This window comes from Psychromonas sp. MB-3u-54, assembly GCF_002836415.1.
In the GTDB taxonomy this organism is placed as follows: domain Bacteria; phylum Pseudomonadota; class Gammaproteobacteria; order Enterobacterales; family Psychromonadaceae; genus Psychromonas.
In genome coordinates this window covers 1-52,686 of record NZ_PJBP01000166.1, presented here as the reverse complement: position 1 = coordinate 52,686, position 52,686 = coordinate 1, and the positions used below count along the sequence as shown (strand labels likewise).

The 52,686-nt window shown below is 42.2% G+C and carries 43 protein-coding genes, 2 tRNA genes, 3 pseudogenes and 1 riboswitch; of the genes and pseudogenes, 22 read left to right on the top strand and 26 right to left on the bottom strand.

What is annotated here, in order from left to right; all coding sequences use genetic code 11:
- Positions 1-1,761, top strand: a 1,761-nt coding sequence (locus CXF72_RS12775; RefSeq protein WP_232784977.1) for a putative bifunctional diguanylate cyclase/phosphodiesterase, incomplete at its 5' end; no start/stop codon positions are given.
- Between the two features lie 598 nt (positions 1,762-2,359).
- On the opposite strand, the gene CXF72_RS12770 is transcribed toward CXF72_RS12775, so the two are convergent.
- Together CXF72_RS12770 and CXF72_RS12765 are read right to left on the bottom strand one after the other, a co-directional pair.
- Entirely contained in the window at positions 2,360-2,578 is a 219-nt protein-coding gene (locus CXF72_RS12770; RefSeq protein WP_101039394.1) for a hypothetical protein, read from the bottom strand.
- A gap of 594 nt (positions 2,579-3,172) precedes the next feature.
- Positions 3,173-3,257 (bottom strand) — tRNA-Leu (locus tag CXF72_RS12765).
- Between the two features lie 237 nt (positions 3,258-3,494).
- Between CXF72_RS12765 and CXF72_RS12760 the strand changes: the two genes are divergently transcribed.
- Positions 3,495-4,049: an RDD family protein gene (locus CXF72_RS12760; protein WP_101039393.1), complete on the top strand. Its 555-nt coding sequence runs from the start codon at positions 3,495-3,497 to the stop codon at positions 4,047-4,049.
- Positions 4,050-4,157: 108 nt separating this feature from the next.
- Here the strand turns inward: CXF72_RS12760 and lptG are convergent, their stop codons facing one another.
- Both lptG and lptF read right to left on the bottom strand, forming a co-directional pair.
- Positions 4,158-5,222: an LPS export ABC transporter permease LptG gene (lptG, locus tag CXF72_RS12755; protein WP_101039392.1), complete on the bottom strand. Its 1,065-nt coding sequence runs from the start codon at positions 5,220-5,222 to the stop codon at positions 4,158-4,160.
- Between the two features lie 31 nt (positions 5,223-5,253).
- Positions 5,254-6,330, bottom strand: a complete 1,077-nt coding sequence (gene lptF, locus CXF72_RS12750) for an LPS export ABC transporter permease LptF (protein WP_101039391.1) — start codon at positions 6,328-6,330, stop codon at positions 5,254-5,256.
- Positions 6,331-6,615: 285 nt separating this feature from the next.
- Here lptF and pepA point away from each other — a divergent pair, with 285 nt between their 5' ends.
- From pepA to CXF72_RS12735, 3 genes are read left to right on the top strand one after another with little or no spacing between them, the layout of a single operon-like run.
- A complete protein-coding gene (pepA, locus tag CXF72_RS12745) occupies positions 6,616-8,130 on the top strand; it encodes a leucyl aminopeptidase (RefSeq protein WP_101039390.1) in 1,515 nt (504 codons plus the stop codon).
- A 14-nt stretch (positions 8,131-8,144) separates the two neighbouring features.
- The gene (locus CXF72_RS12740; RefSeq protein ID WP_101039389.1) at positions 8,145-8,627 is read left to right on the top strand and encodes a DNA polymerase III subunit chi; all 483 of its coding nucleotides are present in this window, start codon (positions 8,145-8,147) and stop codon (positions 8,625-8,627) included.
- A 3-nt stretch (positions 8,628-8,630) separates the two neighbouring features.
- On the top strand, positions 8,631-11,489 hold the full coding sequence (locus CXF72_RS12735) for a valine--tRNA ligase (RefSeq protein ID WP_101039388.1): 2,859 nt from the start codon (positions 8,631-8,633) through the stop codon (positions 11,487-11,489).
- Positions 11,490-11,680: 191 nt separating this feature from the next.
- Here CXF72_RS12735 and CXF72_RS12730 read toward each other — a convergent pair whose 3' ends face one another.
- The 3 genes from CXF72_RS12730 to can form a co-directional block, all read right to left on the bottom strand.
- Positions 11,681-13,195 carry a YifB family Mg chelatase-like AAA ATPase gene (locus CXF72_RS12730; protein WP_101039387.1) on the bottom strand — a complete coding sequence of 505 codons (1,515 nt, stop codon included), beginning with the start codon at positions 13,193-13,195 and terminating at the stop codon, positions 11,681-11,683.
- Positions 13,196-13,987: 792 nt separating this feature from the next.
- Complete coding sequence (locus CXF72_RS12725; RefSeq protein WP_101039386.1) at positions 13,988-14,290, bottom strand: c-type cytochrome; 303 nt, start codon at positions 14,288-14,290, stop codon at positions 13,988-13,990.
- Between the two features lie 76 nt (positions 14,291-14,366).
- Complete coding sequence (gene can, locus CXF72_RS12720; RefSeq protein ID WP_101039385.1) at positions 14,367-14,996, bottom strand: carbonate dehydratase; 630 nt, start codon at positions 14,994-14,996, stop codon at positions 14,367-14,369.
- Positions 14,997-15,458: 462 nt separating this feature from the next.
- On the opposite strand from can, the gene CXF72_RS12715 reads away from it, so the two are divergent.
- Together CXF72_RS12715 and crp are read left to right on the top strand one after the other, a co-directional pair.
- On the top strand, positions 15,459-15,686 hold the full coding sequence (locus tag CXF72_RS12715) for a YheU family protein (protein ID WP_101039384.1): 228 nt from the start codon (positions 15,459-15,461) through the stop codon (positions 15,684-15,686).
- 249 nt (positions 15,687-15,935) lie between these two features.
- Positions 15,936-16,574, top strand: coding sequence for a cAMP-activated global transcriptional regulator CRP (crp, locus tag CXF72_RS12710; RefSeq protein ID WP_011768808.1), 639 nt, complete (start codon positions 15,936-15,938; stop codon positions 16,572-16,574).
- Positions 16,575-16,640: 66 nt separating this feature from the next.
- Here crp and thiQ read toward each other — a convergent pair whose 3' ends face one another.
- The 9 genes and pseudogenes from thiQ to CXF72_RS12665 form a co-directional block, all read right to left on the bottom strand.
- The gene (gene thiQ / locus CXF72_RS12705; protein WP_101039383.1) at positions 16,641-17,351 is read right to left on the bottom strand and encodes a thiamine ABC transporter ATP-binding protein; all 711 of its coding nucleotides are present in this window, start codon (positions 17,349-17,351) and stop codon (positions 16,641-16,643) included.
- Positions 17,352-17,757: 406 nt separating this feature from the next.
- Complete coding sequence (gene thiP, locus CXF72_RS12700; RefSeq protein WP_101039382.1) at positions 17,758-19,350, bottom strand: thiamine/thiamine pyrophosphate ABC transporter permease ThiP; 1,593 nt, start codon at positions 19,348-19,350, stop codon at positions 17,758-17,760.
- A gap of 13 nt (positions 19,351-19,363) precedes the next feature.
- Positions 19,364-20,350: a thiamine ABC transporter substrate binding subunit gene (gene thiB, locus CXF72_RS12695; protein ID WP_232784976.1), complete on the bottom strand. Its 987-nt coding sequence runs from the start codon at positions 20,348-20,350 to the stop codon at positions 19,364-19,366.
- A gap of 55 nt (positions 20,351-20,405) precedes the next feature.
- Positions 20,406-20,499, bottom strand: a riboswitch (TPP riboswitch).
- A gap of 738 nt (positions 20,500-21,237) precedes the next feature.
- The gene (locus CXF72_RS12690) at positions 21,238-22,146 is read right to left on the bottom strand and encodes a DMT family transporter (protein ID WP_101039380.1); all 909 of its coding nucleotides are present in this window, start codon (positions 22,144-22,146) and stop codon (positions 21,238-21,240) included.
- A gap of 296 nt (positions 22,147-22,442) precedes the next feature.
- Positions 22,443-22,865 (bottom strand): hypothetical protein, encoded by a 423-nt coding sequence (locus CXF72_RS12685; protein WP_101039379.1) that lies wholly within the window; start codon positions 22,863-22,865, stop codon positions 22,443-22,445.
- A gap of 172 nt (positions 22,866-23,037) precedes the next feature.
- A complete protein-coding gene (locus tag CXF72_RS12680) occupies positions 23,038-23,406 on the bottom strand; it encodes a VanZ family protein (protein WP_101039378.1) in 369 nt (122 codons plus the stop codon).
- A gap of 258 nt (positions 23,407-23,664) precedes the next feature.
- Positions 23,665-23,985, bottom strand: a complete 321-nt coding sequence (locus tag CXF72_RS12675; RefSeq protein WP_101039377.1) for a heavy metal-binding domain-containing protein — start codon at positions 23,983-23,985, stop codon at positions 23,665-23,667.
- Positions 23,985-24,101: pseudogene (locus tag CXF72_RS12670) on the bottom strand (heavy metal-binding domain-containing protein); the annotation flags it as partial. The gene CXF72_RS12675 and the pseudogene CXF72_RS12670, both read right to left, overlap by 1 nt.
- Before the next feature lie 311 nt (positions 24,102-24,412).
- Positions 24,413-24,736 (bottom strand): hypothetical protein, encoded by a 324-nt coding sequence (locus tag CXF72_RS12665; RefSeq protein ID WP_101039375.1) that lies wholly within the window; start codon positions 24,734-24,736, stop codon positions 24,413-24,415.
- Positions 24,737-25,407: 671 nt separating this feature from the next.
- On the opposite strand from CXF72_RS12665, the gene CXF72_RS12660 reads away from it, so the two are divergent.
- Both CXF72_RS12660 and CXF72_RS12655 read left to right on the top strand, forming a co-directional pair.
- Positions 25,408-25,878, top strand: a complete 471-nt coding sequence (locus CXF72_RS12660) for an RT0821/Lpp0805 family surface protein (RefSeq protein WP_101039374.1) — start codon at positions 25,408-25,410, stop codon at positions 25,876-25,878.
- Between the two features lie 180 nt (positions 25,879-26,058).
- The gene (locus tag CXF72_RS12655) at positions 26,059-26,691 is read left to right on the top strand and encodes a DUF502 domain-containing protein (RefSeq protein WP_101039373.1); all 633 of its coding nucleotides are present in this window, start codon (positions 26,059-26,061) and stop codon (positions 26,689-26,691) included.
- A gap of 590 nt (positions 26,692-27,281) precedes the next feature.
- On the opposite strand, the gene CXF72_RS12650 is transcribed toward CXF72_RS12655, so the two are convergent.
- Positions 27,282-27,596 carry an AbiTii domain-containing protein gene (locus CXF72_RS12650; protein ID WP_157823258.1) on the bottom strand — a complete coding sequence of 105 codons (315 nt, stop codon included), beginning with the start codon at positions 27,594-27,596 and terminating at the stop codon, positions 27,282-27,284.
- Positions 27,593-27,910 carry a hypothetical protein gene (locus CXF72_RS12645; RefSeq protein WP_101039371.1) on the bottom strand — a complete coding sequence of 106 codons (318 nt, stop codon included), beginning with the start codon at positions 27,908-27,910 and terminating at the stop codon, positions 27,593-27,595. The genes CXF72_RS12650 and CXF72_RS12645 overlap by 4 nt, the downstream gene beginning before the upstream one ends.
- A gap of 410 nt (positions 27,911-28,320) precedes the next feature.
- Between CXF72_RS12645 and torE the strand changes: the two genes are divergently transcribed.
- The 4 genes from torE (at position 28,321) to torD (ending at position 32,957) form a co-directional block, all read left to right on the top strand.
- Complete coding sequence (gene torE / locus CXF72_RS12640; protein ID WP_101039370.1) at positions 28,321-28,491, top strand: trimethylamine N-oxide reductase system protein TorE; 171 nt, start codon at positions 28,321-28,323, stop codon at positions 28,489-28,491.
- A gap of 42 nt (positions 28,492-28,533) precedes the next feature.
- A complete protein-coding gene (gene torC, locus CXF72_RS12635; RefSeq protein WP_101039369.1) occupies positions 28,534-29,712 on the top strand; it encodes a pentaheme c-type cytochrome TorC in 1,179 nt (392 codons plus the stop codon).
- 12 nt (positions 29,713-29,724) lie between these two features.
- Positions 29,725-32,217: a trimethylamine-N-oxide reductase TorA gene (gene torA, locus CXF72_RS12630; RefSeq protein ID WP_101039368.1), complete on the top strand. Its 2,493-nt coding sequence runs from the start codon at positions 29,725-29,727 to the stop codon at positions 32,215-32,217.
- A gap of 86 nt (positions 32,218-32,303) precedes the next feature.
- Positions 32,304-32,957 (top strand): molecular chaperone TorD, encoded by a 654-nt coding sequence (gene torD, locus CXF72_RS12625; protein WP_101039367.1) that lies wholly within the window; start codon positions 32,304-32,306, stop codon positions 32,955-32,957.
- Between the two features lie 149 nt (positions 32,958-33,106).
- Here torD and torS read toward each other — a convergent pair whose 3' ends face one another.
- On the bottom strand, positions 33,107-36,145 hold the full coding sequence (gene torS / locus CXF72_RS12620; protein WP_101039366.1) for a TMAO reductase system sensor histidine kinase/response regulator TorS: 3,039 nt from the start codon (positions 36,143-36,145) through the stop codon (positions 33,107-33,109).
- Positions 36,146-36,213: 68 nt separating this feature from the next.
- Between torS and torT the strand changes: the two genes are divergently transcribed.
- Entirely contained in the window at positions 36,214-37,293 is a 1,080-nt protein-coding gene (torT, locus tag CXF72_RS12615) for a TMAO reductase system periplasmic protein TorT (RefSeq protein ID WP_101039365.1), read from the top strand.
- Here torT and torR read toward each other — a convergent pair.
- Complete coding sequence (gene torR, locus CXF72_RS12610) at positions 37,277-38,002, bottom strand: two-component system response regulator TorR (RefSeq protein WP_101039364.1); 726 nt, start codon at positions 38,000-38,002, stop codon at positions 37,277-37,279. The two genes, torT and torR, sit on opposite strands and share 17 nt — an antisense overlap.
- A 296-nt stretch (positions 38,003-38,298) precedes the next feature.
- On the opposite strand from torR, the pseudogene CXF72_RS12605 reads away from it, so the two are divergent.
- Positions 38,299-38,415 (top strand): annotated as a pseudogene (locus tag CXF72_RS12605) (IS3 family transposase); the annotation flags it as partial.
- A gap of 261 nt (positions 38,416-38,676) precedes the next feature.
- Here CXF72_RS12605 and CXF72_RS12600 read toward each other — a convergent pair.
- Entirely contained in the window at positions 38,677-39,543 is an 867-nt protein-coding gene (locus CXF72_RS12600; protein ID WP_101039363.1) for a LysR substrate-binding domain-containing protein, read from the bottom strand.
- A 182-nt stretch (positions 39,544-39,725) separates the two neighbouring features.
- On the opposite strand from CXF72_RS12600, the gene CXF72_RS12595 reads away from it, so the two are divergent.
- The 4 genes from CXF72_RS12595 (at position 39,726) to gshA (ending at position 43,978) form a co-directional block, all read left to right on the top strand.
- Positions 39,726-40,052, top strand: a complete 327-nt coding sequence (locus tag CXF72_RS12595; RefSeq protein WP_101039362.1) for a DMT family transporter — start codon at positions 39,726-39,728, stop codon at positions 40,050-40,052.
- 216 nt (positions 40,053-40,268) lie between these two features.
- Entirely contained in the window at positions 40,269-41,399 is a 1,131-nt protein-coding gene (locus CXF72_RS12590; protein ID WP_101039361.1) for an S-(hydroxymethyl)glutathione dehydrogenase/class III alcohol dehydrogenase, read from the top strand.
- Positions 41,400-41,456: 57 nt separating this feature from the next.
- Complete coding sequence (gene fghA / locus CXF72_RS12585) at positions 41,457-42,296, top strand: S-formylglutathione hydrolase (protein ID WP_101039360.1); 840 nt, start codon at positions 41,457-41,459, stop codon at positions 42,294-42,296.
- 83 nt (positions 42,297-42,379) lie between these two features.
- The gene (gene gshA, locus CXF72_RS12580) at positions 42,380-43,978 is read left to right on the top strand and encodes a glutamate--cysteine ligase (protein WP_101039359.1); all 1,599 of its coding nucleotides are present in this window, start codon (positions 42,380-42,382) and stop codon (positions 43,976-43,978) included.
- Positions 43,979-44,792: 814 nt separating this feature from the next.
- On the opposite strand, the gene CXF72_RS20280 is transcribed toward gshA, so the two are convergent.
- The 5 genes and pseudogenes from CXF72_RS20280 to trmB all read right to left on the bottom strand — a co-directional run bounded on the left by CXF72_RS20280 (position 44,793) and on the right by trmB (position 50,771).
- Positions 44,793-44,909 carry an IS66 family transposase gene (locus tag CXF72_RS20280; RefSeq protein ID WP_157823257.1) on the bottom strand — a complete coding sequence of 39 codons (117 nt, stop codon included), beginning with the start codon at positions 44,907-44,909 and terminating at the stop codon, positions 44,793-44,795.
- A gap of 52 nt (positions 44,910-44,961) precedes the next feature.
- Complete coding sequence (locus tag CXF72_RS12575; RefSeq protein WP_101039358.1) at positions 44,962-47,520, bottom strand: excinuclease ABC subunit UvrA; 2,559 nt, start codon at positions 47,518-47,520, stop codon at positions 44,962-44,964.
- Between the two features lie 177 nt (positions 47,521-47,697).
- Positions 47,698-48,300, bottom strand: a complete 603-nt coding sequence (gene gfa / locus CXF72_RS12570; RefSeq protein WP_101039357.1) for an S-(hydroxymethyl)glutathione synthase — start codon at positions 48,298-48,300, stop codon at positions 47,698-47,700.
- A gap of 215 nt (positions 48,301-48,515) precedes the next feature.
- Positions 48,516-49,235, bottom strand: a pseudogene (locus tag CXF72_RS12565) (IS5 family transposase).
- Positions 49,236-50,039: 804 nt separating this feature from the next.
- Positions 50,040-50,771 (bottom strand): tRNA (guanosine(46)-N7)-methyltransferase TrmB, encoded by a 732-nt coding sequence (trmB, locus tag CXF72_RS12560; protein ID WP_101039356.1) that lies wholly within the window; start codon positions 50,769-50,771, stop codon positions 50,040-50,042.
- A gap of 177 nt (positions 50,772-50,948) precedes the next feature.
- Between trmB and mutY the strand changes: the two genes are divergently transcribed.
- The 3 genes from mutY (at position 50,949) to CXF72_RS12545 (ending at position 52,551) form a co-directional block, all read left to right on the top strand.
- Complete coding sequence (gene mutY, locus CXF72_RS12555; protein ID WP_101039355.1) at positions 50,949-52,025, top strand: A/G-specific adenine glycosylase; 1,077 nt, start codon at positions 50,949-50,951, stop codon at positions 52,023-52,025.
- A complete protein-coding gene (locus CXF72_RS12550) occupies positions 52,018-52,287 on the top strand; it encodes an oxidative damage protection protein (protein WP_101039354.1) in 270 nt (89 codons plus the stop codon). Before mutY ends, CXF72_RS12550 begins: the two co-directional genes overlap by 8 nt.
- A 188-nt stretch (positions 52,288-52,475) precedes the next feature.
- A tRNA-Phe gene (locus tag CXF72_RS12545) sits at positions 52,476-52,551 on the top strand.
- The last annotated feature ends 135 nt before the right edge of the window (positions 52,552-52,686 follow it).

Genomic DNA, 52,686 nt, shown 5'->3' with positions numbered 1-52,686 from the left:
GAGAAGGATAAGCGGGCAGCAGAGCTTATTATTGCCGACAAGGAGCTTGCCTTTCAAAACGAAGAGAAGGATAAACGAGCAGCAGAGCTTGTTATTGCCGACAAGGAACTTGCCTTTCAAGAAAAAGAAAAAGGTAAACGAGTAGAAGAGCTCGTTATTGCCGACAAGGAACTTGTCTTTCAAGAAAAAGAAAAAGGTAAACGGGTAGAAGAGCTTCTTATTGCCAATAAGGAGCTTGCTTTTCAAAGCGAAGAAAAGGATAAGCGGGCAGCAGAGCTTGTTATTGCCAACGAAGAGAAGGATAAACGGGCAGAAGAGCTTGTTATTGCCAATAAGGAGCTTGCTTTTCAAAGCGAAGAAAAGGATAAGCGGGCAGCAGAGCTTGTTATTGCCAACAAAGAGCTTGCCTTTCAAAACGAAGAAAAAGGTAAACGGGCAGAAGAACTCAATGACCTCGCTTACTATGACACGCTTACCGGCTTGCCCAATAGACGTATTTTGATAGACCGGCTACATCACGCATTAGCTTCCAACGTGCGTCAAGGCTGTGAAAGTGTGGTGATGTTTATTGATTTGGACCATTTCAAGGATATCAACGACACCCTCGGCCATGAAGTTGGTGATTTACTGTTGATCCAGATAGCGCAACGCCTGGCGTCCTGTCTACGCAAAGGCGATACCGTGGCGCGCCTGGGGGGGGACGAGTTTGTGTTGATTCTGGAAGACCTGCACGAAAAAACCATTGAAGCCGCAGCAAAGGCGAATACTATTGCCGATAAAATTTTCACTGCGCTCAATAAGCCCTACCAGCTCGCCATGCACCAATGCTATAGCGGCGTGAGTATCGGTGCGGCCTTTTTCGGCCATGAGGGTAAGACGGCAGAAGATCTACTGAAACAAGCCGACATCGCCATGTATCAGGCTAAACAAGCCGGCGGTAATACGATGAGGTTCTTTAGCCAGCAAATGCAGGATATCATTAACGTGCGCACAACCCTCGAAAATGAATTGCGCATTGCCGTTGAAAAGTCACAATTTCATTTGTATTACCAAATTCAGATGGACAGTGCTAACCGAGCATGGGGAGCAGAGGCATTGATCCGCTGGATGCACCCTGAACGCGGGCTGGTGTCACCTGCTACCTTTATCCCTCTGGCGGAAGAAACCAGATTGATTCTTCCCATTGGGAAATGGGTTATCGAAACGGCTTGTGCGCAGATCAAAGTATGGCAGAAAGAGTCGCGGACTCGCGATTTAACACTGGCAGTTAATGTAAGTGCAAAACAATTCCGGCAGACGGATTTCGTGGATCAAGTGCAGTCAGCTGTGCGCCAACATGCTATTCCCGCAAATTTACTTAAGCTAGAATTGACCGAAAGTCTGTTCCAAGAGGACATTAAAGCCACCATTTCCAGTATGAACGCATTAAATAATATTGGCGTTCATTTCTCTCTAGATGACTTTGGCACTGGCTATTCGTCCTTACAGTATATCAAGCAGCTACCGCTCGACCAGATCAAGATAGACCAATCGTTCGTGCGCGATATTGCGATAGATAGTAATAGCAGAGCGATAGTAAAGGCGATCATTGCTATGGCAAACATTATGAACATAGACATCATTGCCGAGGGAGTGGAAACAGAAGAGCAACGACAATTACTCTTAGGCAAAGGATGCACATTTTTCCAAGGATATTTATTCAGCAAACCAATACCTATTGATCAGTTTGAGGCGTCAATTTTTCGTTTAACTGACACCTAATTTTAAACAGTGAGGGTTACCGATGTTGATGGCAGTCCAAACTCACCATTAAACAGCGATCGCCATGCGAAAGCGCAAGTTTACTGAATTGCTTGAGCATGCGGGACGTAACCTAATTACCACAAACTTAACAGAAAAGTGATCTGTAAGGAGTGCTTCTTAAACTTATCCTGGCTCGATTATAGAGGCCATTTTTTTGTTTTGTAAGTCGCAATGGGGGGCGAAAGCGACTTAGCGAAATCGTTCAAGCAGTGCATGAATATTCAAATCGACTTTGCTGTAAGGATCTTTTATTTTGCTCGCTACTGGGAGAAATACATGCGCCAACGGGGTCATCTAAATAAAAAATTAGTTCAAAAATTCTAAGTCGTTTTTATGCTCCAAAACCTTGAAAATAGATTTTATAAGAGAACATAACAGGATAGAAGCTGTTAGCTATAGTGATGCTTGCCGTGTCAGGATGGGTGCCGACTCTAATTTTTTACCTATTAGTGATTCAGCATACCGTCACTGCCCATCGCCAATATCTCATCATATATTTGACTGAGTGGGGTTTCGCTGCCACCCATTTCACAACTTAATTTATCAGCTTCCAATTTTACCTGCGGGTTAGCACAATACTTCTTTTTGTATCGGCTTTTTTTTCCAGACCAACTAATGAGCTCTCTAATGACTCTATACGCGCGACTTTGACATTAGCGTTAGTTTGAAACTTGTCATACATGTTATTAAAACTGATTTTCTGTTCAACCGTTATATCACCACTTAGATCTGCTTCAATTTGTTTAATCGCAACCATCAAATTAGATAGTTGCATACGTATTAAACAAAGCGCAGCGCATCTTCATCCGTGGAGAAAAAGGCAGGACATCTATACCTTTTATTCTTTTAAGTCATTACATCAAAGAAAATATTATGCTGCGCAAAGGATTTGGCAATGAGTAAAGGTCGGCTGAGTAAATTGATATTAACGAATAAAAAGTTGAGAAATTTTCTGCCCAAAAACCCTAAAATAGATTTTGTAACGCGATTCCACAGTTTTTAGAGGGTTGATTTTAAATATAGCGACGCCGCTTCAGAATAATACTTTCAATTATTCAAGCTGCTAAAACTGCGGTAGCGCGTTATACAATGAGGGTTACAGCCTTTATCAATTTACGAAGAAACTACATTCCAATCTAAAATCAACCCCACAAAAAGACTGTAAATGGATAAGAGGAGACCACCAGTTGCGATTGCCGAGACTAAAAGCTAAGTTGGATTAATTTGTCGGTTGTTGGAAAGCTTGGGATCTCATTGCGCACAGAATCTTCACGTGAAAGTCTGGATATGGACAGAAGGTAGTTATTAAAGGGGGAATTTACTGATCGGTATAAACAAAAAATCCCTGCATAAGCAAGGAGTTAAAGTATGGTGCCCGAGGCCGGACTTGAACCGGCACTTCTTTCGAAAACGGATTTTGAATCCGTCGCGTCTACCAATTTCACCACTCGGGCATAATCTTTAATTTTAAAGTAGAGTGTTGTTAAGACGAAGGGATTATACCTAGTGATACTCTGCTGACAAGTGTTTTCTAACTGACTGATTGAAAAAGCATCATCTTTTTTAATTAGCGGCTAAATCCCTCCTTTTCGCTTATATTTTACGACTTTTTTTAGCCGCATCACTTTTAAAAAAATGCCAAGTGATTTTGCTTTTGCTACACTGCAGGCAGGTAAACTTAAGGAATCAGTATGAGCAAATATAAGCACGAAAATGTACAGACAAAAAACCTGCAGCAACAGTATCAGAGTTGTCCGCGCGCTAATTTTTTGAAACGAGCAGGCGCCTATCTTTACGACCTTTTTGCTGTTTCAGCTTTACTCATGTTAGCCGGAATCCTTGCTATTATAGTCGTGATTATCGCCAGTAACATCGGCCTGATAAATCTTGAGGCTTATCGAGATGTTGCAGATTTTCTCGCTTCCAGCCAAGTATTTGCATTATATCTGGCAATCATTATCATTGGATTTTACGGTTATTTCTGGACCCGAGGCGGTCAAACTATCGGTATGAAGGCGTGGCGATTACGTGTTCAAAACAGCGATGGTAGTAATATCTCCTTTACCCAATCATTAATTCGCATGGCAACGTCAGCCTTTGGTTTAGGCAATTTTTTGGTTTTTTTTGGGAATAAAAGTGCATTTCAAGACCAGTGGGCAGAATGCGAGATGGTCGTATTAACAAAAGAGTTAAGCGATTGGAAAGGTTTTAAGGGCATGGCATTTATGGATCAGAATAAAAAATAAAAGTCCATCAGAGCTCAGTCATTCAGCGCTCTCTTAGACTAGTGTGATAAAAAATGCCACGTTTTATTGATCATAAAGCGTGGCATTTTTTTGTTTATTATTTTTTGTTTAACTTTGCCGCTTAAGCAGGTAGAGCGCCAGAGATAACACCAGAAAACTGGGCAATAATGCGCCCAGTATAGGGGGAAAGTTAAAGACTAAACTGAAAGGACCAAATAACTCCCCTGAAATATAGAAAGTAAAACCCGCAGCGATACCAAAAATTAAACGCGTGCCCATTGCGACCGTACGTAAGCCGCCAAATATAAAAGAAACCGACAGTAACATCATCACCACAATGGTAAAAGGCAGGACGGCTTTACGCCAAAAGATCAGCCAGAAACGCTTTGCATCCTGCTCATTATTTTCAAGGTAGACGATGTAGTTATAAATATCACGCATCGACATTTTATCCGGTTCACCCAGAATAACTTCCAATTTTTTCGGGGTCAGTTTAGTCTCCCAAATATAATTATTAATGCGCTTAACCTCTGTTCTGTCTTCCAAAAAATTGGTTTGACTAACATCTTCAAAGAGCCAATTGCCTTCTTTAAAGGCTGCTTTACGCGCCAGAATTGCATGTTCAAGTTTTAAATTTTCATCAAAAAAGTACAATTGCACATGAAAGAGTTCATTATTACTGTTCATCCGTTCAATACTGACGAATGAATCCGCATCCTTCACCCAAACTCCATATTGATTACTGACCTGTACTTCGCCTCTTTTTGCCATATAACGCATAGAATAGGCTTCTTTGTCGGCTTTTGGGGTCACAAATTCGCTCAAGAGCATCACCGCGATAACCATTGGAATAGCGGTTTTTAATACGGCACCTGCGATCCGTAATTTTGATATCCCGGCAGCCTGCATAACAACCAGTTCACTGCTGCCCGCCAAACTTCCTAAACCAATCAAGGCACCGATTAAGGCTGCCATCGGGAAAAAAACCGCTAATTCAGCAGGGATTTTGAGAATAACAAAATAGGCCGCATCCCAGGCATCGTAGGAACCCGTTCCAATTCCTCCCATCTGCTCAACAAATTTAATGATACTGCTCAAACCTATCAATACAAACAGACTCAAAAAAGTGGCGGCAAAAATTGTTTTACCTATGTAACGATCTAAAATACCCATAATAGTAATTCCGTTTTAAATATCTTAACCATCACCTGCGCAAAGCCACTTTGGTAAATTTACCTAAACTTTGCAGGTGCAACATAATACCCAACAGTAAAAAGCTGAGTTGTACAATCCAAATACTAAAGGCAGGTAGAGTCCCGTCTTCAATCAAACTCTTAGACGTACTCAGCAGCAAGAAAAAGGTTAAATATAACGCCAAGGCAGGTAACAGCTTTGAATAACGTCCCTGTCTCGGGTTAACTTTTGCTAATGGAACAGCCATAAAAGTCATCAGTAAGATTGATAGTGGAATAGCTATTCGCCACTGCAGTTCTGCCTGATATTTAGGATTTTCCACAGAAAACAGTTCAGCTGTCGGTAAAGCCTGAACACCCCGCGCCCGCTTTTGCACCTCTCTATTCGCGATATGTACCTGGTACGTTTTAAACTCACTATGATCAAACTCATGTTGACCAACAATGCCGGCATAACGCTGACCATCGTTTAAGGTCAGCCAGGTGCCATCTTTTTTAGCCTCAAGATAGCCCTCTGCGGCGGTCAACACTGACGGAGCTTGTGTCTTATCTTCCGGCCAGTGCGCCGCAAAGATTTTTTCTAACTTTTTATCGGCTGATTTTTCAATGTAGACCACACTGCCGTTACTTGAGGTTTTATGAAAACGTCCCTCAAGCAGTGTCGCCGAACTGGTATTCGCTTGCGCTTCTTCGATAACGCTAATCATTTTATCTTCAGTAAGCGGCGCGAGATACAAACTGTTATATGCTGCAAAAGCGAAGGTTAAAAACGATAATAACAGGGTCGCTTTCAAGACATTATTGGGACTATATCCACAGGAGCTCATGGCGATCATTTCACTTTCACCGTGTAGCCTGCCATGGGCAAAAAGTACCGCAAGATAAAAACTGATAGGCAACATTAGCGTGCCTAGTTGTGGTAAGTTTAAATACAACAGGGTCATGACCAAATCTGCAGGGATAACACCGTTAATAGCTTGAGCAAGAATGGTTATAAATTTTTGACTAACAAAAATAAGCACTAAAACAAACAGAATACCGATCTGGCTTTTAAATGTTTCGAGCATCAAATAACGAAGAAGTATCACCCGGTTCTCCAGTGTAAATATGATCCTGATAAAGAGATAGCCAAACCGCTGACGGGCTAAAATCACTTTTTCAAGGGGGTTAGACGGACAGCAAAGGCCCTTGAAAAAGACGAACTTTCAAGGGCCTTTGCTATAAAATAATGAATTAAGCAAGTAAATACGGTAAAATCACATTTTTATGCGTTGAGAAGCGTTACCAAGTCCCACTTACTTCTATAATAACTGTATTTTCTAAAGAATTGCACAGTTAATCGCATTATACATAGCCAAGAGCCAAGGATATATATGGAATTTTCAGTAAAAAGCGGTAGCCCGGAAAAACAACGCAGTGCCTGTATAGTTGTGGGCGTATTTGAGCCGCGCCGTTTATCACGCGCAGGCGAGCAGCTTGATGAGATTAGCGAAGGTTATTTAAGTACATTATTACGTCGTGGTGATATTGAAGGAAAAATAGGGCAGGTATTATTCTTACATAATGTGCCCAATGTATTAAGTGAACGCGTCTTATTAGTCGGTTGCGGTAAAGAACGTGAACTAACCGAAACCCAGTACAAGCAAATTATAGCAAAAACCATTACGACACTTAATGATACCGGTGCGTTAGAGGCTATCTGTTTTCTTTCTGAATTGCATATCAAAGGGCGTGATACCTACTGGGCAGTGCGCCAGGCGATCGAAGCCACTCAGGATTGTTTATATAACTTCGATCAATTTAAAACCAACAAAGAAAATACCCGCCGTCCTCTGCGTAAATTAACCTTTAATGTGACTAGCCGTAAAGAGTTAGCACGTGCGGAACTTGGTCTGCAACATGCTTTAGCGGTCTCGTCGGGCGCTAAAGCCTGTAAAGATTTAGCCAATATGCCACCCAATATCTGTACTCCATTATATTTAAGCGAACAAGCAATCGCATTGGGTCAACGATTTGAAAAAATCACCACAGAAATTGTTGATAGTGAGCAGATGGCAGAACTTAAAATGGACAGTTATTTGGCCGTTGCTAAAGGTTCGGCTAATCCTGCCTATATGTCATTAATAAAATACAATGGCGGTAATGCAGATCAAAAACCTATCGTACTCGTCGGCAAAGGGCTGACCTTTGACTCGGGCGGTATTTCCTTAAAACCAGGCGCAGGCATGGATGAGATGAAATACGATATGGGTGGCGCGGCCAGCGTTTTTGGTGCAATGAAAGCACTTGCCAAACTTAACCTGCCGATCAATGTCATTGGCATATTAGCGGGCGCTGAAAATATGCCGGCGGGTAATGCTTACCGTCCGGGTGATATTTTGACCACCATGTCAGGGCAAACCGTTGAAGTCTTAAATACCGATGCTGAAGGACGTTTAGTCCTGTGTGATGTATTAACCTACGTTGAACGTTTTGAACCGGATTGTGTTGTTGATATAGCCACCTTAACAGGCGCTTGTATTATGGCCTTAGGTCATCATATCAGCGGCTTAATGACACCGCACAAAGGGCTGGCACATGAGTTGTTAAGCGCGTCAAATCAATCTAGTGATAAGGCATGGCAACTGCCGATGGATGATGAATTTCAGAAACAGCTGGAAAGTCCATTTGCTGATATGGCCAATATTGGTGGTCGCCCGGCAGGGACTATTACTGCGGCTTGTTTCCTTTCCCGCTTTACTAAAAGTTATACCTGGGCACATTTAGATGTTGCAGGAACGGCCTGGAGATCCGGAGCAAATAAGGGTTCAACGGGTAGACCGGTTTCCTTACTAACGCAGTTTTTAATAAACCGCAGTGAAAATGAAACAACAGCAGCAAATAGCTAAGTGAAAATAATATAATGAGCCAGGTTGTTTTTTACGTTTTCGCCACAGAAGAAAAATCAAACAGTGTCGCCATAAGTGCTCATTTTGCGCATGCTTGCAGAGTAGCGGCGTTTTTTTATGCACAAAATAAAAAAGTGTTCATCTACACCGATTCACAAGAAGATGCATTTGCGGTCGATGAATATTTATGGCAGTTTGATGGTGACAGTTTTGTGCCGCACAACCTGTTAGGTGAAGGGCCAAAATTTGGTACGCCCGTTGAAATAAGCTGGCAAGCCCCGGTTCACCCTCGCCCGATTTTAATTAATTTAAGTCAAAAAACGCCTGATTTTGCAATCAATTTTCAAAAAATAATTGATTTTGTTCCATATCCGGAACCCCAAAAAATTGCAGCACGAATACGTTACAGTACCTATAAAAAAATGGGCCTGACGCTTTCTACTCAAACCGTTGATAATAATTCAACGGCTGAGTCAACCAACAAAACAGAAGATTAACCGATGGAAAAGATATATACCCCAAGTGCTATTGAACAAAAAAATTACCAAAATTGGGAAGAAAAAGGTTATTTCAAACCGCATGGTGATACCAGCAAAGAAAGCTACTGCATTATGATCCCGCCACCCAATGTGACGGGTAGCTTACACATGGGTCATGCATTTCAGGATACTATCATGGATACCCTGGTTCGTTACCAGCGTATGCAGGGGAAAAACACCCTGTGGCAGATGGGTACCGATCATGCCGGAATTGCCACACAAATGGTTGTAGAGCGCAAACTATTTGCAGAAACAGGACAAACACGTAAAGAACTCGGTCGTGAAACTTTTATTGAGAAAATCTGGGATTGGAAAGCTGAATCTGGTAGCAATATTTCCAAGCAAATGCGCCGATTAGGCACTTCAGTTGATTGGGATCGTGAACGTTTCACTATGGATGATGGGCTTTCTGAAGCGGTTAAAAAAGTATTTGTGGATCTCTATAACGATGATCTTATGTACCGCGGTAAACGTCTGGTTAACTGGGATCCTAAATTGCACACTGCAATTTCAGACTTAGAAGTTGAAAACAAAGATGTTAAAGGTTTTATGTGGCATTTCCGCTACCCGCTTGCTGATGGCGTGCAAACGGCTGACGGTAAAAACTATTTAGTCGTTGCAACAACTCGCCCTGAAACCATGTTAGGTGATACGGCGGTGGCAGTAAACGCTGAAGATCCGCGTTACAAAGACCTTATTGGTAAAGAAATTCTTTTACCCTTTGTTAATCGTCGCATTCCGGTTATTGCTGATCAGCATGCAGATATGGAAAAAGGCACCGGTTGTGTAAAAATCACTCCGGCGCATGACTTTAACGATTACGAAGTCGGTAAACGTAATAAACTGCCGATGATCAACGTATTAACTTTTGATGCCTGTATTCGCAGTGAAGCTGAAATATTTAACAGCAACGGTGAAAAGAGTAATGATTATGCAAGCGATCTTCCGAGCCAATTCCAGGGTTTAACCCGTGAAGAAGCGCGCAAGTTAATAGTCAGTTCACTTGACGAGTTAGGTTTATTAGATGAGATCAAGCCACATGACTTAACCGTGCCCTACGGTGATCGTGGTGGCGTGGTTATCGAACCAATGCTAACTGACCAATGGTATGTGCGCGTCGCACCACTCGCTGAAGTTGCCAATGAAGCCGTTAATAATGGCGATATTGAATTTGTACCAAAACAATATAAAAATATGTATAACTCATGGATGAATGATGTCCAAGACTGGTGTGTTTCTCGTCAACTTTGGTGGGGACATCGTATCCCTGCCTGGTACGATCAAGCAGGCAAAATTTATGTTGGCCGTGACGAAGCAGAAGTGCGTGCCAAACATGATTTGGATGACGATTTCATTCTAACTCAAGATGAGGATGTATTAGATACTTGGTTCTCATCGGGTCTATGGACATTTTCGACCTTAGGCTGGCCGGAAAAAACCCCAGATCTTAAAACCTTTCACTCGACCGACGTATTAGTCACCGGCTTTGATATTATCTTCTTCTGGGTTGCGCGCATGATCATGATGACCATGCACTTTATGAAAGATGAAAATAATAAACCACAGGTCCCCTTTAAAAAGGTTTATTTTACCGGCCTTATCCGTGATGAGCATGGCGATAAGATGTCTAAGTCAAAGGGTAATGTATTAGATCCTTTAGATATAATCGATGGTATTGATTTAGAAAGTCTGGTCGCTAAGCGTTGCGGCAATATGATGCAGCCAAAATTGGCAGCAAAAATTGAAAAAGACACCCGTAAAACATTTGCTAATGGAATAGAAGCCCATGGCACCGATGCACTGCGTTTCACGCTCGCCGCAATGGCATCTACGGGTCGTGATATCAATTGGGATATGAATCGTTTAGAAGGTTATCGTAATTTCTGCAACAAATTATGGAATGCGAGCCGTTATGTATTAATGAGCACCGAGGAGCATGATTGTGGCTTCTCGAGTAATACTGAAATGGAATTTAGTTTGGCGGATCGTTGGATTCAGGGACAACTGCAAACGACCATCAAAGACTTCCGTCAGGCACTGGATACTTTCCGTTTTGATATTGCCGCTAATATTTTATATGAATTCACTTGGGATCAGTTCTGTGGTTGGTACTTGGAGCTAACTAAACCCATTTTATTTAAAGGCAGTGAAGCACAACAACGTGGTACGCGTCATACACTGATTACTGTATTGGAAACCTTATTACGTGTTGCACACCCTATGCTGCCCTTTATGACCGAAGAAATCTGGCTGCGGGTGAAAGGCATTACAGGTCAAGGCGGTGATACTATTATGCTCGAACCTTACCCTGAATATGATTCAAGCCTGGTTGATGAAAAAGCAGTCGAAGATCTTGAATGGGTTAAAAAGGTGATTGTTGCGGTGCGTAATATTCGTGGTGAAATGGATATCAGCCCGAAAACGCCGCTTAATTTACTGATTAAAAATGCATCTGCAATAGATCAACGCCGTTTTACTGAAAATCAGGCATTCTTAGCTGCACTTGCCAAACTTGAAAGCGTTACGGTGCTTGAAAACGGGCAAACAACGCCGGTATGCGCAACCGCATTAGTAGGTGAGCTTGAACTGTTGATCCCGATGGCAGGTTTAATAGATACCGAAGCTGAACTGACCCGTTTGAATAAGCAGCTTGAGAAAGCCGGCAAGGAGTTAGCAAAAATATCATCTAAACTCGGCAATGAAAAATTTGTTGCTAATGCGCCTGAAGCCGTAATAGTTAAAGAGCGTGCGAAACAAACCGAGTTGCAAACAACTTGTGAGAAGTTAAGCGCACAGATAGACACTATTAAAGCTTTATAGCCTTCGCTTTATCGCCTTATCGCCTTATCGCTTTATCGCCTTATCGCCTTAAAGCCTTAAAGCCTTATCGCCTTATCGCCTTAAAGCCTTATCGCCTTATCGCCTTATCGCCTTAAAGCCTTATGGCTTGACAGGCTTTAGTTAAAAAGGAGCGTTTTATTCTAAAAATGCTCCTTTTTTTTATCCATTTTTTATAATGACAGATTTTTTAACAAACGGTCCATCGCACGATATGCAAGGGATTCCGTCAGATGATGACGTTCTACCTTTTCGCTTTCAGCCAAATCAGCAATACTCCGAGCCACTTTTAACAGACTGTGCCAGGCACGAATCGATAATCCCATTTGATTAATCGCCTGTTCAAGAAACTGTGCATCTTCAAGACTTAACCGGCAATAGGAGGCTATCTCCTGAGTTGATAAAGCATTATTTAGTTTGCCCTGCCTTTGCAGCTGCTTATCTCTTGCTTTTAACACGCGATTTTTGATTATCTCACTGCTCTCTCCTTTGAGCACATGCCCGACCTGCGAGGCTGCCAAAGTGCCTTGAGGTAATAAAGGCACCATAATAGAAAGTGCAAACCGGTCTAAAAATGGTCCGGATAAGCGCCCTAAATAACGTAAAATCTGATCCGGCGTACTGCGTCTTAAATCACCACTAATATGTCCGCAGGGACTTGGATTCATCGCGCCGATTAATTGAAAATGTGCAGGAAAAGTGACTTGATTTGCCGCTCTGGAAATAGTGACTTTATGACTTTCAAGAGGTTGACGTAAACTGTCTAAGACTGCGCGCGGAAATTCCGCTAATTCGTCGAGAAATAAAACACCACGATGAGAAAGTGATATTTCACCCGGTTTAGGTTTCCCCCCTCCCCCAACCAACGCAACGGAAGAAGCACTATGATGAGGGCATCGGTAAGGCGGCTCAAACCAATCATCCCGTTGCTTGCCGCAAACCGAATAGATAGCGGCGGTTTGCAGCGCGTGTTTTTCGGTTAACCTTGGTAATAGGGTCATAAAACGTTCCGCCAGCATGCTTTTACCGGTTCCGGGTGGGCCCACTAGAAGCAGGTTATGCCCGCCAACAGCAGCTATTTCTAAGACTCTTTTTGCCTGTTCCTGCCCTAATACATCGCGCATATCCATCGGATTTATTGCTTGGGTTTTAGGCGCGGCCTGTGCTTCGGGTAATGTTTTCTGTTTTTGTAAAAACGCACAGACGCCAATAAGATTGCGTGCGACATAAGCTTTTGCACCGGTTAACGCACTTTCATTTTGATTTTCCGGACAAATAATTAAATAACGGAAGTTTTCTTTGGCAGCCAATGCGCAGGGAATTAAACCATCAATGGGCCGCAGTTCACCGGATAAAGCGAGTTCAGCAAAACACTCAAACTGCTCAATGCCATCGCCTCTAATTTGTTCTGAGGCGATCAAAATACCAAGGGCGATCGCTAAATCAAATCGTCCACCCTCTTTCGGTAAATTAGCCGGCCCAAGATTAACGGTGATTCTTTTGCTGGGAAATTTAAAGTTACTATTAAGAATGGCACTGCGTACTCTTTCTTTCGCTTCTTTTACCGATGTTTCCGGTAAACCAACCAATGAAAAAGCCGGCAAGCCGGTGCCTAAATGTACTTCCACTAAGACCTCGGGTGCATCTACCCCTAATAATGCGCGGCAGTATAAACTTGCGAGTGCCATATATTGTGCAGCCCTTAATATAGGTGATAAAAGTTTAGAGAAAATTAATTAATTGCCGTCAATATAAGCAAGGTTATAAAAGTTTAGAGAAAATTGATTAATTGCTATCAGTATAGGCAAGGTGATAAAAGTTTAGAGAAAATTGATTAATTGCTATCAGTATAGGCAAGGTGATAAAAGTTTAGAGAAAATTAATTAATTGCCGTCAATATAAGCAAGGTTATAAAAGTTTAGAGAAAATTAATTCATTGCCGTCAATATAAGCAAGGTTATAAAAGTTTAGAGAAAATTGATTAATTGCTATCAGTATAAGCAAGGTGATAAAAGTTTAGAGAAAATTAATTAATTGCCGTCAATATAAGCAAGGTTATAAAAGTTTAGAGAAAATTAATTAATTGCCGTCAATATAAGCAAGGTTATAAAAGTTTAGAGAAAATTGATTAATTGCCACCAGTATAGGCAAGGTTATAAAAGTTTAGAGAAAATTAATTAATTGCCGTCAATATAGGCAAGGCTATAAAAGTTTAGAGAAAATTAATTAATTGCCGTCAATATAAGCAAGGTGATAAAAGTTTATAGAAAATTAATTAATTGCTATCAGTATAGGCAAGGTTAAAGATTAAATAGCGTTTTATAGAATAACGGCAGGACAGCGATAAAATAGATGACAGCAATAGAGCGAACGGACAAGGCTGATCGGATATTTATTGCTTATAAAAAAGCCAACTCCAGATAGAATTGGCTTAGGAAAATAGCATCCTTATTTTAAAAATAAGGAAATTTCAACAATGATTATAATGAGGAAAAATAAGCGGCCACATTTACCATATCAGCATCGGATAACGCCTGTGCTTGTGGTGTCATCAACATAGACATTCCGCCCTTACGTTGTCCCGCTTTATAGGCTTTTAACGAGGAGAGCAGATAAGCTTCTTTTTGCCCTTTTAAATTAGGATAAATTGGTGCGACTGAAATCCCCTCAGCGCCATGACATGCAGCACAAACAACTGATTTAGCTTTGCCCGCTTCTAAATCTGCAGCGGATACCAATGTTGGTGCAATTAAAAATAATGATGCGAGTAATAATTTTTTCATTAATATTTCCTTTTTAAGACATTAAGTATTGTAACCCATTATATCTTAACCCGAGAATGATTAAGATAATGTGAGCTTAACGAATATGATATAAATCATTTATTTTATCTAAATTATCAAAGTTCACATTAAGATCTTTCAGACGACCGTCCTCCACGGAATAAATAAATCCATGAACCGTCAAATCTTGTCCATTTGCCCAGGCTTCTTGAACACAAGTTGTATGGCAAACATTTTTTGCCTGCTCGATAACATTAAGCTCGGTAAGATAATCTAAACGTTGCTTGTCTGTCATTTCGCTGGTAAAACTATCGCTGAATTTCACATAAATATCTTTGATATTACGCAACCAACCATCAATCAAGTCAAACGATTGTCTTTGCATCGCGGCGCGAATACCACCACAATCATAATGCCCGGTAACGATAATATGTTTAACTTTTAAAACATCCACGGCATATTTAATAACCGACATGCAGTTCAGATCAGTATGCACAACAAGGTTTGCAATATTGCGATGAACGAATATATCCCCGGGGAATAACCCTAATAATTGATTGGCGGGCACACGGCTATCGGAACAGCCTATCCATAGATATTCTGGGGACTGTCGATTAGCAAGTCGCGGAAAAAAAGTAGGATCTTCTTCATTAATTTTTGCAGCCCACTCTTCGTTCTTTTTTAATAACGCTTCTAATAAACTCATACTTACCTTTCCATTTGATGTACATTCACACTCAAGCAACTTGAGGAATATTTATGCTTATATCCTATCTGGATTCATATGCATAACTTAATCGAACATTTTACTATATTACGTAAGCCATGAGGAAACAGATCACGGCGAACAGGAGATCTCTTTAGCCGAAAAAACAGTGTAAGCAACTTGATGAATATTTATACTCATACCCTATCAGGATGCAGATACATAACTTAATCGAACATTTTACTATATTACTTAAGCCATGAGGATACAGATCACGGCGAACAGGAGATCTCTTTAGACGAAAAAACAGTGTAAGCAACTTGATGAATATTTATACTCATACCCTATCAGGATTTAGATACATTACATCACTTAATCAAATATTTTGCTATATTACCTGAGTCGTGAGGGAACAGCAGGTCTCTTCAGCCGAGAAAACAGTGCGCAACTTGAGGAATATTTATGCTTATACCCTATCAAGATCTAGATGCAGATACATTACATAACTTAATCGAACATTTTGTCTTACGTGAGGGAACAGACTACGGAGAACAGGAGGTTTCGTTAGCCGAGAAAACAGTACAAGTATTCACCTTATTAAAGCGTGGCAGCATTGTTATTCTCTACTCAGAACTTTCCGAGAGCGTGACGCTTATTCGCAAGGAGCAACTATCCCAACAACAGCAATAAACAATTGATTAAAATTCAATCAATTCTCTACTGTGCCTACAATATAAAATAAATTAATACAAAATTAATTGGTTTTTTTGACAAAGATCTGATTTATCAAATAGGATAACAGCATAAGTGTTATGGGCATCTATTAAAAAGAGATACAATAAAATTCTATTCCATGTAAATAACTGTCATTATTATTTTGGCGAATAAACCAAAACAAGAAATAGCACATTAGCTATTCATACCTATTAAGGGAGATTTATGATAATAACCAAACCTCAAACCGATCCAACGTTGGAGTGGTTTTTATCACACTGTCACACACATAAATATCCAGCTAAAAGTATACTTATTCATGCTGGAGAAAAGGCCGATACACTTTATTTCATCGTTAAAGGCTCGGTTGCAGTTGTGATTAAAGACGAAGAAGGTAAAGAAATGATTTTATCTTACTTAAATCAAGGTGATTTCATTGGTGAATTAGGTTTATTTGATAAACAGGAAAATCCAATTCGCAGTGCTTCAATTAAAGCAAAAACCCCCTGTGAAGTTGCTGAGATTTCTTATAAGAAATTCAATCAACTGATCACTGTCAATCCTGAAATTTTAATGCGTTTATCAAAGCAAATGGCTGATCGTTTACAGATTACAAGCCAAAAAGTGGGTAACCTTGCCTTTTTGGATGTCACAGGACGTATCGCAAATACACTGCTGGATTTGGCCAAGCAGCCGGACGCAATGACTCACCCCGATGGCATGCAAATCAAAATCACTCGTCAGGAAATAGGTCAGATTGTCGGTTGTTCACGTGAAACAGTTGGTCGAATCCTTAAAATGCTTGAGGAGCAAGGTCTTATTTCTGCTCACGGCAAAACAATTGTGGTTTTTGGGACGCGCTAAGCTCACCGATAACTTGTAAAAAACCGCTTAATTGCGGTTTTTTTAACAGTAAAATAGTGATACTCACTACGAGGGTAAACCCGCCTGCAGGAATTTTTTTAAATTATCATTTTGGTGGCTGCCCGTAAGTACAGAGATCTCATCAATACTGCTTATAGCGCCATTATTTACAAAGAGATAATGTGATGCCACATTGATAGCATCGGAGATATGGTGAGTGACCATTAAAACCGTTACATTTTTGGTAGCAGATAAATCTTTCACAATAGTTAACATCTCTTCTCGTAAAATAGGATCCAGAGCGGAAAAAGGTTCATCGAGTAACAACAGGGATTTATTTTGGACAAAACATCGCGCCAACGCGACACGCTGTTTTTGCCCTCCGGATATTTGCTCCGGAAAACGCGATAAAAGTTTATCTATTCCAACTTGTTTAGCAATATTCTGTACCTTTTCACGATCTGCGCTACTTAATTTAAGACCGGGGTGCAAGCCTAAGCCAATATTATCTGCAACAGATAAATGCGCGAATAAATTGTTTTCTTGAAATAACATAGCCATCGGCCGTAGATGCGGTTCAACATCCACAACAGATTTCCCGTCCATAAAAATATCACCACTGCGTGGATGAATAAAACCCGCCGCTAAATTTAACAGGGTACTTTTACCTGCACCACTTGCCCCCAAAATGGCGACAATAGCGCCCGGTGGAATTTCCACATCAAAACTAAATTCCTCCTGCCGATAGTAATATTTAACATTAAAAAAGTTAATCATATTTACCTTAAGTCATTATTTTAAAAGTCTTATCAAAAGTAAATTAATGAATGTGCATATACCCATGTTACTTCAAGCTGCTTTGTCAGGCGCAAGGTCTTCGATCAGAGCAAGGCGCAACATGACCTTTCGAGCGATTAACTGCGTTAATCCTCTAGCGGTAGATGTAAATGCAAGCATTTACATCTTAAATGGTTATTCCCTTTTCGATTGATGCAACGCAGCGCTGGTTTTCGACCTTGCGCCCCGTAGGGTAAGGTAAATTGTGCCAATCTGCGTTGTTATAAAATCTCTATGTAGAATAACTAACCTTCAATTTTATGCCTAGCATCTCAGCACAATTTTCCTTGCTGACTTTGCATCTTGAAGTATCATGGGTATAACATCATCAGATTTCGATTAATGGTTAATATATCTTATTTTTACTGCTGATCTGCTCTACAGCACTAAAGATACCTATGCTCAAAATAAATAAAAATAGAGACACAACCGCAGCCGACTCCATCTGATAACTACCCAATAATTGCAATAGATACAGAGGTAAGGTTCTCAAATCTTGACTGCCGAACAGTGCAATTGCACTGAGATCTCCCATAGACAGTACAAAACTAATGGAAAAAGCATGAATAATTGGTCGCTTTATAGCGCGCCATTCAATCAGATAAAAACGTGAAAATCCAAAAACACCTAAACTTTCACATAATCGGTCATATTGCTGAGCAACTTGTAACATAGGTTGGGCAAGCGTTTTAATCACATAGGGTAAAGCCATCAGGGCATTCACCGCGATAACGATGACAATGGCAAAACTAAATACATCGGTTATATTTCTGAGCAATAGAAACAAACCTGTACTAATAACCAGACCCGGTGTCACTAAGATGATAGTGGCAATTAATTCTAACTGATCAGCTTTAAAATCAATGCCGACTAATCGCCAGGAGCGGCTGGTAAGCAGCATAAAAAATCCCGCAAAAAGCGCAATAAAAGCGGCAAAAATTGCCACTAAAAATGAATTTTGCAGTGCATCCCAAAATGAAGTCGAACTGATCACACTCATAAATTTTGCATTAAGACCGTTGATCACAATCATCAGTAAGGGAGGAATAACCAGAAAAAGTACCAGACTTATCCACAATGAATCCCAAATTTTTGCTGCCCTATTATCATTAAATAAATACAAGCTTTGTTTACCTGCCGTGTTGGAAAGAGGCACCGGCCGCGAAAAACGTTGGATTCCTATTGCCAGGCTGCCGCAAAGTAATATTTGCCACAGTGCTAATAGGGCCCCCGCTTGTAAATCAAAATCAAACTTAATAGCCTGATAAATGGCCAGCTCAATAGTTGTCGCTTTCGGTCCGCCTCCCAGCGCCATCACAGTCGCAAAGCTGGTAAAACAAAGCATAAAGACCAATCCGCAAACGTGCGGTAACTGTTGGCGTAAGCAGGGCCATTCGATTAATTTAAATTTATTCCAATGAGAGATGCCAAGATGTGATGATAACTGGTGGTGCTCACTGGGAATAGAGTGTAAAGACTGCAAGAGCAAACGCGCTGCAAAGGGTAAATTAAAAAAAACATGCGCTAAGAGTATGCCGTTTAAGCCGTAAATAGAAAATGGTAGTGTTTGATCGATCATTGCCAGTAGTTGTGCTATCAAACCACTGTTGCCATAGACAGATAACAAACCAAAAACCCCCACTAATACCGGTAAAACCAGGGTTGTCGCAAATAATTTAAGTAAAAAAGACTTGCCAAAAAAGTGACGACGAGAAAGCGCATGAGCCACAGGGATCGCCAGGCCAACGCTTAATATTGTTGATAAAAATGCTTGATAGAAGCTAAATTTTGTAACGTGACGGTAATAGGCGTCTTGCCATAATAAAGCGGGGTTAAAACCGGGCGAGTAAAATAACAAAGCAGAGACAGAAGCCGCAACAAAAAGACAGATAAACCCGGCAATAATTAAACCGGGTAAAGTATAAGACTTTGCAGGCACAGTGAGCGAATGTTTAATAAATTAAAGAGCTCTGCCACTCTCTTATCCATGCTTTTCTATTATTGTCGACCTTTTCTGCTGTAAATGAAAAAGACCTTGAGGGGATAGTTAATTTTTTAAACCCTTCAGGAAGCGCCACATCGGTAACAGGATACATCCAATTCCCGGTCGGCATCAGTGACTGGAACTCATCACTGACAATAAATGCCATAAACTCGTCTGCAAGCTTTTCATTTTTACTGCTTTTAACTTTTGCTGCAACCTCCACTTGCGTGTAATTACCTTCAGAAAAATTGGCCGCAGCATACTGATTTTTCCCTTCAGCAATAATATGATAAGCGGGGGACGTTGAGTAAGAAAGTACCATATCGGCCTCCCCTTTTAAGAACATACTATAAGCTTCAGACCACCCCTTAGTCACAGTCACGGTTTTTTGCGCAAGTTTCTTCCATGCATCATCGGCTTGATCACCATAAACCCATTTCATCCATAACATTAATCCCAATCCTGGTGTCGAGGTGCGGGGATCCTGGTAGATAACGTTAATATCTTGACGTTGCTCAACTAATTCTTTTAGGCTTTCAGGAGGATTTGACAGGGTTTCTTTATTATAAACAAAGGAAAAATAACCATAATCAAAGGGCACAAAGGTATTATTCGACCAACCATCGGCGAGGATCACTTTACTCGTATCAACCTTGTGCTTTGCTAATAGTCCCGTCTTTTTGGCTTCAGTCATTAAATTATTGTCGAGTCCCAGCAATACATCTGCTTTAGTATTTTTCCCTTCTAAGCGCAATCGATTTAAAATTGAAACACCATCGTCCAATGCAACAAATTCCAGACTGCAGGCGCAGTTTTTTTCGAATGCCTGTTTAACTTTAGGACCGGGTCCCCAATCTGAAGCAAAGGAGTCATAGGTATAAACGACCAGTTTTTCAGCCAATACCGGCATTGAAATGATGACCGACAAGGCCATTAAAGGAATAATTTTTTTCACTATGCGCTCCATTTTTAGTTTGAAAGCATAGGATTGACAGGCAGATCATAAAAATAACACTGATAAGCTCAATTCCTACGCCAGCATTATCTGGTTCAGGTATACGGGTTTAATCATCTCAGCTTTTTAAAGCACCCCGTTGAGAAAGACTATTGTATACCCAAAAAAAAACAGAGGCACCCAAAGCTTTGCTTTTTTAAAAAACAGTTTAGATAATTTTCTGAAAGCCACTGCCGATAGCTAATACGGAAATAATTTAATTTAAAATCAACCCATTCCGGGGCACATAATACATCTCTTAAAAAACCAGACACCCAACAGATCGATCTTTGTGCCGCTGATTATAAAGACAGCCCCTCCGATTGCGCTAGTATTGCCGAAAAATTCAGCAATATGCGATGAATTCTACGTCTCAGTTCAAAAGAGCGAATGATCAGGGGAAAATAGGCTGATCTGATATTTACCATTATTTGGGATTTTTATTCAGTGAATATTGTGCAGCGGGGATCTGGCGGAGATAGGTTCTATTAATCTTAATCCGGAAAACAGTAAAGCTGATATTAATACCAAAAGAACTAAAAAGGTGATCAGTCTAGTATCTTCGGACTTAAATAAGCCTATTCATTTTTATGATAAAATTTTTTGTCACAAACTTAAAAGTACTAACACAGAAGGCACAGAGGCGCTGCGTAGAGTAAAGACTCCTATGTAAGTCCCCGTACACAATGTAATTATCCAACCCAGATCATTGAAGGGGATGATGAAATTAGATCATAAACTTAAATCCGAAGGCACTCGCTGGTTAAAATCAATTCGAACTTCGTGGTGAGTTTTATTCATAACGTCCTGTTCTTCACAATATTGGCCATTACTTTGACCGCGCCACCTCACGGCTTGCAAGTTTCAATATCAACATTAGATGGTTTCATTACCTGTTGGAATATTAGTCCGCTTACAATCATAGCCAAGCCAATCAGGGTTGAGGGCGGAATGGTTTCTCCAATGATATAGGCAAGCAGTAGCAGCGAAATAAAGGGTGAGATAAAAATCAGGGTGCTGATCCGCCCAGTATTGTCAGTGGCCTTAAGCGCAGATAACCAGAGCATAAAGGTGATCCCCATCTCAAATAATCCAACGTAGGTGACCGCCAACCAACCTTGAAAACTTTGCTCCCAGATAGCGCCTTCATAAATACACAGAGCAACAGCAAAAGGTAAAGCAACGATAAATCCCAGAAGAACTCCGACCACAGGATCGGCTTTGTTTTTTGCGTTTAAAATCCAATATCCCGCCCAAAGCAGTGTTGAAAGAAGTGCCAGAATAACGCCCAGAGGGCTGTCAAAATCTAAAGCTAATAGATCGCCCTTTGTCGCTATAACAATGACACCAGCGTATCCCAGCGCACAGGCAATCCAGTCCTGCTTACGAATTTTTTGCCCTAAAAACAATGCAGCCATTAAGGTCAGTGTAATTGCCCAACTGTAGTTTAAAGGCTGAGCCTGAGATGCAGGAAGTAAGTCATAAGCTTTAAATAGAATCAAGTAATAGGCAAGCGGGTTTATTAGCCCAAGAATCAGATAGTTGAGTGGATTAGAAAAAAAAGTGATACGCAGCTGATGCAGCTTTCCCTGCATATAGCAGATAGCCGTTAACACAATGGCAGAGACAAAGCTCGCTACGGTTAACATTTGAATCGGAGTAAACTCCTGAAGTGTCAGCTTAAATGCGACAGCTACGGTTGACCAGAGCAGTACGGCTGTAAGTCCTAGCACTAATGCGCGTTTTTCATTCTTCATTATTTCAGATTATTCCTAATCGTTGATCAATATACAGAAGAGTTTAAGCGAATTCTGTCGGGAGAGAAAGGAGTATAGAAATAATAAAGGCTCAATCAAGGTTGATTTGAACAGCTTTTTTGATCTCATAACGCTCCGATCACAGCTGAAATTTATCAGGATTTACTATTCGCCTTTGTAACTACCTGTTTTTTAGCCATTCCCATCCGTTTGCGAATATCAACCCGGCGTTTATCCTGCCGCTGGTTAATTTTCCATGAAGTGAGTCATGACAGATCGATATGGGAGTCAATAATCTATCCCGCTTTATGCTCAAGGTGGCAACCGCAACTTTTTACCTTTTCCTTCAACAAGCTCTGCCTCATGGCGGTATATTTATTGCCGCAACGGCATAAACATAAATACGTAATATATCCCCTAATACGCTTAACTGTTTGCCCCTGATTTAATGTTTTACATAATACTGTCAGGTAACCATATTGATTATTGACCAGGGAATTGTGAACTTTGCTATGGCAACCACAACTGCGGATCAGCGGATCGATGCGATTAAAAAATTGCTTATTTTCAACTAAAAGATGATCACCACATTTGCATATACATAACCAATAATTGAAATTATCAGCTACCAGATGGCGATCAGAACTGGCGCGTTCAATAACCAATAAAGATCCAAATGTCTTGCCCTGAAAGTCGATTTTCTGCTGTTTCTTTTCCATTGAGATCCTCAAAATGAAGTTAGTTGTCCGTTACAACTTTGCACAGAGTGGTGAGTAAAACAGGTCATATTTTATAACCTGTTCAATAAAAAGCTAAGACGTTTTTTTGGCCGCTTAGTTATGCTTTTTTTAATAATCTAATTTTGTTCATCTTTATTGTGCTTTGAATTATTTATTCACACTTTGATTTAACAGTAAAAGTCCAACTTATCAGCTTAGCTATCAGGAGACCACAGACAATACCCGTGGTATTGGCAGCCATATCCAGCCACTCTCCGTAACGATTAACGTAGGGTTGCAGTAATTCAATCACGCCGCTCCAACAAATAAAAAACAAGCAGATCAACTGCCAATATTTTGGTTTACGCAAAGCGGTTGGAAAGATCAGTGCGCCATAAGCAATAAAGTGATGATTTTTATCACTACCGGGTACAGAGGGTAAATTTTCCAGTGGATAGAGAGACAGCAAGGTTATTACCGTAAGAATGAAGAGTGTGATAATAATCCAATAGCTTCTAATAATAGCGAGTAGTAAAATCATTCAATGCCTTAAGGTTCTAATAATAGCTAATAATGAAATCATTCAATGCCTTAATAATGGCGAGTAGTGAAATAATTCAATACCTTAAGGTTCTAATAATAGCTAATAATGAAATCATTCAATGCCTTAATAATGGCGAGTAGTTAAATAATTCAATACCTTAAGGTTCTAATAATAGCTAATAATGAAATCATTCAATACCTTGAGGTTCTAATAATGACAAGTAGTAAAATCATTCAATGCCTTGCTGATATAGCTTCATAATTTTTTTAATTTAACCGCAGTGCCAAAAGCCATTATCTCAGACGAACCATCCATGATTGCGCTTGTAGTAAAACGTATACCGACAACTGCATCGGCTCCCTTTTCATTGGCGCTTGCAACTAAGCGTTGTATTGCGAGATCTCTGGCCTCGGTTAACATTTCTGTATAGCCTCTAATCTCACCACCGACAATGCTTTTTAAACCCGCCATGATATCTCGGCCTATATGTTTAGCTTGAACTACATTGCCCGTAACAACGCCTACTATCTCTGTAATTTCTTTACCTGGAATAGTCTCGGTGGTTGAATAAATCATAAATCCTCCTTGATATCTCGTCCGATATGTTTAGCTTGAACTACATTGCCCGTAACAACGCCTACTATCTCTGTAATTTCTTTACCTGGAATAGTCTCGGTGGTTGAATAAATCATAAATCCTCCTTGAAAACATAACTAGGCTGTAGAATGACTCTTACAGCCAAATTTTAGAAATAAGCGCGTTCTTTTAACCAACTATAAGCGCGTTTAAGATACTAGGCAATACATTTATAACGCTTAAAAAGACCTTTAAATTTTCCAAGCAAATTATTTTTCAACCTCAACGCCTTGCTCATCGATAAGCAAGTTAGTACTGTTTTTACTGCCTTTTATTTTTAGAAAAAACTGCGCCAACCGTTATGCATCACCCTAATTTGGCTGTTATGTTTAACCGCCCCCATCATTTCTGCAATAACAGCTACCGATTATGAAATGAAGTTCGCTTCCATCATTTCCACAATAACTGTTTGTGATATTTTGTTAATTTCGTATTCAGAGGATGAATAAATATCCCCTTCTTTATTACCCAAAGCTATGTCGACGACATGGGGTTTATGATCATGAATAAGGATAACTATCCTCTTATCCTGGCTAATACAATCAATTGTAATTGCATCCGCTTTCATACCTTGATTACGCAAGGTTTTATCCATTATCCCCATTAAAACATTGATATTATCAAATTTACTTTGGAAAAAATCATTTGCACTAGCAACAATCTCTGATAAATTTTTTAGCTTACTCTTCATTTTTAACTCTTATTGATTAGGTGAAACCAAACGTCTTAATAACAGCCGTACAGTGGCTTTTAGGTGTCATGCAAGTAGCTGTACGTGCTATTTTTCACAAAAATTCCTTTTTGCCAAACGAAGTTTACCATCCTTGTGCTCGTTTTTTTGGCAAATTATATACTTGGAAGACGGTAACTAACGGTCACTTTAGGATGAATCAAAATCTCGCATGACACTATTAGAAATAACAATCTGCCTGGCAGATCAATACTTGAGTTTTTTATTTGCCGTTGTTCATTTACCTATTAATGTTAATAAATAACAACTTACCTACTTCCCCCGCTCAAGAAATCAGGTTTTTGAATTGAAAAATCAATTTATTCCGACTTTTGATTGCTGCTGTCAGTTTTAAATAAATAGTCCCTTTCTAAGCAGTGCCACCAGCTGCAATGAGGTAAAGAAAAAAGGCTCAAACCTGAGGGTAAAACGCTTTTATTCGTCCTATACTGTTAATCATATTCTTAACTTTTTCAGCCAGACTATAAGCGTTCCGGTCATTTTTTCTGCCGAACATCCCAATGGCGATAGAGTTAATCTTCACTGGCGGCGAAAAAACCCTCTTTAGTCCGCACCTTAGTCATCAAATATTTAAGCACTGTGAGCAAGTTGAGATAAAAAGGAGAAAAACGATGAAACAAATGACAGTATTATTAATAATTATTGTATTTTCACTGGCGGGTTGTACGCAGCCTATGGGCTCCAAGGAAGGTACAGGCACTCTCCTTGGGGCAACCGCCGGTGCCATACTCGGTTCCAATGTCGGCAAAGGAAAGGGCAATGTTGTGGCTATTGCTATTGGCACTCTGGCGGGTGCCCTGTTTGGTCAGGAAATCGGGCGCTCGCTGGACAGGGCCGATCGCATTGCCATGGGCCAGAACGCCCAGTACTCACTGGAACATACTCGCAGCCATGAAACGACCAGTTGGAATAATCCTGACTCCGGCAACAGCGGTTCAATGATGCCCACTCGAACCTATCAGCAGACAACGGGTCAATATTGCCGCGAGTATCGCCAGACAGTCGTGGTTGCAGGCAAAAAGCAGGATGCATACGGCACGGCTTGCCGTCAGCCGGACGGCAGCTGGATAATTAATAATTAACAGGATCTATATGGCGTTCGAAGGAGCTCTGTCCTATCCCGCAAGCAGCTTGCTACTGTGCACAACTGCGGATTTTTCAGCGCAGCCTGTGCATTTTTTCCGCTACGAAGCAGCCAGCTTGCCTGTAGACGCCCTCAAGCCTGAGAAGACGGCAAACTCTTTCGCACGGAGAAGATCATAATGTTTGCTTTTATCAGCAAAAATATTATTACTGGACTAGTGGCAATGCTGCCAGTGCTGTTAACACTTTATCTACTCTACTGGTTTGCCGTTTCCGCAGAATCGCTGCTCGGCGGTCTGATTCAGGCCCTGCTCCCTCAGGACTGGTATTGGCCGGGGATGGGACTGGCTACCGGCCTACTGGTTGTATTTATCACCGGACTGTTGATGAATGCCTATCTGGTGCAGCGCCTGTTTGCCAAAGGTGAGCAGCTTTTATACCACATGCCTCTTATCAAATCTGTGTATCGGGCTATCCGTGATTTTTTTAACTATTTCTCACCGGCCACTAAAAAAGAGTTTCAGCAGGTAGTTGCGGTAACCCTAGGCGATACCGGCATGCAGATCATCGGCTTTGTTACTCAGGCGGAACCTGCGAAGCTGCCGGAGGATTTTCGCGAAGATGACTGTATCGTGGTCTACCTGCCCCTGAGCTATATGATAGGCGGTTACGCGGTGCTCATTCCCCGCAACAGGGTTCGCCCACTGAATATGAAAGTAGAGGAAGCCATGCGCTTTACCCTGACAGCTGGAATCACTGGCGCACCCCATCCTGAGCAGAAGAAAAAACAGCCTCATTCTAAGGAAGAATAAGGCTGCAGTTAATTGTGCGAGCCAGTCGACTAAAACTGTACGCGCAAAAAGTGATAGGAGCATGTTCATCGATGTACGGATGTTATGTAAAATACAGAGATAACGCCTAACGGACTGTAATGAAACTCTGCCAATAACAGAGACTAAACGACCTGTTGTCCCCTCTATAATATTACGCGCACTTTTTAAGCTGTCTGACAAGATGAGTTTTTTCGGTTTAGGTAAACCTAGTGCCTTTGGACTTAAATAAGCCGATTCATTTTTATGATCAAGTGTGCGTGGTGATCTTTTGTAACAAAGGCACTGCCACAGAGGGTCACGCTACACAGAGAAAAGACGAGTGGTAACCGACATAAGTTAACATAGAAAAAGTAACTGTCTATATTGTTTATTATCAATTGGTTATGGCGCATTCAGGTTGTTAATTTATAATGCAAACTTAAATCCGAAAACACTCGCTGATTATCAATCGTAGAAATGTCAGATTCCAGTTCTGCTTTATCTGTATCTTGTAAATTTAATTGACCTATTGAGGACTTAAGTAACTCTATAAATTGTGCAATATCATCATTACTAATTGTAAAATCCAGTCATTTTTTCGAATTATCTGATGCTTGCTGAAGTTGATAGTTTTGCATACTACCGATGTTATTGGTAATTGTGTAAACAACACTTTCAGCTGCTTGTTTCTCATTATTTAAAAAAGTCAGACCTCCACCTATCATTCCTTTCTGTTCAAGTTCCAACGCCCAGTTAATAATCTCGTTTATCAATGAATCTAAAACACCCTGTACTTGATTGCCCCCAACTTGAAGAAGAGGCGCCATTAGTATGTCCATACCACCCATGAAATCATCCCGAATCTGTGCTGAAAAACTTAAAGTTAAATGACCAGAGCTATTCAATTTGACAAGGCATCAGCAGCAAGATACCGACTATTAAGTTGACTTAGGTTAGCGGCAAGGTCAACAACATGCTCAACCCGAGTCGCTCCTTCAATATCTATTATTTGACGTGAATCCTGTGCATAGGCTGTATTTGAGTTCAGATAGGTAATGCAGATCGTAGATATTTCCAATCCCCGCTGAGCCTCTTCTGCACTGCCGTTGTAATACCAGCCTAACCCGTCTGCTTTACGACCCGATTTACTGATAAAACTGGCATCAATCGCTGCAATTCGTTCTTTCTGCTCAGGAAAGGTCAGTGCAATTAATGTCATGTTAAATTCGGCATAATCAAAAGCGCGATGAGACCAGCGTCAAAATCGTTTTTCATTCATAAAGCTGTATCGGCTCATATTTCTAAAGGTTGCCTTGCCTTGAAAGCAACCAAAACAGCAAACAGAGAAAGCATAAAGGTTCTCTGATGCTTTTTAATATTGGACATTGACGTTAAAATCCCCCCCCCCCTAAAACTGTCCAGAGTGTTGAACCCTAAACAGGTGGAAAAAATCACCTGAGTTAAACGCATAAACATATAAATTAATGACTATGCAGGGGTCATTGAGCACCTACATTCATAATCTTTCATATATTGTCTAAGTTCATTCATACATTGTCTGACCGCCATTAACAACTCTTACCTAAGATAGAAGTCATCGGAACAAGTAACTATTTAGGTGAGTAAATTATGACCACAAAAAATTTAGGTGACCCCCAAAAAGATGTGAAATCGAAAGAGCTAAAAGCACTCGGATTTATCATTTTTTTACTCTTTCCAATCATCACCGTAACAGGTATTGGCATATACGGCTTTGCTATTTGGATGATCCAGGCATTTGGTGGCGTTGTCGCACACTAATCCTCAAGCAAATCATGAGTCAATATTATAAAGGATGCTGTTATGAAATGGTTTATTAACACTTGGCGAACACTTAACCAGCCAACCAAATACCTCACATTAGGGACTATTAGTCTGTCAGCTTTTTTGATGGGAATTATTTTCTGGGGCGGATTTAACACTGCTCTAGAAATGACCAACACTGAAGAATTCTGCATTGGTTGCCACAGTATGGAAAGTAAACCCTACCAGGAGTTACAACAGACAGTGCATTGGTCAAATCACTCGGGGGTACGTGCAACTTGTCCTGATTGTCACGTTCCACATAATTGGAGTCGTAAGATTGGCCGGAAAATTGAAGCATCCCATGATGTGTGGGGATGGTTGATGCAAACGGTGAATACCGAAGAGAAGTTTGAATCGCAACGGCTAGAAATGGCCAGTCGCGAATGGAAACGTTTCGACCGTGATGATTCATTAGCCTGTAAAAACTGTCATAACTATGACTCTATGAAATGGGATGACATGTCAAAGCTGGCTCAAAAACAGATGAAACGTGCCGCTGAGAAGGATCAAAGTTGTGTCGATTGTCATAAAGGCATTGCCCACAACCTTCCTGATATGGGGACGTCACGCGCACCAGAGCTTATTGCTCAAGTGGGAACGGGAGAAACAGGCCTTGTTGTTGGTGACAGCTACTTCACAGCATTAACGAAGCCACTTTATTTTAACGACACAACAGATGTTGAAGCAGGCACCCTAAACGTTGCCACTAAGGTGACAGTGCTGGAAACCAATGGCAATCGAGTAAAAGTGGGTATTGATGGCTGGCGTAAAAAGATTGGTGTAGGTCGAGTGATCTATTTCGATTTCGGTCTTAATATTCTGTCAGCTCAACTGTCAAAAGATGCAGCCGTAGAAGAAGGCATCATGGCAGTTTTCGAAGAAAAGGAAGATCCGATGACCGGGCTAAAATGGCAACGTGCTGAAGTCAAAATTTGGACCGATTCTGACTACCTTGTCAACGAGTTACAGCCACTTTGGGACTATGCACGAGATACTTATAGCAGCAGCTGTAGCGTTTGCCATACCCAACCTGATGAAAAACACTTTGATGCCAACAGCTGGCCTGGCATGTTCCAAGGGATGATAGCGTTCGTCAACATGGATCAAGATACACAAGCGCTTGTTCAAAAATACTTACAAGAGCATTCATCTACTTTCGATAAGTCAGCGCATTAATAGGATATCATAATGAACAGAAGAGATTTTCTTAAAAGTTTAATGGCCACTTCTTATATTGCTCTAGGCAGTGCATCAGTATTGGCTCCATTCAATGCACTTGCAGCAGCGGGCGCTAAAACGAATAATGACTGGCTTACTACGGGTTCGCACTTTGGTGCATTTAAAATGAAACGTAAAAATGGGGTGATTGATAAAGTTATTCCTTTTGACTCAGACAAATATCCTACCGACATGATCAATGGTGTTAAAGGCTTGGTCTACAATCCATCACGGGTTCGCTATCCAATGGTGCGCTTAGACTTTTTAATAAAAGGTCACAAAAGTAACACTAGCCAACGCGGTGATTTTCGTTTTGTGCGTGTCACTTGGGATAAAGCCCTGACTCTGTTTAAAGATTCTCTTGATGAAGTGCAAACTAAGTACGGTCCATCAGGGCTGCATGCAGGCCAAACAGGTTGGCGCGCAACGGGACAACTCCATTCAAGTACGAGCCATATGCAACGTGCTGTCGGTATGCACGGTAATTTTGTCAAAAAAATTGGTGACTATTCAACCGGTGCTGGCCAAACGATTCTGCCGTATATTTTGGGCTCAACAGAAGTTTATGCCCAAGGCACTTCATGGCCGCTGATCCTTGAAGAATCTAACACCATCATTTTATGGTCTAATGATCCCTATAAAAACCTACAAATAGGTTGGAATGCCGAAACACATGAATCCTTTGCCTATCTTGCTGAGCTTAAAGAGAAAGTGCAGCAAGGTAAGATTCGCGTGATCAGTATTGACCCTGTCGTGACCAAAACCCAACGATACCTAGATTGTGAACAACTTTATGTTAACCCACAAACTGACGTTGCGTTAATGCTGGGTATTGCCCATGAAATGATCACCAAGAAGTTACACGATGAGAAGTTTATCGAGGGTTATAGCCTTGGTTTCGAACGATTTCAGCCTTATGTACTAGGTGAGTCCGATGGCCTCGCTAAAACACCTGAGTGGGCAAGCAAAATCACTGGTGTTAGCCCAGAAATCATCCGTGATTTAGCCAAGGTGATGACTAAAGGCCGTACCCAAATCATGATGGGTTGGTGTATTCAACGCCAGCAACATGGTGAACAACCCTATTGGATGGCGGCAGTGCTTGCCACTATGATTGGCCAAATTGGTTTACCCGGTGGTGGTATCAGCTACGGCCACCATTATTCAAGTATTGGCGTACCGTCATCGGGCGCGGCGGCACCTGGAGCCTTCCCTCGTAATCTTGACGGGGATCAAAAGCCCATTTTTAATAGTCATGATTTTAAGGGAGCAAGTAGCACAATTCCGGTTGCTCGCTGGATTGACGCCATTTTAGAACCAGGCAAAACCATCGATGCTAACGGTGCTAAAGTGATTTACCCTGATATCAAAATGATGGTATTTTCAGGCAGTAATCCATGGAGTCATCACCAAGACCGAAATAAGATGAAGCAAGCATTTCAAAAGCTTGAATGTGTGGTCACTGTCGACATAAACTGGACAGCAACCTGCCGCTTCTCTGATATCGTCTTACCGGCTTGCACCACGCTCGAACGTAACGATCTTGACATCTATGGTAGCTACGCCAACCGCGGTATTTTAACGATGCAAAAAATGGTTGAGCCTTTATTTGACAGTTTGTCTGATTTTGAAATCTTTACCCGCTTTGCAAAAATCATGGGCAAAGAGAAAGAATACACTCGTGGTATGTCAGAGTTTGATTGGCTTAAAAAGCTCTATGACGACTGTAAAGCGGATAATGTAGGCAAGTTCGACATGCCTGATTTCGATACTTTCTGGAAAGATGGCTATGTACATTTTGGTGAAGGCCAACCTTGGACACGTCATGCGGATTTCAGAAATGATCCGGAAATTAATCCACTGGGTACTCCCTCAGGTTTAATTGAAATCTTCAGCCGTAAAATCGCGAAATTTAACTATGATGACTGCCCTGGCCACCCAACTTGGATAGAGAAAACCGAGCGGAGTCATGGTGGCCCAGGTTCTGATAAATATCCAATGTGGATGCAATCTTGCCACCCGGATAAACGCTTACATTCACAAATGTGTGAATCGCAGCAATACAGGGAAACCTACACAGTACAAGGCCGAGAACCTGTGTACTTAAACCCTAGCGATGCTAAACAGCGAGGCATTAAAGATGGCGACATCGTTCGCGTTTTTAACGGCCGCGGCCAACTTTTGGCTGGCGCGGTAGTGTCCAATAACTTTCCGCGTGGCATTATTCGAATCCATGAAGGTGCGTGGTATGGCCCGGTGGGCAAAGATGGCAGTAAGCAAGGTGGGAACGAAATGGGGGCGTTGTGTAGCTATGGTGATCCAAATACCTTAACTCTGGACATTGGCACCTCCAAACTTGCTCAAGCCTGCTCTGCATATACTTGCTTGGTCGATTTCGAGAAATATCAAGGTAAAGTACCTGAAGTCAGTTCATTTAATGGCCCAATTGACACGCAAATCTAACTTGCTGATAGTATTCTAACCTTACGCCAAGCTCACTCTTGGCGCTTAAGTTAACGACCTAAATTGGGTCAAAGGAGATAACATAGATGAATGATAAGAGATTATATGACACCGCAATGAACCAAGGTCGTTCTATGGTGTATAAACTGCTCTCATCGCTCTTTGCAAAAGAGCTCGATCATCAGCTATTAAAAGAGCTCACTGCGAGTCAGGCTCAAGCATTTTTGGCGCAACTAGCGAGTGACCCCTTGTTTATTCAAGACATCGCAACCTTAAACTCAGTCCTTAATTCAACACTTAACAACGTAAATACCGACCACGCCCTATTAGAACTCGCAGCGGATTATTGCGGCTTGTTTTTGGTCGGCACAAAGCATAGCGCTAGCCCCTATGCCAGTTTATATCTTAAAGAGAATGCACCCAACAAAGATGTACTGTTATTTGGTGAACAACATCAACAAATGCAAACTTACTTACAACAAAGCCAACTAACGGTTCAAAGTGAGTTTCCAGAGCCGGCCGATCATATCGCGGTGATCTTAGCTTATGTTGCCCATCAAGCTTGTGCTAGTGATGATAAAACTCAACTTGCCTTTATTAATCAGTATCTGAATGCTTGGCTAGGGAGCTTTACGGATAAGGTGACATCCCTTGACACCGGAAAGTTCTATGCCGCCCTTGCCCATCTTACTCAAACTTGGGTCGCCAGTGATTGTGAAGGACTTGCTGCCGACCAGTAATCAATTTGTCTACCATAGAGACCAAAACACCGTGCTTGCCCGGTGTTTTTTATGCTTGGTTTTTAGCCCTATGATGAATTTTCCACCATACAGAATAGACAGTGCGTTAACAATCTGACGGCAGACGCACAGCTTATTTTGAGTTCAAGCTAGTTCACTAACTTCAGCTCAAGTGCGTTAATTGATGCTTGCCATACTTGCTTAAGCAACTGAGATGAATCATCACTGATCCCATCGGTCTCTAATTGTTTGCACAACTGACTCAACTTAATAAAACCGATACTGGCACTGCTGCCTTTAAGCGCATGTAGCAATTTAGCACCCTCGGCAGGTATTGCCCTGAGCGCATTAATTTGCGTGGTACTGCTGGTTCTATAAAGGGTTAACATCTCGTTTAACGCCGCCACACCTAGGTACTGCAAATCGTCATTAATTTGCTGTTCATTTAATAATGGCTGATTGATAACATTAACGCCGCCTTGTTGCAACGCATGCAATATCGGTTGCTCCGACTCAGCCACATCATTTATGGCACTGTGAGAGTGCTTTTCAAGCGTATCAGTAGCAACACCAATCCAGCTGGCTAATGACTGCATATTAAGCGGTTTTGCCAATACATCATCAAAGCCTGATGCTTGATAGGTTTTAATGTCATCCTCTTGAATTTGTGCGGTAAATGCTGCAATGATGACGTCTAGCTGAGCCAGCTGAGCGATCTGTTTGAGTTCAGACAATAATTCGACGCCAGAACCATCGCCAAGTTGAATGTCAAGCATGATGCCGTCAAATGTCGAAGCACTATCAACACAGTACAAGGCACGTGCTTGAGCACAACTTTCAGCCAACACCGACTGATGGCCAAGATGTGCTAAAAAGCCTTGTGCCACCATCGCGTTCACCTTGTTGTCCTCGACCACTAATACACATTTAGGCGCGACCTGTGGTAACGCCTCCCTGGCAGGTTCATCTGCTTGCTCACAAATATGTAATGGCAAACTAAACCCAAAAGTGGAGCCTTGTCCAACACCACTGTTAACCCAAATACACTGGGTTGAAGTATCCACTGCGTTCATTAAAGAGACCAATTCTTTACAAATGGCAAGCCCAAGCCCGGTCCCCTTTGTTCGCCCTTGATTAGGTTGAGCACTATAGGCGATAAACAATTTTCCCATCGCCGCCGCGCTAATCCCAACGCCGGTATCAGCAATTTCAAATGCTAAACGCTGCTCAACAACAGATACTCGCAACTGAATTTCACCCTTGGGTGTAAACTTAATCGCATTGCCGAGCAAGTTAAACAGTACTTGACGCAATTTTGGACCATCTATATTGACCCATTTTGGTAAATGACTTCGCACTAAATATAGAGATAATCCTGACAATCCGGCACCGGCTAGCATAATTGCCATGACCTCATCCAGCAGATCGTCTAGTGCGACCGCTCGAGGCTCGTTGGTTAATTGTCCTTCCTCCAAACGAGAAAAGTCCAGAATGTCGTTGAGTACCGTTTGCAGCAACGTACCGCTGTAATGAGATAAAGCCAGCATTTGCTTTTGTGCTGGCGGTAATGGAGAGTAGCCCAATAAAGTAAGAGTGCCTAACAGGCCATTTAACGGCGTGCGAATTTCGTGGCTCATGGTGGCTAAAAATAGCGATTTGTCTTTATTGGCTTGCTCGGCCATCACCCTTGCTGCCGAATGTCCTTTGGCTTCTGTATCTAACTGACGATTTGCTTCGGCAAGCTCAATGGTGCGCGCATGAACGGTACTTTCAAGTGAAGCTTTATGGGCAAACAATTCTGATGCGGTTGACTGTAGCTCTAATTGCAGCGCTTGATTGTGTGCGGTTTTTTGTTTAAAAGCTTCAATCGCGGATGCCATGGCGGTGAGTTCATCATTTCCATGGGGGTCAAGCACGACCTCTGTATTACCTTGGCTTAATTGAGATAATGCCGCAGTCGCTTCATTCAGGCGTAAGGCAATCCCTTTATAAATAACGCGATAAACAACTAATATCATGATTAATAACATTAAAACCCCTGTAGCCCACAACCCTAGCTTGGCCCACAACAATTGTTGTAAAAACTCATTACGAGCATTATCTGCCCGTTGTTGTTGTGCTGTCATCGCACGATCAACAGACTTATTCAGTTGGCCTAATTTATCAGTCAGCATTAACAGTTGCGCATTTTGTTTTGCTAACAATTGAGCATATTGCTGCTGTAAACGTAAGCCAACATTCACTTCCCTTAACATAATCAACTGCTTCTCAAGCTCTGTTGCTCTAACGGGATCACGAATCACCCCATTAAGTAACTCAAGTGGCATCAAATCAATTTCCCCATTAATAGCTGAAGCTGAGGAAGTGCTTGGAAGCTCGTTGATGTTCTTTGAATTGAGATGAGTCGCATCATGGCTATAAGTCGTTTTAGAAAGCACTCTCGCCATACTGTTTAACACTTTATTCAATCCGAGTTGCTGCTCAGGAGACTGTAACAATTGGCCCACTAACGCAATATGATTAACCAATGCCAATGCTCTATTCAAACGCTCACGAACATCTAAATCTTGCTCTATGATGGTATCGAGGAGGTAGGCACTTTTTTCAGGCCCCGCGACTTGAGGATAAGCTAAACTCAATTTAGCCAAAATAGTTGAATCGACCACTGCTTGCTCAGCTTCAAGTAATAAACTACTGTTACTGGCGGCTTGTGCAAGGTCCCGCCCATTTTTCTTCAATTGAGCAGTGAGCGCTAGACGATCCCCCACTTGACGGCCAAATATCGATAAGTCGAGGATAATTTCGCCGGCTAATAGCGCTAAATGCTTATCTTTGCTGGCACCACTAGCTTGTACGTTTAGGGAGTGAAGTCGTTTAATAGCGGCAAGTAAATTGGTACTTTCGAGCGATAACTTTCGACCAAGAAAAACGCGTTGTGCCTCTTCTTCGACTCGTTCAAGCCCTTGGGCATTGTCGAGCAAGCTATTAGAAGACTGCATCAATTGCCTTGCAACCTCTGATGCGGGTAATGCCTCTTCATATAAATACTGGTCGGCAAGCTTTACCCAATAAAGCGAAACACTGCCAAGGCTCACCAACATTAATAGTAACAATCCAAGAAGACAGAATGCCAACATGAGACGGCCAACTAAGCTCTTGCTTGATAGTGATAAAGTGCTCACACGCATTCCTTAAAATGTTATAATCATTAAAATTATTTGTTGAAAGGTTCAGAAACCTTAAGTGAGACAGTAATATGCGTCAACTCATTTATATGCTGATAGTTTGCTTAGGGTCAATATCATTACTTGCTGAGGCGAACTCCGATACCACTTGGACATTAGAACAACGCACGCCCTTTAATGTCAAAATCCAAGCAGTAAAAACGATACTATATAATCAACTGACTTCTGCCCAAAAACCTTGGCGAGTATGTGCCTTAGTTCCACACCTTAAAGACGCCTATTGGATCGGCATCGACTCTGGTTTGGTATCACAGGCTATCCGATTAGGTATCAACTTAGAATTATTTGAAGCTGGAAGTTATTACAGAAAAGATCAACAACTAAAACAACTTGAATACTGTCTTAATCAACCGTTCGATGCCATCTTACTTGGTACAGTGGATCCGAATTTACTTAACCGCTATCCGGGACAGATAAATAAACCCATCATAGCATTAGTTAATCGACTTGATAGCCCCATCATTAAGACTCGCGTTGGGGTAAATTGGTATCAAATGGGCTGGGTTGCTGGGCATTTTATCACCCAATCTGTAAAACAAGCACCGCCCTCACCACCAGTAAAGCTGGCACTGCTTACTGGTCCAAAAAGTGTCGGCGGAAGCCACTGGGTTGAGCTTGGTATCCATGATGCGATTGCCAATAGTGCTATTGAGATTTCGTCGATTCGCCATACTGATAATAATCGCGATCTTTATCGTGACCAGCTCCAGAAGCTCCTTAACGATCATATTCCTGATTATATTCTTGGCAGTGCCGTTGCCATCGAAGCGGCCATAGGCTCATTACAGCATAAAAAGTTAACTGAGCAAGTTAATCTTGTGAGCAGCTATTTGTCTCCCGCGATTTCACGTGGACTCTATCGTCATAAAGTAGCCTTCAGTAGTGATGATCAAGTTGTCCTGCAAGGAAGATTAGCCATAGATATCGTGGTGAAAGAACTTGAAGGAGCGAATGCATTTGGGGATATAGGTCCACAAATACAGGCGTTAGAACAAGGGGCAGTACAACATAATGTGCTTCAAAACAGCTTAGCCCCCGCAGACTTCTACCCTATTTACCGAGTGATGCCACCAACTAGTCTTCAACCTTAGTGGCGAACAGATAACCTTCCCCATGCACAGTCACGAACAGGTCGGCTTGCAGTTTATTGCGTAAACGACGAATAATGACATCTATGGTTCTATCATTTACATCTTCATTGCGGTGGCTAGTTAGCTGCATCAAGCGCTCTCGAGACAATACTTGCTGTGGATGCAATGCAAAGGCTGTTAGTAATTCAAACTCGGCTTTAGTGAGCTTAATCACCTCGTCACCTCGACTGAGTTTGCGACTGTTTAACTCCAGAATATATTGATCGAAGGCAATCAGATCGTCGCTTTTCTCAAGATGACCTACAGCTTCTTGCTGTGCTTTTTTGACTAACGAAATCCGCCAAAGTAAATTTTTAACTCTAACGAGTAATTCTCTTAATTCAAATGGCTTAGTCACATAATCATCGGCACCCATCTCAAGCCCTACGATTTTATCAATGGTCTCATCTCGTCCAGTGACTAAGATAATACCCACATCTGAGCGACTTCTAAGATCGCGCGCCAAACTCAACCCGTCTACACCTGGCAAATTAATATCTAACATCACCAAATCGACATGTTGTTTTGCAAAGTATTGCCACATCTGTTCACCGTCTTCAGCTTCAAGAACACGGTAACCTTCTCGCTCAAAATAGCCTTTTAATCGAGCACGGATCACCGCATCATCATCAACTACGAGTACTGTATTAGTTAATCCAGTATATGCCATCGTCCAATCCTGGTAGTGTTTATAGCAATGGCTGTTATTATTCATGATTTTTCATATTTTCCTATAAAATTATTCGAGTAAAGAGTGGCAGTAACAAAATGCCTAATTTAAGCATGATATCTTTAACACGCTTTTGCCAAAGATCATCTTTACTTCATATATGCGAAGAAACAGCTAAATAAACAATATGCTATAGATCCAACATCAGAAGGCAATGGTATCTGTTTACTATTTTACTTTGATGGGAAAGAATGAAAAAGCGAACTATTTAAGTTCGATTTTTTGTCATTCTAGTTGGAAACCGTCGAATGCAGAAAAGCTTAAATACATTGAGCTTTCCGGTTGGGCGCTGGAAAACAGCACAATTAATGAAAGAAGCGGGTGTTTGGGTCCGTTATAAAAAAAAATATAAATGCTGACAAACAGTGTTCTGGAACAGAGCCTCCGTTTTACGGGGTAGATTTCATTCATACTGAGCGGCTATCAGATAAAAGCTAGGCTGCATTCAAACAGGGACAAATATATTTGCGATGGATACATAAGAAATCAATTATAATATATAGGGTTAGAACCTTAATATGATTTACCTCTTGCACTAACGGACGTGGTTGCAAGAGTTACAGCGAAGTCTACTCAAATTATGAATTGTAGTTCCTACTTTGCAATTAAAGAGATTAAGACAACTTTTCAGCCAGAAAATCGACCAGCAACCTTATTTTTGGCGATAAATGGCGATTATGCGGATACACCGCCCAGATACCTTCGTCAGCTTCCCGATAATTGTCTAATACGGTGACTAACGCTCCACTGTCCAGATGTTCCTGCACATAATAATCCGGTAACAGTACGATTCCCTGCGACTTTAACACCGCATCCACCAAACCAAAACCACTGTTATAACGCAGATTACCTGTCACCCGAATATTTTTTTCTCTGCCAGCTTCGTTAAAACGCCAATAATCCAGTGTACCCAACAAACAATTGTGTTTGCTCAGTTCAGACAAGGAATGAGGGATGCCATACTTTGCCAAGTAAGCTGGCGTTGCACATGTATAGTTTGTCCTCTTGCCCAGTTGTTTTGCCATCATGGACGAGTCACTTAGCTTGCCAATACGAATGGCTAAATCATAACCATCCTCAATTAAGTCAACTTGCTGATTACTTAAATAAGCTGACACTTCAACATCTGTGTATCGCTGGACAAAATCATTTACCAGAGGCAGTATCTGTTGCTCACCATAAGTCACTGGTGCCGACAGTCTTACTTTCCCCTGCGGTCGACTTTGTAAGTTCGTTATCGCTCGCTCCGCCTCATCCAGACCATCCAGTACACCGCGACAATGCTGATAAAAAACCCGGCCCTCTTCAGTTAAGGAGACTTTACGCGTGGTGCGGTAAAATAATTTTATGTTGAGCCGTTTTTCTAATGCACTGATCTGACGGCTAACCTGCGCCGTAGAGATTGCCATTTTTTTTGAGGCAAGTGTAAAGCTCTCATTTTCGGCGACGTAGACAAATTCGCTAATACCTTCCCACTGCATGATTGTTACCTATATGTACAAGTTATTTTACAAATTAGCATATTATCATTATTTTAGAAATAACTATAATGCCTGCCATAACATTAACGCGCTGTGAATTAACAAGGTCATGAATAATGCCCCAGACAAAACGGGGTGTCAGTTCGCTGAAAAACAGCTTAAATAACATGATAGGAGCAAATATGAGTTGGTTATTTCTTTTTTTAGGGGTGGTTGCTGAAGCGGGCTCACACGTTGCATTAAAAGAGACAGATGGTTTCACAAAACCGCTCGCAAGTGCTCTAGTTTTGCTAGGTCATCTAGCTGCGTTCATGTTTTTAGGGCAAGCAATGAAAGGTATGCCGATTGGGATTGTTTATGCTTTATGGGCCGGACTTGCAATTATCACGGTTACGCTATTATCTACAGTCATTTATCGCCAACATCTTGACTTAACAACATGGCTCGGCATGGCGCTAGTGGCAATTGGGATCGCCATGATTAACCTATCACAAGGGCACAATCATTAGAGAAGCCAAAACAGCGCAGATAATTAGATATTTAATTAAAGCAATTGAAAATAGTGTAAGAGATATAAAAAATTATTACCAAATAGTAAAAGTGAATTACTAATTAGCGGCATTATCACTAAGCGATAATTATAATAGACTAGAGTTAATATGCACGGAATACGTCTACGTTCTATAGCCATTAAAATTTCCATCAACTGAAAAGTGAGAATAAATATGTCAGATCAATTTATCAAATCAAAAGCCGCCATTGCCTGGGGACCGAAACAACCATTATCTATCGAAGAAGTAGACGTAATGCTGCCTCGTCAAGGTGAAGTGCTAGTGAAGGTTATTGCCTCGGGCGTCTGCCATACCGATGCATTTACCCTCTCTGGGGATGATCCAGAAGGTATCTTTCCGGTTATTTTAGGTCATGAAGGTGGTGGTATTGTTGAGCAAATTGGTGAAGGAGTGACCAGCGTACAAGTTGGCGATCACGTTATCCCTCTTTACACTCCAGAGTGTGGTGAATGTAAATTCTGTTTATCGGGCAAAACGAACCTTTGTCAGAAAATTCGTGAAACCCAAGGAAAAGGATTAATGCCCGATGGCACCACGCGCTTTTATAAAGATGGCCAGCCAATCTTCCATTATATGGGCTGTTCTACCTTCTCTGAATACACGGTCTTACCCGAAATATCTTTGGCCAAAGTCAATAAAACAGCACCATTAGAAGAAGTCTGTTTACTCGGATGTGGTGTCACTACCGGTATAGGTGCAGTAATGAATACCGCTAAAGTAGAAGAAGGTGCAACGATTGCCATCTTCGGTCTAGGTGGTATCGGTCTTTCGGCGGTTATCGGTGCAACAATGGCAAAAGCGAGTCGCATTATTGCTATTGATATCAATGAAAGTAAATTTGAGCTGGCGAAAAAATTAGGTGCAACGGACTTTATTAACCCGAAAGATTACGATAAACCCATTCAGGATGTCATCGTTGAATTAACCGATGGTGGTGTTGATTACTCATTTGAGTGTATTGGTAACGTGAACTTAATGCGTTCAGCATTAGAATGTTGCCACAAAGGTTGGGGCGAATCCGTCATTATTGGTGTTGCTGGTGCGGGACAAGAAATATCAACCCGACCATTCCAATTAGTGACGGGCCGAACATGGAAAGGCTCTGCCTTTGGCGGCGTTAAAGGTCGCACTGAGCTGCCCGATTACGTTGAGCGTTATTTGCAAGGTGAATTCAAATTAAGTGATTTTATTACTCATACTATGGCGCTAGAAGATATCAATGAAGCATTTGAATTGATGCATAAAGGCGAAAGCATCCGCTCTGTCATTCATTTTGATAAGTAATAGTTTCACTGCCGCCCATCGTTAATAATACTGTTGGGCGCGTTTTAAGGTTTTACCATGACAATTGAAAATTTAAGTATGAACAAAAGCTTTGGTGGTTGGCATAAACAATATAGCCACTTCGCCAAAACGTTGAACTGTAACATGCGCTTTGCTATCTATCTGCCACCGCAGGCATCGAACGGGGAAAATGTGCCGGTATTGTATTGGCTTTCCGGCCTGACCTGCACAGATGAAAACTTTATGCAAAAAGCGGGTGCCCAACGTATCGCTGCTGAATTGGGGATCGCAATTGTAGCGCCGGATACTAGCCCTCGTGGTGAAGGGGTGGCAGATGATGATAGTTACGATTTGGGACAGGGCGCGGGTTTTTTTGTTAACGCCACACAAGCACCCTGGAATCGTCATTATCAAATGAACGATTATATAGTGAATGAATTACCGGCACTGATTGAAGCAACTTTCCCTGTATCGGATAAACGGGCCATTGCCGGACATTCAATGGGGGGACATGGTGCACTGACCATTGCGATGCGAAACCCAGAACGTTATAGCTCGATGTCGGCGTTTAGTCCGATCAGTAATCCAATGACCTGCCCTTGGGGAAAAAAAGCTTTTACGGCCTACCTTGGTAAAGATAAAAACACTTGGCGCAACCATGACGCCAGCGAACTGATGCGCCAAGCAAAGCAGTTCCTCCCAGCCAAAGTTGATCAGGGCGGGGCTGATGATTTTCTGGTTGAGCAATTAAAGCCGGAAACATTAATCGCCGCTGCGAAAGTCAGTGGTTATCCCTTGGAATACCGCCTTCATGATGGTTATGACCACAGCTATTACTTTATCGCCAATTTTATTGAAGAGCACCTGCGCTTTCATGCCACTTACCTGAGCAAATAATCTTTACCGCTGCCGTTAATAAACTTGACGGCAGTTTTTATGTTCAGTTGACATCAATCAACCTTATGTAGAGGAAATCCATCTTGTCCGATTTATACCAGGCTCGTCTCCAACGACTTATGGCTCCCGAGAGTTTTCCATTTTTAACCCGTATTCAACGCGGAATTGAAAAAGAAGGGTTAAGGGTTACTTCACAGGCAGCAATAGCTCAAAGTAGTCACCCACAGGCACTTGGTTCTGCCTTAATGCACGGCAGTATCACCACCGACTACTCCGAAGCTTTGTTGGAATTCATTACTCCCGTAAATTACCGGATTGATGACAGTATTGATTATCTGAGCGATTTACATAACTTCACCTTGCGTAACCTAAAGGGCGAGTATCTCTGGCCTGCGAGTATGCCATGTCGATTAGCGGGAGATGAGAGCATTCCGATAGCCCAATACGGAAGCTCTAATATCGGTCAGATGAAACATATCTATCGTCAAGGGCTTGCGCATCGTTATGGACGCACCATGCAATCGATCGCTGGAATACACTATAACTTTTCGATGTCGGAAGATTTTTGGCCCTACTGCCAGCAATTATGGGGAGAAAAGGGCGATCTACAAGCGTTTAAATCGCAGCGTTATTTTGATCTAATCCGCAATTTTCGTCGTCATTCTTGGCTATTAACTTATTTATTTGGTGCATCTCCTGTATTTGATCGTAGCTTTATGAACAACGATAAACCCCACAAGCTAAGCAAGTTGAACGAACATACATTAGGGCTGCCTTTTGCCACATCCCTAAGAATGAGCGACCTTGGTTATCAAAGTAAGGCTCAAAGCGAGCTTAATATCAGCTATAACGACTTAGATAGTTATATACAAGGGTTGACACAGGCCATACAACAGCCTCATTCCGAATATGAAAAGATAGGAAGAAATATTAACGGCCAGCGTCGTCAACTCAATGCTAATATTCTTCAAATCGAAAATGAGTATTACAGCGACATCCGTCCCAAGCGTGTCACAAAAGCAGGTGAAAAACCGATGACGGCGCTTAAGGAGCGAGGCGTTGAATATGTCGAAGTGCGTATTTTAGACACCAATCCATTTTTACCTGTAGGTATTGACGCGCAGCAAATTCGTTTTCTTGATGTATTCTTGTTGTATTGTTTGCTGTCTGATAGTCCCGAGTTAACACTTGAGGAACAAAAGGAAATTAAGTACAACCAGCAACAAGTTATTCAACAAGGCAGGAAGCCTGGCTTGATGCTTAAGAAAAACGGTCAATCAGTCGCCTTTAAGGCGGTAGCGAACGAGCTATTGGCTGAAATCGAGCCTCTTGCTAACTTGCTTGAACTCGCGCATAAAAGCCAGCCTAACGATCATTTAAAGGATCAATGCAATGCTTATACTCAAGCGCTCTCAGCGCAAGTTAACAAGGTTAATCATAGTGAATTAACCCCTTCAGGTATCATTATGGAAGAGATCAACAAGGGTCATGAATTTACTGAATCTATGTTGCGCCAGGCAAAAAAGAATCAAGAATACTTCACTTGTCGTGGCTTATCTGATGCGATGAATGACACGTTGCAGCTTGCGGCCACAGAGTCTATCTTCCAGCAACAGCAACTAGAAGCGAGTGAGGACAGTACTTTTGATGAATTTTTACAGCGCCATAACGCATCATCATGAGTATAAATAGCGATAACGGGTAATTCATCCGCTTGAAAATTTTAATCGGAGGTAATTATAATTGTTCGTAATTAACTGCCTCCGTACCAGCACCTGAATTTTTGTCGTGTTAGAAAATTAGAGAAACTTAAATTCTGATGTGCTTTATAACTTTTAAATCAGGTGGCTATTGAAATTTCTGTTAATAGATCTCAAAGGCAAAATCTGTTTATATCATGACTCACAACAGAATGAACCTCTGCCCCCAGTTTGTGCCACAACAAGCGTGCTTTTTGCTCACCAACGCTAATCAAATCAGTCTCTTTAGCAATAAAAATAATAAGCTGTTCACGTAAGCGCGCAGTTAAACAGTAAGCTCAACGATATAAGATTTGAACTGAGCATGCCACTGTAATAAATCGCTTAAATCTGCATCTTCTTCACGATTTGGTAGCGCTTTGATCACCTTTTCCTGCCCGTCTTAATGGGCCGTATATCTCGCTCAGTGACTTTACTGTCAATATCCTATTTTCCGCCCTCAACAGAGCTGCCAATAATTCAAGGTATACGAGACAGCGATACTCAGATAGCTTTTGGGGGCAGGACTTATGAAGTTTCATCTCGCTATTTTTAAAAATCATCTAAAATAAACAGGGCCTCTTTTTCCTTTATTTTATGTCGCTCGTTAGCAAGTCATCACTTAGTGCGCCTTTCTATCGTATAGCGTTTTTGAGTTGCGCTGATAGCACATTGGCTTTACCGATTTTTTTAGGTTGAGCAATCAGTACCTTGTTAAATTTACGTCCTGCATGCACCCAGCAAGCAGAAAATATGGCTACTCACAGTAGCCATACACACGATAACCGTCGCACTGCAAGTCCCCCTTATAACCTGCTAAAAAAGCTTCTAGATATTCATGCCCGTGACCGGGTTGATAGTCATAAATGATCACGGGCTATTGTGCAAATTGGCCGTAAGGCAGATCTCCTGAATTTACCACGACATCAGGTGGTAGAGATGCACTGGGCCAAGTAGGGAGCCGTTCGGCTCTCGGGGTGGGCTGCCACAATATGGGGAGTGCCGGCGGCGACTATGCGGCCTCCCTTGTCGCCACCCGCCGGGCCAATGTCGATCACCCAGTCGGCGGCGGCAACCACGTCCATATCGTGTTCAACCACGATCACGGTATTGCCGGCATCGACAAGCCGGTTGAGCTGCGTGAGGAGCAGCAACACGTCAGCGGGGTGCAGCCCGGTGGTGGGCTCATCGAGAACGTACAGCGTGTGACCGCGGCGCGCCCGTTGCAACTCGGTCGCAAGCTTAATGCGCTGCGCCTCGCCCCCGGAAAGCTCGGTGGCTGGCTGTCCGAGCCGCAGGTAGCCGAGACCCACCTCACGAAGGGTCTCGAGGCTGCGCAGTGCCGAAGGCACGTCGGCGAGAAACACCGCTGCTGCATCGACCGTGAGCCCCAGCACTTCGGCTATATTCTTGTTGCGGTATGTCACCTCTAGGGTCTCAGGGTTGTAGCGCGAGCCGCCGCAATCAGGGCAGGGCGAGTAACTGCCGGGCAGAAAAAGTAAACCGACCGCCACAAATCCCTCGCCCAGGCAGGTCTCGCAGCGACCACCCGGTACATTGAACGAGAACCGGCTAGGGCTGAATTTTCGACTTCGTGCCTCCGGAATGGCGGCGAACGTTGTACGCACCGCATCGAACAGGCCGGTATAGGTGGCGAGGTTAGATCGCGGGGTGCGACCTATTGGCTTCTGGTCAACGCGCACCAGCCGGTTGATCGAATCAACTCCGCTGATCGCCTCGACCGTGGTGTTTTCGACGGGTTTAGGCTCCGGGTGCTCGTCCTGCTCCCCGGTCGCCGAGCCGTTGGATGCGGTGCCTGCAACGGGATCCTGGTCAGGGTGAAGGTGTAGGCTAACGGCTTCGGCGAGTACCTGGCTCACTAGGGTAGATTTACCTGAGCCGGAGACGCCGGTGACCGCAGTCAGTACGCCGAGCGGAAACTCAGCGTCGAGATTGCGCAGATTATGGCGGGTGATTCCCGTCAGGTGGAGCCAGCCGAGAGGATCCCGCAGCGCGCGTGCAGCCGGCAGCGGGCGCTCGTTCGCGAAGAGAAACTCCCGCGTGATGGAATCGGGCACATCTTTAAGTCCCGCCGTCGGTCCGCTGTAAAGTACCTTTCCGCCGTGCTCCCCCGCGAGCGGGCCGACGTCGATCACCCAGTCGGCGCGGCGCACCACATCCATATTGTGCTCTACAACAAAAACGGAGTTACCGCTGGATTTCAGCTCTTCGAGCACTGCGAGGAGCGGCTGCGCATCTGCCGGGTGCAGCCCCGCGGAAGGTTCATCGAGTACATAGATCACGCCGAACAGTCCGGCGCGCAGTTGGGTCGCTATGCGCAGCCGCTGCATTTCACCGGGAGAGAGTGTGGGCGTCGCGCGGCCCAGACTCAGGTATCCAAGGCCGAGATCAAGCAGTACGTCGAGGCGGCGAGTAAGGTCGCTGGTAATTGTGGCACTTGGAGTGTTAGCGGGCTCTGGGCAGTCGAGCGCATGGCGCAGCTCGGTGAGCGGCAGAGTGTTGAGCGCGGCGATGGTGCGGCCGTTAAAAGTAACCGCGAGTGCCTCGCTGCGCAGCCCGCTGCCCGCGCAGGTAACACAGGGGCCCGATTTTACATACTTGAGCACGCGCTTACGTACCGTGGCGCTTTTCGAGTCAGCGAGCGTGTGCATCACATAACGCTGCGCGCTCCAGAACTTTCCTTTGTAGGGGCGCGGTCGTTCCCGCTCGGGCATGATCTCGACCACGGGTTGTTCCTCGGTGAACAGGATCCAGTCGCGGTCGGCACGGGAAAGTTGGTTCCAGGCGGTGTCCACGTCATGGCCGAGCGCGCTGAGAATGTCGCGCAGGTTCTTGCCCTGCCACGCCCCTGGCCAGGCTGTGACAGCACCCTCGCGGATGCTCAGCGAGGGGTCGAGCACCATTGATTCTTCGCTGACGGTGTGCGCTGTTCCGAGTCCCTGGCATGTCGGGCAGGCACCCATGGCGGTGTTTGGTGAGAAAGAGTCTGATTCCAGGCGCGGGGCGCGATCAGGGTAGATGCCGGTTCGGGAATAAAGCATCCGTAGGGAGTTTGAGAGGGTAGTGACGGTTCCTACGCTTGAACGCGAGCTGGGTGTTCCCCGGCGTTGCTGCAGCGCAACGGCCGGCGGAAGGCCCGTGATTTCATCTACCCGCGGCGTGGCGCCCTGCTGAATCAAGCGCCGGGCGTACGGCGCGACCGACTCGAAAAAGCGGCGCTGAGCCTCGGCGAAGAGTGTGCCGAAGGCAAGGGAGGATTTGCCCGAGCCGGACACTCCGGTGAAAGCGACTATCGAGTCCCGGGGCAAATCCACGTCGACGTTCTGCAGGTTGTTCTCCCGGGCACCGCGCACGCGCACGAAACCGGTGGGCGTGGAACATGGATCTGATGAGGGGGCGGCGATGTGGCTCAAGGAAGTGTAAACTGGCAAATGAAGGATGCCGCTATTCTTTCTTTTTTTCATTATGAAAAACCCCTTTGGTTAGTTTTTGTCTATGCGTGCAGGAATAATATGGTTTTACCAGAATTAGTGTGGAATGGTCACCCTGTTTTGCCATTTACTTAAATTGTTCTTAATGCGGGTAATTATCGGGCAGAGGATTTAAAAAAGGCTCAAAAGAGCCTTTTTAGTTACTTATTTTTAATTATTTGCGGTATGTGTTGCTATCACATCCATTAATACTGGGGAAAGGCAATCATAAGGTGTTAATCCTTGAGATGTTAATTGGTTACGTATTGCAGCCATATCTTCCGGGTTAGTTCCTGTTTCAATAATTGATGACACAAACGCGGCAAATTCTGGTGCAGACCAACCTTTTTGCAAAGATAACTCAGTATGAATAAAGTCCAAGCCAAAAAAAGGATGTTCTGTATTGTCAATACGCCCGTACATATGTACTCCACAACCCTTGCAAGCAAATCGCTTAATAGCGGCACTGTCATCAATAACCTTGAGCTTCGACTCATTGTTCGTTACTTTAAGGTTATCTTTTGGAACCACGGCTACAAGTGAGAAAAGAGCACCACTGGGTTTCCAACATTTAGAGCAACCACAAGCGTGATTATGAGCACTTTGGCTTTTAATTTCAACTGTAACTGCTTTTGAACCGCAATGGCATTTTAACTCGCCGCCATTAAAATTATCTAATGTTGGTTGAATACCATTGTCAATATTAGGATGGATAAGTACACCATTTGAAGAACAGAATGTGGCTTTATATTTACTTACAATTTTATTTATCATGAGATTGAACCCTTAGATTTAAGTCTTATGCTTGTGATGAAAATTCAGGTGCTGCTTTTCGATGAGCGGTATAAATCGCTTATGAACGATGAAGATAGTTTAATTTGATTTGATTAAGATGATAATCCCTTATTTTGGTAAATGATTATTACTCATAAGGGCTTAATGTTTTTTACGATTATGTTGGGTTAACACTTGATCTAAGATGAAGATCATTAGGGGCTGTTGATCTTGCACATTGGCAGCCAAATCATTGAACATGCTAGCGCAAGCATACTTTCAAAGTGGATTTTAAATTTGTCCTATCTTGTAGCAATCGCACCAAAATGTTTTAACCGAGCAAACGCGTTTTCAACTAAATGTCGATATTTGTAAAGGCACCAATCTATATCTGAATTACCTAAGAATGAATTTTTCTTTCTTGGAATCGCGGGTATTGAGCTCCGCTCTCGTATTTTCACCCTAATTACTTCGTTATCGTAACCTTTATCAGCGACGACAAAATCACCTTGAGGTAAGAGTTCAATCAACTCATTAGCAGCTTTACTATCATGCACTTCTCCACCTGTAATGATGAATTCAATCGGTAAACCATAACTATCAACAGCTAAATGTATTTTGCTTGTATTACCGCCTCGACTTAACCCTATTGCCTGCGGTTGCTCACTCGCAGCCCCTGCACTATGCTGGTGAGCCTTGATGTAACTGCCATCAATAAGCTCTCATTCAACATCACTATCGCTGGATAATGTTTTAAATAATCTAATCAAAATTCCTTTTCTAGACCAAAGTGAAAATCGGCGATAAATCGTATTCCATAAACCAAAAAATTCAGGTAAATCACGCCAAGGACAGCCAACACCTAAGCGATAGAGAATCACTTACGTTGTCTGTCTATGTTCAGATTTGTTATACACTCTATCTTCAAGCAAAATAGTTTTTAGTTTTTACCATAACTCATCAGTAAGCATTGTTCGGGGCATGGTAATTTCATAAAGTTTATTTTTGGTGAAGTAAATTATATGGGATTGCCAGATATCGTAAAAATTCCAAACAAAGATCAACAGCCCTTAGTTTAAAAACTAATAAGCTAGGTTATTAGTATTGATGTCATGATTATCAATATGAAAAAACATCAGAAAGGATTGGTGAAATAAACTGTTTTTAGGCTCTTAGATACGTTATTTGGTTTAATCATGCGCATGTTAAGTCTATAAAAAAACTTATGTAGTTACGATTGGAAGGTTAAAACAACGGTAAGATGGAACATATCAAATTCCTTACGATTTAAAACTATTAGGAAACCTCTACTTTTAGAGAAGATCCCAATTTGGGTAAAAGAGCACAATATTTTACAGTCGAACCCTTGAGTCATTTCTTTTCCCTAATTAATCAATTTCAATGTTGGCACCAGCAGAGACTAAATAGAGCGTTCAATATCTAACACAAAAACTTTGATACGCCCCTCTCTAACAGAAAAATTTTCGAGCGAGTAATATTATAAAGATGAACATTGCATGCTACTTGAGCTTTCCAAAGATGATAAATTATCAGCGTATAGCTAAAGATTTTATTATTCACTGCAATATCAAATCTAAATTAATATATTCGATATTTCCTTAATACCAGATCAAAAAAGCGAACTATTTAAGTTCGCTTTTGGTTCTTCAGAGTTTCCAACTAGATAGTGCCGGTTTCTAACTAGAATGACCATGATCATCAGTCAGTTGCTTAGAAGATTAACTAATACGTTCAAATAACAGATCCCAAACGCCATGACCGAGATTATTACCACGGTTTTCAAATTTGGTTAACGGACGCCATTCCGGGCGGGGTGCATAATCGCTCTCACTGGTGTTTTTAAAGTCTGCCGTGTCCTGTAATACTGCTAACATATGCTCGGCATAATTTTCCCAGTCAGTTGCCATATGAATCACACCGCCGATCGCAAGCTTATGACGCATATTTTCAATAAATGCAGGCTGGACAATCCGACGTTTATGATGACGCGCTTTATGCCACGGATCCGGGAAATAAAGTTGGAATACTGCCAAACTGTTATTGGGGATCATTTTGTCTAATACTTCAACCGCATCATGGTTAATCACGCGTAAATTAGTCACGCCGGCTTCTCCTGCATCCGCAAGGCAAGCACCCACACCGGGCCCATGTACTTCAATACCAATAAAATTCTTTTCCGGTGCGTTTTTTGCCATTTCAATTAATGACTTACCCATACCAAAACCGATTTCTAATACAACGGGCGCCTGACGCCCAAATAAACTATTAAAATCAATTAATTTTTCTTCAAAATCAATCCCCATAGTATCCCAAAGGGTATCTATTGCTGTCTGCTGACGGTTGGTCATGCGCCCTTCGCGTTTTACGAATGAACGGATTTTGCGCATATATTTAAGCTTTTCAACGGAATCAGCATTTTCTTCGCTTGCTGAATGTTCTTGGTCAGTCATTTTTATACCTTTATCACGGGATCATTTATATTGGCCTATTATACCAATAATATTTAATAATGGATCGACTTTATCCCCTTCCAAATAAGCACCTAATATTTGTGGCGTTATATTTCCACAGCAACTCTGTTATGCTCGCCGCTCCTAAAAAGTTCTCAAAATATAAAAGAGTTTGTTGTGAATCACGAAGATTTTAGTCAACGCATCATTACATGGCATCAAAAATTTGGCCGTAAAACATTACCCTGGCAACAGGATAAAAGTCTTTATCGAACTTGGGTCAGCGAAGTGATGCTGCAACAAACACAAGTTGCCACTGTGATCCCCTATTTTAATAAATTCATGCGCGCTTTTCCGACTATCTCCTACCTTGCCAATGCGCCTTTAGATGAAGTCTTGCATCACTGGACCGGATTGGGTTATTACGCTAGAGCACGGAATTTACATAAAAGCGCGCAATTCATTCGTGATAATTACGCAGGTAATTTCCCGGAAGAGTTTCAAAAAGTCCTGGATTTACCCGGCATTGGGCGCTCAACCGCGGGGGCTATTTTATCCCTGACCTTGAATAAAAACTTTGCTATTTTAGACGGTAACGTTAAACGTGTCCTCACTCGCCATCAAACCATCGAAGGCTGGACAGGTCAAAAATCCGTTGAAAATAGCTTATGGCAACTTGCTGAAAAGGTAACACCGGCAAAACAAACCGACATATTTAATCAGGCTATGATGGATATGGGTGCGATGGTTTGCACGCGCAGTAAAGCAAATTGCACTGAGTGCCCTGTTCAGGACGATTGTTTAGCGCTTGCTGAAGGAACCGTTAAAGCTTATCCAACACCTAAAGCTAAAAAGAAGATTCCAGTAAAAACAGCTGTGATGCTGGTACTGTGTAAAAATGGTGAGACGCTACACTTAAAAAAACGTCCGCCTGTCGGCATCTGGGGAGGATTATGGTGTTTTCCTGAATATGAAAGTGAAGCATTATGTCTGGCTGCTATTAAAAAACAGGGCATCGAACAGTTTAAAAGCACGCTGTTACCCACATTCCGTCATACTTTTAGCCATTTTCATTTTGATATAACGCCACTAAAAATTGACGTGGATATCATAGAAACAAAACAAGTAATGGAAGAAAATGACACTCTTTGGTATAACTTACACCACCCACAAAAAATTGGGTTAGCAGCAGCAACAACAAAAATTATAACCGTTGTTAACAAAAACCTCTCAAAGGAGAAGATAGATGACTAGAACCGTATTTTGCAGTTATTTAAAAAAAGAAGCCCCTGGTTTAGCTTTTCAATTAATTCCGGGCGCTTTGGGCAAACGTATTTTTGACAATATCAGCCAAGAGGCTTGGGCAGGATGGCAACAGAAACAAACAATGTTGATCAATGAAAAAAAATTGAAGTTATTGAACGCCGAAGACCGAAAAATTATTGAAGATGCAATGATTGGTTATCTTTTTGAAAATAAAGACGTAGAAATCGAAGGCTATACGCCAGAGAAATAGTATTAATATGTTGGCCACCCTGCAGATTATGATTAACGCCGATGTGCTTATTTTTAATCTTAATAGCAACAATGTTCACAAATGAAGCGGATAATGTTCAAAGGGTGAGCGAACAGCAAAAAAACCAAGTAAATATGTAGAAAGGTGTTGACGCCCGAGACTAAAATCTATTTAATACGCCTCGTTCCGCTTCGTTAGCTCAGTCGGTAGAGCAGAGGATTGAAAATCCTCGTGTCCTTGGTTCAATTCCGAGACGAAGCACCATATTATGATTTACTGAAAAGATTAATTTCCAATCGGTAAATGAGGTTGATAACCTCGGTGCAAATGCACACGTTTTCGTGTGCCGACTTAGCTCAGTTGGTAGAGCAACTGACTTGTAATCAGTAGGTCACCAGT

Excerpts from the sequence above, each read along its gene's own strand:
- CXF72_RS12770 (WP_101039394.1), bottom strand. The coding sequence starts at position 2,578 with ATGCAACTATCTAATTTGATGGTTGCGATTAAACAAATTGAAGCAGAT.
- CXF72_RS12760 (WP_101039393.1), top strand. The coding sequence starts at position 3,495 with ATGAGCAAATATAAGCACGAAAATGTACAGACAAAAAACCTGCAGCAA.
- lptG (WP_101039392.1), bottom strand. The coding sequence starts at position 5,222 with ATGGGTATTTTAGATCGTTACATAGGTAAAACAATTTTTGCCGCCACT.
- pepA (WP_101039390.1), top strand. The coding sequence starts at position 6,616 with ATGGAATTTTCAGTAAAAAGCGGTAGCCCGGAAAAACAACGCAGTGCC.
- CXF72_RS12740 (WP_101039389.1), top strand. The coding sequence starts at position 8,145 with ATGAGCCAGGTTGTTTTTTACGTTTTCGCCACAGAAGAAAAATCAAAC.
- CXF72_RS12735 (WP_101039388.1), top strand. The coding sequence starts at position 8,631 with ATGGAAAAGATATATACCCCAAGTGCTATTGAACAAAAAAATTACCAA.
- CXF72_RS12730 (WP_101039387.1), bottom strand. The coding sequence starts at position 13,195 with ATGGCACTCGCAAGTTTATACTGCCGCGCATTATTAGGGGTAGATGCA.
- CXF72_RS12725 (WP_101039386.1), bottom strand. The coding sequence starts at position 14,290 with ATGAAAAAATTATTACTCGCATCATTATTTTTAATTGCACCAACATTG.
- can (WP_101039385.1), bottom strand. The coding sequence starts at position 14,996 with ATGAGTTTATTAGAAGCGTTATTAAAAAAGAACGAAGAGTGGGCTGCA.
- CXF72_RS12715 (WP_101039384.1), top strand. The coding sequence starts at position 15,459 with ATGCTTATACCCTATCAAGATCTAGATGCAGATACATTACATAACTTA.
- crp (WP_011768808.1), top strand. The coding sequence starts at position 15,936 with ATGATAATAACCAAACCTCAAACCGATCCAACGTTGGAGTGGTTTTTA.
- thiQ (WP_101039383.1), bottom strand. The coding sequence starts at position 17,351 with ATGATTAACTTTTTTAATGTTAAATATTACTATCGGCAGGAGGAATTT.
- CXF72_RS12690 (WP_101039380.1), bottom strand. The coding sequence starts at position 22,146 with ATGAAGAATGAAAAACGCGCATTAGTGCTAGGACTTACAGCCGTACTG.
- CXF72_RS12685 (WP_101039379.1), bottom strand. The coding sequence starts at position 22,865 with ATGGAAAAGAAACAGCAGAAAATCGACTTTCAGGGCAAGACATTTGGA.
- CXF72_RS12680 (WP_101039378.1), bottom strand. The coding sequence starts at position 23,406 with ATGATTTTACTACTCGCTATTATTAGAAGCTATTGGATTATTATCACA.
- CXF72_RS12675 (WP_101039377.1), bottom strand. The coding sequence starts at position 23,985 with ATGATTTATTCAACCACCGAGACTATTCCAGGTAAAGAAATTACAGAG.
- CXF72_RS12665 (WP_101039375.1), bottom strand. The coding sequence starts at position 24,736 with ATGAAGAGTAAGCTAAAAAATTTATCAGAGATTGTTGCTAGTGCAAAT.
- CXF72_RS12660 (WP_101039374.1), top strand. The coding sequence starts at position 25,408 with ATGAAACAAATGACAGTATTATTAATAATTATTGTATTTTCACTGGCG.
- CXF72_RS12655 (WP_101039373.1), top strand. The coding sequence starts at position 26,059 with ATGTTTGCTTTTATCAGCAAAAATATTATTACTGGACTAGTGGCAATG.
- CXF72_RS12645 (WP_101039371.1), bottom strand. The coding sequence starts at position 27,910 with ATGACATTAATTGCACTGACCTTTCCTGAGCAGAAAGAACGAATTGCA.
- torE (WP_101039370.1), top strand. The coding sequence starts at position 28,321 with ATGACCACAAAAAATTTAGGTGACCCCCAAAAAGATGTGAAATCGAAA.
- torC (WP_101039369.1), top strand. The coding sequence starts at position 28,534 with ATGAAATGGTTTATTAACACTTGGCGAACACTTAACCAGCCAACCAAA.
- torA (WP_101039368.1), top strand. The coding sequence starts at position 29,725 with ATGAACAGAAGAGATTTTCTTAAAAGTTTAATGGCCACTTCTTATATT.
- torD (WP_101039367.1), top strand. The coding sequence starts at position 32,304 with ATGAATGATAAGAGATTATATGACACCGCAATGAACCAAGGTCGTTCT.
- torS (WP_101039366.1), bottom strand. The coding sequence starts at position 36,145 with ATGCGTGTGAGCACTTTATCACTATCAAGCAAGAGCTTAGTTGGCCGT.
- torT (WP_101039365.1), top strand. The coding sequence starts at position 36,214 with ATGCGTCAACTCATTTATATGCTGATAGTTTGCTTAGGGTCAATATCA.
- torR (WP_101039364.1), bottom strand. The coding sequence starts at position 38,002 with ATGGCATATACTGGATTAACTAATACAGTACTCGTAGTTGATGATGAT.
- CXF72_RS12600 (WP_101039363.1), bottom strand. The coding sequence starts at position 39,543 with ATGCAGTGGGAAGGTATTAGCGAATTTGTCTACGTCGCCGAAAATGAG.
- CXF72_RS12595 (WP_101039362.1), top strand. The coding sequence starts at position 39,726 with ATGAGTTGGTTATTTCTTTTTTTAGGGGTGGTTGCTGAAGCGGGCTCA.
- CXF72_RS12590 (WP_101039361.1), top strand. The coding sequence starts at position 40,269 with ATGTCAGATCAATTTATCAAATCAAAAGCCGCCATTGCCTGGGGACCG.
- fghA (WP_101039360.1), top strand. The coding sequence starts at position 41,457 with ATGACAATTGAAAATTTAAGTATGAACAAAAGCTTTGGTGGTTGGCAT.
- CXF72_RS12575 (WP_101039358.1), bottom strand. The coding sequence starts at position 47,520 with ATGAAAAAAAGAAAGAATAGCGGCATCCTTCATTTGCCAGTTTACACT.
- gfa (WP_101039357.1), bottom strand. The coding sequence starts at position 48,300 with ATGATAAATAAAATTGTAAGTAAATATAAAGCCACATTCTGTTCTTCA.
- trmB (WP_101039356.1), bottom strand. The coding sequence starts at position 50,771 with ATGACTGACCAAGAACATTCAGCAAGCGAAGAAAATGCTGATTCCGTT.
- CXF72_RS12550 (WP_101039354.1), top strand. The coding sequence starts at position 52,018 with ATGACTAGAACCGTATTTTGCAGTTATTTAAAAAAAGAAGCCCCTGGT.